The organism is Bacillus sp. CCNWLW194 (assembly GCF_037120585.1).
Taxonomy (GTDB): domain Bacteria; phylum Bacillota; class Bacilli; order Bacillales; family Bacillaceae_G; genus Bacillus_A; species Bacillus_A basilensis.
Map to the genome: position 1 here is coordinate 57,672 of NZ_JBBBBL010000002.1, position 57,522 is coordinate 115,193.

The 57,522-nt window shown below is 34.4% G+C and carries 69 protein-coding genes and 2 pseudogenes (2 of these 71 running past the window's edge); 19 read left to right on the top strand and 52 right to left on the bottom strand.

Annotated features, from left to right (window positions below; all coding sequences use genetic code 11):
* A protein-coding gene (locus V7S50_RS03620; RefSeq protein ID WP_242251300.1) for an MFS transporter crosses the window boundary here: on the bottom strand, positions 1–559 show its start. It extends 710 nt beyond the left edge of the window; the window shows 559 of its 1,269 coding nt (coding positions 1–559); its start codon is at positions 557–559; the stop codon falls past the left edge of the window.
* 119 nt (positions 560–678) lie between these two features.
* Between V7S50_RS03620 and V7S50_RS03625 the strand changes: the two genes are divergently transcribed.
* The 7 genes and pseudogenes from V7S50_RS03625 (at position 679) to V7S50_RS03655 (ending at position 5,089) form a co-directional block, all read left to right on the top strand.
* On the top strand, positions 679–1,890 hold the full coding sequence (locus V7S50_RS03625; RefSeq protein ID WP_242251299.1) for a helix-turn-helix domain-containing protein: 1,212 nt from the start codon (positions 679–681) through the stop codon (positions 1,888–1,890).
* A 66-nt stretch (positions 1,891–1,956) separates the two neighbouring features.
* Entirely contained in the window at positions 1,957–2,136 is a 180-nt protein-coding gene (locus V7S50_RS03630) for an H-type small acid-soluble spore protein (RefSeq protein WP_001025736.1), read from the top strand.
* A gap of 185 nt (positions 2,137–2,321) precedes the next feature.
* Positions 2,322–2,657: an antibiotic biosynthesis monooxygenase family protein gene (locus tag V7S50_RS03635; RefSeq protein ID WP_242251298.1), complete on the top strand. Its 336-nt coding sequence runs from the start codon at positions 2,322–2,324 to the stop codon at positions 2,655–2,657.
* 2 nt (positions 2,658–2,659) lie between these two features.
* Positions 2,660–3,253, top strand: a complete 594-nt coding sequence (locus V7S50_RS03640; RefSeq protein WP_242251297.1) for a dienelactone hydrolase family protein — start codon at positions 2,660–2,662, stop codon at positions 3,251–3,253.
* A gap of 11 nt (positions 3,254–3,264) precedes the next feature.
* A pseudogene (locus V7S50_RS03645) lies at positions 3,265–3,623 on the top strand (hypothetical protein).
* Between the two features lie 394 nt (positions 3,624–4,017).
* Entirely contained in the window at positions 4,018–4,428 is a 411-nt protein-coding gene (locus V7S50_RS03650) for a hypothetical protein (protein WP_242251296.1), read from the top strand.
* A 73-nt stretch (positions 4,429–4,501) separates the two neighbouring features.
* Entirely contained in the window at positions 4,502–5,089 is a 588-nt protein-coding gene (locus V7S50_RS03655) for a VanZ family protein (RefSeq protein ID WP_063224059.1), read from the top strand.
* Between the two features lie 191 nt (positions 5,090–5,280).
* Here V7S50_RS03655 and V7S50_RS03660 read toward each other — a convergent pair whose 3' ends face one another.
* The 17 genes from V7S50_RS03660 to V7S50_RS03740 form a co-directional block, all read right to left on the bottom strand.
* Positions 5,281–5,451, bottom strand: coding sequence for a DUF3951 domain-containing protein (locus tag V7S50_RS03660; protein ID WP_063224060.1), 171 nt, complete (start codon positions 5,449–5,451; stop codon positions 5,281–5,283).
* Between the two features lie 62 nt (positions 5,452–5,513).
* Positions 5,514–5,825 carry an AzlD domain-containing protein gene (locus V7S50_RS03665; RefSeq protein WP_063224061.1) on the bottom strand — a complete coding sequence of 104 codons (312 nt, stop codon included), beginning with the start codon at positions 5,823–5,825 and terminating at the stop codon, positions 5,514–5,516.
* Positions 5,816–6,541, bottom strand: a complete 726-nt coding sequence (locus V7S50_RS03670) for an AzlC family ABC transporter permease (RefSeq protein ID WP_242251295.1) — start codon at positions 6,539–6,541, stop codon at positions 5,816–5,818. Before V7S50_RS03670 ends, V7S50_RS03665 begins: the two co-directional genes overlap by 10 nt.
* Positions 6,534–7,370: a TrmB family transcriptional regulator gene (locus tag V7S50_RS03675; protein ID WP_098198743.1), complete on the bottom strand. Its 837-nt coding sequence runs from the start codon at positions 7,368–7,370 to the stop codon at positions 6,534–6,536. Before V7S50_RS03675 ends, V7S50_RS03670 begins: the two co-directional genes overlap by 8 nt.
* A 17-nt stretch (positions 7,371–7,387) precedes the next feature.
* Complete coding sequence (locus tag V7S50_RS03680; RefSeq protein WP_242251294.1) at positions 7,388–8,098, bottom strand: alanyl-tRNA editing protein; 711 nt, start codon at positions 8,096–8,098, stop codon at positions 7,388–7,390.
* Between the two features lie 117 nt (positions 8,099–8,215).
* Positions 8,216–8,989 carry a flagellar basal-body rod protein FlgG gene (locus V7S50_RS03685; RefSeq protein ID WP_098265038.1) on the bottom strand — a complete coding sequence of 258 codons (774 nt, stop codon included), beginning with the start codon at positions 8,987–8,989 and terminating at the stop codon, positions 8,216–8,218.
* Between the two features lie 42 nt (positions 8,990–9,031).
* Positions 9,032–10,342 (bottom strand): flagellar biosynthesis protein FlhF, encoded by a 1,311-nt coding sequence (gene flhF, locus V7S50_RS03690; RefSeq protein WP_242251293.1) that lies wholly within the window; start codon positions 10,340–10,342, stop codon positions 9,032–9,034.
* 14 nt (positions 10,343–10,356) lie between these two features.
* On the bottom strand, positions 10,357–12,423 hold the full coding sequence (gene flhA, locus V7S50_RS03695) for a flagellar biosynthesis protein FlhA (protein ID WP_242251292.1): 2,067 nt from the start codon (positions 12,421–12,423) through the stop codon (positions 10,357–10,359).
* Between the two features lie 23 nt (positions 12,424–12,446).
* Positions 12,447–13,493: a flagellar type III secretion system protein FlhB gene (gene flhB, locus V7S50_RS03700; RefSeq protein WP_001040116.1), complete on the bottom strand. Its 1,047-nt coding sequence runs from the start codon at positions 13,491–13,493 to the stop codon at positions 12,447–12,449.
* Positions 13,494–13,503: 10 nt separating this feature from the next.
* The gene (locus V7S50_RS03705; protein WP_001055718.1) at positions 13,504–14,265 is read right to left on the bottom strand and encodes a flagellar biosynthetic protein FliR; all 762 of its coding nucleotides are present in this window, start codon (positions 14,263–14,265) and stop codon (positions 13,504–13,506) included.
* Positions 14,266–14,280: 15 nt separating this feature from the next.
* Positions 14,281–14,556, bottom strand: a complete 276-nt coding sequence (locus tag V7S50_RS03710) for a flagellar biosynthetic protein FliQ (protein ID WP_001098085.1) — start codon at positions 14,554–14,556, stop codon at positions 14,281–14,283.
* Between the two features lie 33 nt (positions 14,557–14,589).
* Positions 14,590–15,348, bottom strand: coding sequence for a flagellar type III secretion system pore protein FliP (locus V7S50_RS03715; RefSeq protein WP_001220586.1), 759 nt, complete (start codon positions 15,346–15,348; stop codon positions 14,590–14,592).
* The gene (locus tag V7S50_RS03720; protein WP_000121176.1) at positions 15,345–15,665 is read right to left on the bottom strand and encodes a hypothetical protein; all 321 of its coding nucleotides are present in this window, start codon (positions 15,663–15,665) and stop codon (positions 15,345–15,347) included. The genes V7S50_RS03715 and V7S50_RS03720 overlap by 4 nt, the downstream gene beginning before the upstream one ends.
* A gap of 12 nt (positions 15,666–15,677) precedes the next feature.
* Positions 15,678–16,037: a flagellar motor switch protein FliN gene (gene fliN / locus V7S50_RS03725; protein WP_120340510.1), complete on the bottom strand. Its 360-nt coding sequence runs from the start codon at positions 16,035–16,037 to the stop codon at positions 15,678–15,680.
* A 10-nt stretch (positions 16,038–16,047) separates the two neighbouring features.
* Positions 16,048–17,034 carry a flagellar motor switch protein FliM gene (gene fliM / locus V7S50_RS03730; RefSeq protein ID WP_242251290.1) on the bottom strand — a complete coding sequence of 329 codons (987 nt, stop codon included), beginning with the start codon at positions 17,032–17,034 and terminating at the stop codon, positions 16,048–16,050.
* A 14-nt stretch (positions 17,035–17,048) separates the two neighbouring features.
* The gene (locus V7S50_RS03735; protein ID WP_000775712.1) at positions 17,049–17,273 is read right to left on the bottom strand and encodes a flagellar motor switch protein FliN; all 225 of its coding nucleotides are present in this window, start codon (positions 17,271–17,273) and stop codon (positions 17,049–17,051) included.
* A gap of 62 nt (positions 17,274–17,335) precedes the next feature.
* Positions 17,336–18,121 (bottom strand): lytic transglycosylase domain-containing protein, encoded by a 786-nt coding sequence (locus V7S50_RS03740; protein ID WP_242251289.1) that lies wholly within the window; start codon positions 18,119–18,121, stop codon positions 17,336–17,338.
* Positions 18,122–18,377: 256 nt separating this feature from the next.
* On the opposite strand from V7S50_RS03740, the gene V7S50_RS03745 reads away from it, so the two are divergent.
* Together V7S50_RS03745 and V7S50_RS03750 are read left to right on the top strand one after the other, a co-directional pair.
* Complete coding sequence (locus V7S50_RS03745) at positions 18,378–19,577, top strand: flagellin N-terminal helical domain-containing protein (protein ID WP_242251288.1); 1,200 nt, start codon at positions 18,378–18,380, stop codon at positions 19,575–19,577.
* Positions 19,578–19,815: 238 nt separating this feature from the next.
* Positions 19,816–20,616 carry a flagellin N-terminal helical domain-containing protein gene (locus V7S50_RS03750; RefSeq protein WP_242251287.1) on the top strand — a complete coding sequence of 267 codons (801 nt, stop codon included), beginning with the start codon at positions 19,816–19,818 and terminating at the stop codon, positions 20,614–20,616.
* A gap of 94 nt (positions 20,617–20,710) precedes the next feature.
* Here the strand turns inward: V7S50_RS03750 and V7S50_RS03755 are convergent, their stop codons facing one another.
* The 22 genes from V7S50_RS03755 to V7S50_RS03860 all read right to left on the bottom strand — a co-directional run bounded on the left by V7S50_RS03755 (position 20,711) and on the right by V7S50_RS03860 (position 39,424).
* A complete protein-coding gene (locus V7S50_RS03755; protein WP_242251909.1) occupies positions 20,711–21,658 on the bottom strand; it encodes a DNA-binding domain-containing protein in 948 nt (315 codons plus the stop codon).
* A gap of 661 nt (positions 21,659–22,319) precedes the next feature.
* Complete coding sequence (locus tag V7S50_RS03760; RefSeq protein WP_000075958.1) at positions 22,320–23,228, bottom strand: chemotaxis protein; 909 nt, start codon at positions 23,226–23,228, stop codon at positions 22,320–22,322.
* 120 nt (positions 23,229–23,348) lie between these two features.
* Entirely contained in the window at positions 23,349–23,834 is a 486-nt protein-coding gene (locus V7S50_RS03765; protein WP_042874817.1) for a hypothetical protein, read from the bottom strand.
* Between the two features lie 318 nt (positions 23,835–24,152).
* On the bottom strand, positions 24,153–24,488 hold the full coding sequence (locus tag V7S50_RS03770; RefSeq protein WP_000198173.1) for a DUF3964 family protein: 336 nt from the start codon (positions 24,486–24,488) through the stop codon (positions 24,153–24,155).
* A 49-nt stretch (positions 24,489–24,537) separates the two neighbouring features.
* On the bottom strand, positions 24,538–25,851 hold the full coding sequence (gene flgE / locus V7S50_RS03775) for a flagellar hook protein FlgE (protein ID WP_147808374.1): 1,314 nt from the start codon (positions 25,849–25,851) through the stop codon (positions 24,538–24,540).
* A 21-nt stretch (positions 25,852–25,872) separates the two neighbouring features.
* The gene (locus V7S50_RS03780; RefSeq protein ID WP_001143481.1) at positions 25,873–26,445 is read right to left on the bottom strand and encodes a flagellar hook assembly protein FlgD; all 573 of its coding nucleotides are present in this window, start codon (positions 26,443–26,445) and stop codon (positions 25,873–25,875) included.
* A gap of 3 nt (positions 26,446–26,448) precedes the next feature.
* A complete protein-coding gene (locus V7S50_RS03785) occupies positions 26,449–27,555 on the bottom strand; it encodes a flagellar hook-length control protein FliK (protein ID WP_242251286.1) in 1,107 nt (368 codons plus the stop codon).
* A gap of 10 nt (positions 27,556–27,565) precedes the next feature.
* A complete protein-coding gene (locus V7S50_RS03790) occupies positions 27,566–27,976 on the bottom strand; it encodes a cytoplasmic protein (RefSeq protein ID WP_242251285.1) in 411 nt (136 codons plus the stop codon).
* 116 nt (positions 27,977–28,092) lie between these two features.
* Positions 28,093–29,397 carry a flagellar protein export ATPase FliI gene (gene fliI, locus V7S50_RS03795; protein ID WP_242251284.1) on the bottom strand — a complete coding sequence of 435 codons (1,305 nt, stop codon included), beginning with the start codon at positions 29,395–29,397 and terminating at the stop codon, positions 28,093–28,095.
* Positions 29,394–30,080, bottom strand: coding sequence for a FliH/SctL family protein (locus V7S50_RS03800; RefSeq protein ID WP_242251283.1), 687 nt, complete (start codon positions 30,078–30,080; stop codon positions 29,394–29,396). The genes fliI and V7S50_RS03800 overlap by 4 nt, the downstream gene beginning before the upstream one ends.
* Positions 30,067–31,071, bottom strand: coding sequence for a flagellar motor switch protein FliG (locus tag V7S50_RS03805; RefSeq protein ID WP_000883361.1), 1,005 nt, complete (start codon positions 31,069–31,071; stop codon positions 30,067–30,069). The genes V7S50_RS03800 and V7S50_RS03805 overlap by 14 nt, the downstream gene beginning before the upstream one ends.
* A 13-nt stretch (positions 31,072–31,084) precedes the next feature.
* Positions 31,085–32,659 carry a flagellar M-ring protein FliF gene (locus V7S50_RS03810; protein WP_242251282.1) on the bottom strand — a complete coding sequence of 525 codons (1,575 nt, stop codon included), beginning with the start codon at positions 32,657–32,659 and terminating at the stop codon, positions 31,085–31,087.
* A gap of 22 nt (positions 32,660–32,681) precedes the next feature.
* The gene (gene fliE / locus V7S50_RS03815; protein WP_000701682.1) at positions 32,682–32,981 is read right to left on the bottom strand and encodes a flagellar hook-basal body complex protein FliE; all 300 of its coding nucleotides are present in this window, start codon (positions 32,979–32,981) and stop codon (positions 32,682–32,684) included.
* A gap of 16 nt (positions 32,982–32,997) precedes the next feature.
* Entirely contained in the window at positions 32,998–33,411 is a 414-nt protein-coding gene (gene flgC / locus V7S50_RS03820; RefSeq protein WP_242251281.1) for a flagellar basal body rod protein FlgC, read from the bottom strand.
* Between the two features lie 20 nt (positions 33,412–33,431).
* Positions 33,432–33,839 (bottom strand): flagellar basal body rod protein FlgB, encoded by a 408-nt coding sequence (gene flgB / locus V7S50_RS03825; RefSeq protein WP_242251280.1) that lies wholly within the window; start codon positions 33,837–33,839, stop codon positions 33,432–33,434.
* A gap of 369 nt (positions 33,840–34,208) precedes the next feature.
* Positions 34,209–34,481, bottom strand: a complete 273-nt coding sequence (locus V7S50_RS03830; RefSeq protein ID WP_242251278.1) for a flagellar biosynthesis protein FlgG — start codon at positions 34,479–34,481, stop codon at positions 34,209–34,211.
* Positions 34,471–34,839, bottom strand: a complete 369-nt coding sequence (locus tag V7S50_RS03835; RefSeq protein WP_242251276.1) for a flagellar export chaperone FliS — start codon at positions 34,837–34,839, stop codon at positions 34,471–34,473. The genes V7S50_RS03830 and V7S50_RS03835 overlap by 11 nt, the downstream gene beginning before the upstream one ends.
* A 22-nt stretch (positions 34,840–34,861) precedes the next feature.
* Complete coding sequence (locus V7S50_RS03840) at positions 34,862–36,250, bottom strand: flagellar hook-associated protein 2 (protein WP_242251275.1); 1,389 nt, start codon at positions 36,248–36,250, stop codon at positions 34,862–34,864.
* 19 nt (positions 36,251–36,269) lie between these two features.
* Positions 36,270–37,133, bottom strand: a complete 864-nt coding sequence (locus V7S50_RS03845; protein ID WP_098199310.1) for a flagellar hook-associated protein 3 — start codon at positions 37,131–37,133, stop codon at positions 36,270–36,272.
* 41 nt (positions 37,134–37,174) lie between these two features.
* Complete coding sequence (gene flgK, locus V7S50_RS03850; RefSeq protein ID WP_242251274.1) at positions 37,175–38,473, bottom strand: flagellar hook-associated protein FlgK; 1,299 nt, start codon at positions 38,471–38,473, stop codon at positions 37,175–37,177.
* A 17-nt stretch (positions 38,474–38,490) separates the two neighbouring features.
* Positions 38,491–38,943 (bottom strand): hypothetical protein, encoded by a 453-nt coding sequence (locus V7S50_RS03855; RefSeq protein WP_088327452.1) that lies wholly within the window; start codon positions 38,941–38,943, stop codon positions 38,491–38,493.
* A 16-nt stretch (positions 38,944–38,959) separates the two neighbouring features.
* On the bottom strand, positions 38,960–39,424 hold the full coding sequence (locus tag V7S50_RS03860; protein WP_000946323.1) for a YaaR family protein: 465 nt from the start codon (positions 39,422–39,424) through the stop codon (positions 38,960–38,962).
* A 143-nt stretch (positions 39,425–39,567) separates the two neighbouring features.
* Between V7S50_RS03860 and V7S50_RS03865 the strand changes: the two genes are divergently transcribed.
* Entirely contained in the window at positions 39,568–40,065 is a 498-nt protein-coding gene (locus tag V7S50_RS03865; RefSeq protein WP_098201784.1) for a flagellar motor switch protein FliG, read from the top strand.
* A 39-nt stretch (positions 40,066–40,104) separates the two neighbouring features.
* Positions 40,105–40,887: a CheR family methyltransferase gene (gene cheR, locus V7S50_RS03870; protein WP_242251273.1), complete on the top strand. Its 783-nt coding sequence runs from the start codon at positions 40,105–40,107 to the stop codon at positions 40,885–40,887.
* Between the two features lie 33 nt (positions 40,888–40,920).
* Here the strand turns inward: cheR and V7S50_RS03875 are convergent, their stop codons facing one another.
* From V7S50_RS03875 to V7S50_RS03905, 7 genes are all read right to left on the bottom strand, one after another.
* On the bottom strand, positions 40,921–41,637 hold the full coding sequence (locus V7S50_RS03875) for a hypothetical protein (RefSeq protein WP_242251272.1): 717 nt from the start codon (positions 41,635–41,637) through the stop codon (positions 40,921–40,923).
* A gap of 27 nt (positions 41,638–41,664) precedes the next feature.
* Positions 41,665–43,026 carry a transglycosylase gene (locus V7S50_RS03880; RefSeq protein WP_242251271.1) on the bottom strand — a complete coding sequence of 454 codons (1,362 nt, stop codon included), beginning with the start codon at positions 43,024–43,026 and terminating at the stop codon, positions 41,665–41,667.
* Positions 43,027–43,055: 29 nt separating this feature from the next.
* A complete protein-coding gene (locus V7S50_RS03885; protein WP_242251270.1) occupies positions 43,056–44,699 on the bottom strand; it encodes a flagellar motor switch protein in 1,644 nt (547 codons plus the stop codon).
* 173 nt (positions 44,700–44,872) lie between these two features.
* Complete coding sequence (locus V7S50_RS03890; protein WP_242251269.1) at positions 44,873–46,876, bottom strand: chemotaxis protein CheA; 2,004 nt, start codon at positions 46,874–46,876, stop codon at positions 44,873–44,875.
* 129 nt (positions 46,877–47,005) lie between these two features.
* A complete protein-coding gene (locus tag V7S50_RS03895) occupies positions 47,006–47,374 on the bottom strand; it encodes a response regulator (RefSeq protein WP_000940570.1) in 369 nt (122 codons plus the stop codon).
* A gap of 150 nt (positions 47,375–47,524) precedes the next feature.
* Positions 47,525–48,202: an OmpA family protein gene (locus V7S50_RS03900; protein WP_242251268.1), complete on the bottom strand. Its 678-nt coding sequence runs from the start codon at positions 48,200–48,202 to the stop codon at positions 47,525–47,527.
* A 22-nt stretch (positions 48,203–48,224) separates the two neighbouring features.
* A complete protein-coding gene (locus tag V7S50_RS03905) occupies positions 48,225–49,058 on the bottom strand; it encodes a flagellar motor protein MotP (protein WP_016088546.1) in 834 nt (277 codons plus the stop codon).
* Between the two features lie 172 nt (positions 49,059–49,230).
* Here V7S50_RS03905 and V7S50_RS03910 point away from each other — a divergent pair, with 172 nt between their 5' ends.
* A complete protein-coding gene (locus V7S50_RS03910; RefSeq protein ID WP_242251266.1) occupies positions 49,231–49,833 on the top strand; it encodes an HD domain-containing protein in 603 nt (200 codons plus the stop codon).
* A 27-nt stretch (positions 49,834–49,860) separates the two neighbouring features.
* Here V7S50_RS03910 and hfq read toward each other — a convergent pair whose 3' ends face one another.
* Both hfq and V7S50_RS03920 read right to left on the bottom strand, forming a co-directional pair.
* On the bottom strand, positions 49,861–50,049 hold the full coding sequence (hfq, locus tag V7S50_RS03915; protein ID WP_000400657.1) for an RNA chaperone Hfq: 189 nt from the start codon (positions 50,047–50,049) through the stop codon (positions 49,861–49,863).
* A gap of 55 nt (positions 50,050–50,104) precedes the next feature.
* Positions 50,105–50,323 (bottom strand): aspartyl-phosphate phosphatase Spo0E family protein, encoded by a 219-nt coding sequence (locus V7S50_RS03920; protein WP_002096752.1) that lies wholly within the window; start codon positions 50,321–50,323, stop codon positions 50,105–50,107.
* 239 nt (positions 50,324–50,562) lie between these two features.
* On the opposite strand from V7S50_RS03920, the gene V7S50_RS03925 reads away from it, so the two are divergent.
* The 6 genes and pseudogenes from V7S50_RS03925 to V7S50_RS03950 all read left to right on the top strand — a co-directional run bounded on the left by V7S50_RS03925 (position 50,563) and on the right by V7S50_RS03950 (position 55,204).
* Positions 50,563–50,682, top strand: coding sequence for a YjcZ family sporulation protein (locus tag V7S50_RS03925; RefSeq protein ID WP_000120179.1), 120 nt, complete (start codon positions 50,563–50,565; stop codon positions 50,680–50,682).
* Between the two features lie 169 nt (positions 50,683–50,851).
* Positions 50,852–51,316, top strand: coding sequence for a VOC family protein (locus V7S50_RS03930; RefSeq protein ID WP_242251908.1), 465 nt, complete (start codon positions 50,852–50,854; stop codon positions 51,314–51,316).
* A gap of 7 nt (positions 51,317–51,323) precedes the next feature.
* Positions 51,324–52,534: pseudogene (locus V7S50_RS03935) on the top strand (MFS transporter).
* 128 nt (positions 52,535–52,662) lie between these two features.
* A complete protein-coding gene (locus V7S50_RS03940; protein WP_063224090.1) occupies positions 52,663–53,112 on the top strand; it encodes an ArsR/SmtB family transcription factor in 450 nt (149 codons plus the stop codon).
* Between the two features lie 19 nt (positions 53,113–53,131).
* Positions 53,132–54,352 (top strand): MFS transporter, encoded by a 1,221-nt coding sequence (locus V7S50_RS03945; RefSeq protein WP_242251264.1) that lies wholly within the window; start codon positions 53,132–53,134, stop codon positions 54,350–54,352.
* Between the two features lie 126 nt (positions 54,353–54,478).
* Entirely contained in the window at positions 54,479–55,204 is a 726-nt protein-coding gene (locus V7S50_RS03950; protein WP_242251263.1) for a sulfite exporter TauE/SafE family protein, read from the top strand.
* A gap of 88 nt (positions 55,205–55,292) precedes the next feature.
* Here the strand turns inward: V7S50_RS03950 and nfsA are convergent, their stop codons facing one another.
* The 3 genes from nfsA to V7S50_RS03965 all read right to left on the bottom strand — a co-directional run bounded on the left by nfsA (position 55,293) and on the right by V7S50_RS03965 (position 57,305).
* Complete coding sequence (gene nfsA / locus V7S50_RS03955) at positions 55,293–56,027, bottom strand: oxygen-insensitive NADPH nitroreductase (RefSeq protein WP_048561285.1); 735 nt, start codon at positions 56,025–56,027, stop codon at positions 55,293–55,295.
* A 232-nt stretch (positions 56,028–56,259) separates the two neighbouring features.
* A complete protein-coding gene (locus V7S50_RS03960) occupies positions 56,260–56,577 on the bottom strand; it encodes a DUF4870 domain-containing protein (protein ID WP_000678041.1) in 318 nt (105 codons plus the stop codon).
* 149 nt (positions 56,578–56,726) lie between these two features.
* Entirely contained in the window at positions 56,727–57,305 is a 579-nt protein-coding gene (locus V7S50_RS03965) for a YdcF family protein (protein WP_242251261.1), read from the bottom strand.
* Positions 57,306–57,465: 160 nt separating this feature from the next.
* On the opposite strand from V7S50_RS03965, the gene V7S50_RS03970 reads away from it, so the two are divergent.
* Positions 57,466–57,522, top strand: the start of a protein-coding gene (locus V7S50_RS03970) for a DUF421 domain-containing protein (protein WP_063224094.1). It continues 609 nt past the right edge of the window; the window shows 57 of its 666 coding nt (coding positions 1–57); it begins with the start codon at positions 57,466–57,468; its stop codon lies off the right edge, out of view.

The following is a 57,522-nucleotide window of genomic DNA, read 5'->3' on the forward strand; positions in this document are numbered from 1 at the left end:
ATGTAATGCTATTTAACAAAAAGAACGACTGAATTGAAAAGAAACCAAATACAACTCCACCAATAATCGGCCCTAAAATATTTGATAAAGAAGCTGCCGTTTGATTTAAAGCACTCGCTTTTTGAATACGCCCCTCATCTACTAAACTCGGAATAGACGACGTTAATGCAACAGAATAAAAACTTGCACAAATTGATAATAATGCTGCTGAAATATAAATAAAAAGAAGTGATGGTCCAAATATAGTAGCAAGAATAAACATAATAAGCATCGTTAAACTACTTAATAAATCAGTACCAATGACAAGCCACTTTCGATTCACACGGTCTGCTACAGCACCTGCAATCGGACCACAAATCATCCTTGGAAGTGATCCGCAAACGAGCGTAATTGCAAACCCCATTCCTGAACCAGTTGTCTTTAGTACGTATAACCCCATTGCGAACGTATAAATACCTGCTCCTAATAAAGACGTCATTTTTCCAATCATCATTAAAATGATATTTCTTGTTGCAATCTTCATTCTTGAATCAGCTTGACCTATACTTACATCTTCCATTATGATACTCTCCCCTTAAAAGTTAAATTGTGTTAAACTTATTATATAATCAACTTTCCAATTATTACAACAAAAAGTTTAATTGTATTTAACTTTTTTAATTATAAAGGAGCTACAATATGGCAACTCTCGGAGAAAAAATTAAGGCATTGCGAAAAGAAAAAAAGCTTACTCAAACAGCACTGGCAGGTTCCGAATTGACAAAAAGCATGCTTAGTCAAATTGAAAATGGAAAAGCTACACCTTCTATGAAAACATTACAATATATTGCAGAAAAACTTGAATGTGAAACGAGTTTTTTATTAGAAGATGATGTAGAAATTGTAGCACTCATTCAAAAAATGGAGCCATTAATAAAAGCAAATAAATGCGATGAAGTATATGAGACTTTACTACCTATCGTTCAAAAAGAACTACCTCTTACTTTAAATACAGCACGTTTATATAAACAGTTCATAACTGGAGCGGCTATTATGAACGATTATAATATTGAATATTACGTTGAAAAAGCTGTTTTTATATTTGAAAAATATACTTTGTATCGCGAAAGTACTGAAACGAAACTACTGTTTTACTATATGCTCTACAAACGGAAAAAATATAAAGAATGTTTACAGTTGATTACCAGAATTCGCGATGAATATAAAACGAAGAATTTAGAAATGGATCTTATTACACATATACAATTATATTTAAAAGAAGCAATTATTTTACTCGCATATGGTAATTATGAAAAATGTGAAAAAGTCATTTTAGATGCACTTGCATTTTCAAAAAAACATCAAGTGTATTATAAAACAGATGAATTTTACCGTATTTTATCTTATCAAAAAATCATTACAACTGATAAAGAAAGATATTTATATTACATAAAAAAATCTGAGCAATTTGCCATTTTTACAGAAGATACTTTATCTGCTGCAAATATAGATATATTAAAAGCTTATTACTATAACACCGTTACGAATGAATATACAATCGCATTGGAACACCTAGAACAATTCCGAGAAAAACTAAAAGATGACCCCATTTTTCAAGACGATGGACTGCATTATCTTGAAAAAGGAAAATCTTTGTATGGCTTAAAACATTATAAGGAGGCTTTGGAAACATTAAAACACGCTACCATACCAGATTATATGAGTCATCCACTTGATCAATCGTGGTTATTAACAGCTGGATCTTATCGTGCTCTTTGCTATATAGAACTTCAAGATAAAAAATCTGCCTTGAAAGAAGCAAAAAAAGCAGTTCAAGCGATAGATGGCTATCCTGATTCCATCTTCTCTTCATTTATTAAAGAAACATTACAAATAATACAAAAACTTTAAAAATGTCTCGAAATGGTATATTATTCCTCCTTTTTTGCAAAGATAATAATGATGGGAGGAATATAAATGAATATACAACGCGCAAAAGAGCTTTCCGAGTCATCTGAAGAAGCCAATGTCAGTTTTCAAGGCATGCCTGTTATGATTCAACACGTCGATGAAAGCAACGAAACCGCCCGCATATATGAAGTAACAAATCCAAAACGCGAATTAACTGTTCCAGTTAATAGCTTAGAGGAAATATAAAAAATGCCACTTCGACTTTTGAAGTGGCATTTTTCTTCCTTTAGATTACTTATTATAAATTTCTTCTATCTTCTATTTTACAGGAGCTAAAAAAATAAGAATTTTCTACTTCTTTTCTTTTTGTGACCTGCTAAAATACAAACTATGGATTAATCATTCACACTATACATTAAGGGGGAAAAATAATGGCATCTAATTTAGAAAAAAACAAGTCTTATTATGCAGTTATATTCACTTCTAATTTATCAAATAATACAACAGATTATAGTAACGTTGCCGACAAAATGGAGGAACTTGCAAAGCAGCAACCTGGATTTCTAGGTGTAGAAAGTGCGCGAGATCATTCAGGACTTGGAATCACAATTTCTTATTGGGAATCACTTGAGGCAATTGAAAATTGGAAACAGAACGCCTTACATAAAGAAGCGAAAAAAAGAGGCCGTGAGCAATGGTACGAAAACTTCCACCTGCGCATCTGCCTTGTTGAGAAAGAATTTAAGTTTCATAGAGGTACATTGTAACGATGAAGAAAAAATTAGCTCTCGTTGTTGTTCATGAAATATATGGTATGAACGACCATATGCATCACGTTACCCACCACTTCACTTCATCTCATATAGATGTATTCTGTCCTAACCTTCTACAATCACAACACGCATTTCTTTATAGTGATGAAGAAAAAGCATATGAACATTTTGTAAATCATATTGGGTTTGATGATGGGAAATACAAAATTGAAGAATTCATCAATACTCTTTCAAGTAATTATACACATATTGGACTTATCGGCTTTAGCGTTGGAGCTACCATCTCATGGCTATGTAGTAACAATCCGAAAATAGATTTTATTATCGGATGTTACGGTTCTCGTATACGCGACTATGTTCACATAAAACCTACATGCGCTACATTACTTATATTCCCTGAAAAAGAATCGAGTTTTTCAGTATCCTCTTTAATCCAAACATTGCAGCAACAAAAGAATCCTTTATTAGAAATAACACAACTACACGGTGAACATGGTTTTCTAAATCCGTACACTGAAAAATATAACGTGCACTCTACAAAACAAGCATACCATTTAATAGATTCATTTCTTGTCAAAACAATCTTATAAAGGAGATTTAAATGCCGTTTACATTACTCTTACTTATTTTCATATTCATTACCTTTTTCTCAGCGCTAACTATCATTTTTGTAACCGTAAAAAAGGGGAGTTTTCCAAACGTCCCTACTTACAATCTATTATCGTTTACATTTTATTTTTTACAAATTGGATCTTATATTTATCAACTTTTTATGCGTTACTCCCTGAGAAAGTTAGCGAGTTCATATTCTTGCCCATTTGGTTTTCCCTTTGTATTTTAGGTTTTATAACTTTCTGGCGTGAATGGAGAAATAGTCGTGTGTTCTCCATATGTATTGGTTTTCTTTCCTTTATGAGTTTTATATTTGGGCTGTTTTTGTTAGTTCTTTCGGGGATGTGACTATAAAATGGGAGTAAAGACCTAATTACTTTCTTTCATTAACAGCTTTGACCTGAACTTGGTATAATATCAAGTTTGGGTCTTTTAATTTCCCCTTAATCTTAATGTGATTATTAAATCCATAGTACTAAAGAACTGCCCGGCCGCTTCATTCTCCTCAATATATTTTTGAAGTCGTATAATCATACCAGTTTTAATCAATTCTCTAATTATTTTTTAACAATTGAACTCTCTTCTTTTAAATAAATTGAAACTATATGGCATTTTCTTAATGATCGTAAAACCAATGTAAAAAATTATTAATCTTTATACTTTATTATTTACGTGTTCAATTAAATAGATTATCCTCTTTATTGAGAAGTCCTCTCAACAATAAATTAACAGGGAGAAACATATGAAGACAAAAATTTTTTCTATTATCACTGCCTTAACTTTAATGACATGTTTCGCTATACCAACATTAGCAGCATCTAGTAGTTACAGTTTTAAAATGGACTATCGAGTGGTAGATGGTAGTAAAAACAAACAATTTCACACACTTTCTAAAGGTAGTGTATATATCAATGGGAGTGCATATGTATATTCTACTGATGGAGGAGCTGCGGGACCTTACGATGTAAATTATACTCTGTATAGATCTGCATGGGGTTCGGATCCTAGTTATGGAACAGTTAATGGCGGCATAAATAAATCTTTCTCTGGTGCATATAATGTTGATACAAATTCAAATGAATACTACTTATTTATTTGGAAAACAAATGACGATGGACAAAATATACGAGGGAATGGGAAAATATCTAATTAAAATATTACCACTAAACTATGATGTCTATTATTAGACATCATAGTTTAAATATGAAAATATGAGGGTTTTACACATGCTAATTGACTTTGATGGTTTTATTCTTATTGGAGCGTTTATTATGTTGTTATTTTTACTTCTCTTTTTTAAGTTACACCTAAAAAAGAGAAACATGCACTTACTATTTTTCTCAATATTTTATTTGTACCTTTGTATGGTATTTAATTATACCCAATTCCCAATTATTATAGATGAAAATATGAAAAAAGAAATTGGACAAAATGTATGGAGAGATGCTAATTTTATACCATTTAACACGGAACATTTTGCTATAACAACATCAATACTTAATATACTACTAACAATTCCTTTTGGCTTTGGTTTTCCTTATATAAAAAAGACGAATTTCAAACATGTTGTTTTATTAGGGATTGTATTAGGAGTCTTATTAGAAACTTTACAACTTTTATCAGCACTTTATGCCGGATTCACTTTTCGATATGTCGATATAAACGATGTAATATTTAATTGTATGGGTGTCATTTTAGGATACAGTATATCAAAAGGTTTTACCCTTGTGTATAGAGCATTTATACACAAATTTGATATTAAATTGAATTCTTTTTTAAGGTATATTTATGAAACGAACGACCGGTCTATATAATTTGGTCTTTAAAATTAATACAAACACAAGTATTTATACACCGCGGACAAAAATGGATGTTCCAAAAATAGTTACTCAGCTATCTTTGGAACATCTCTCTATCTTTTTATATTGCATCATACATGGAATTATAAAATATAAAGCATAAGCAATAACCAGCCAAATAGTAAAGAAGGAAGAAAAGTCAACTTTCAACTTTTCTTCCTTCTATGTTTACCTTTAGATTTCACTGTCACTGATTCACAAGGTGTATAATAAATTTGAGGTGTTGCCCTATCAACAAACATCATAAATGTAATAAAACCGATAATAAAGAAAATAAACAACGTTAACAAAATTGCTCCTATCGTTAAAAGTATCATAACACCACCCCTATATCTTTCATGTAATTACACTTTTCGCTATTATATGAGCTGAATCCTTTTTAGAAAAAGAAACGTAACAAAATAATCACAATCACGCCAGTTAATACTGTACCTAATAGACTGCGAGTATATATTGCGACAAGAAATGTTGGAATTGCTGCGATAAGGTAATCCCACTGCATCGTCTCATACATAAATAAAACTTGTGCTAAAAGTGCTGCTAGTATCGCAATTGGTATGTAATTTAACCATTTTAAACCCCAGTCTGGAATTTGAAGTTTGCTAAATACGAGTAGAGGTAAAATACGTGGCACGAGTGTGACAGCACCGGCTGCTAATAAAAGTAATAATACGTCTAATCTCATTTCCATTTTTCAATCACCACTCCAATCGTCGCAGCTAGTAATGTTGCGATAATAACCGCTATACTATCTGGCATAAATAAGTTTGAAACGTACGCAATTATAATCGCTACAATTGCAACAGTAAGATGAATTGCCAGTTTCGGTTTACTACTTATGAGCTGAAGTACAAATAACCCGATAAACATCGCTGGTAATGCATAATCCATTCCGTACGTATGCGGGTCTGGTATCCACTCGCCAAACAGCCCCCCGATAATAGTAGCAAGTATCCAATTTAAATATGCTGTTACATTAAGTCCAATCATCCATCTTTCACCTAAATATCCTTTTTGCGCTGCATGCTGCACTGCAACACCGAACGTTTCATCTGTAATTTGCGAACCAATTAGTAAGTTTTTAAATAGAGGCAGTTTTGTAAAGTACGGCGCAAGTGCAGCACTCATAAGAAGGTGGCGCAAGTTAACAAAAAATACAGTGAAAATAATTGCGGAAGCAGGAGCACCAGCTGCATACATACCAGCTAATATAAATTGGGCAGAACCTGCATAAATTAAAGTGGACATAAACGCAATTTCAATGATGGAGAAACCTGCTGTTTTTGCAATTACACCAGCTGCTATACCGATGCTTAAATAACCAAATACAGTTGGTAAACAATCTTTTACTCCTTGCTGAAATGTATCATCGCTTTGCAAAGCTACATGTGCCTGAGCTTTACTCATCTCTATCATCCTCCATTCCTTTCAAAGTCCGTTTTCCTGTTACGACATGAACTAAATCTATATTTTCACGCCATAACGTATCTAACTTATCAGCTCCAAATTCCTTCGTGATTTCTTCAACCATAATATCGTGCCGAACATACTCGGTAGCAACGAGAACTAGTGCTGGGTCATACGTTGTAACAGCCCATGAAGTGCTATCATTTGAGAAATTCGCAATTAATACTTCTTCCCCGTCACGCGCGATTACAGTTAAATGACCACCCATTCTCTTTTCAACAACGTGAGGCGTCATATAATTATGGTGAAACGTCGCGCCTATTTTTGTTTTGGGAGCGCCAAATAAGATTGAAAATATATGTACACCTTCCTCTTCCTTTTGATGAATGTATGGCTCAATTTCATGCACTTGATCTTCCCATACAGAAATCCATAACTCTTCCTTCGCTCTATTAATTATATTGCATATTTCTTTCAAAACACGATCATTTGAGCGAATATGCGAAATTACATCTATTTGTCGCTCTTGTTCTAAACCATTTAATTTCTCATCTAAAAATTCAAAGGACTTTTCAAAGTCTTTTCGCATTCGATTCATTAATTCGGTAGCTGGTACTGGTACATATTTAACTGGTTCAGAAGGTACAATATGTACCGCTCCTTTATCCATTAACTTACCGAGTACCTCGTAAATCATAGAACGAGGTACTCCTGTTTGTTTACTCACTTCATACCCAGTTACTGGGGAATGTTTTAGTAGTCCAATATACGCTTTACATTCGTACTGGGAAAACCCCAGCTTTTGTAATTCCTTTATAATTTCATCCATCGGTAACCCCTCACAATCTAAATCGCTCTAACTTCAAAACGACGATTTTGTTTCCCTTTACTTTTTACTTTATCAATAACAAGTGTTCCTATTTCACTCGTATTTTTCACATGTGTGCCTCCACAAGCTTGTTCATCTAAATTTTCAATGGTAACAATGCGTATTTCTTGGATAGTAGTTGGCAGGAGGTTTATTGCTGTTTTAATCATTCCTACAGCATTTTCTGCTTCTTCGCGGCTCATATAACGAGTAGAAATTTCTTTATTTTGTTCAATAAGTTTATTCACTTCCTTAACAATTCCTTCTACTTCCACGCTCGATAACTCTTGTAACTCATTAAAATCGATACGTGCTTTGTCAGGATAAATTTGATTTCCAGTGCATAGAGCTCCATACTTTTCATAAACGACAGCTCCGATAAGATGCAGTAAAGAATGATGGCCCATTAAATTATGACGTCTTTCCCAATTAATCTCTAATTTAACAGGACCTAATTTTACTTGTGCTCCATCTTTTATATAGTGAACTATTCCTCCCTGCTCCTTTTTTACTTTTTCAACTTTAAATACAGACCCATCTTGTACAATGACACCCGTATCACATTCCTGCCCCCCACCAGTTGGATAAAAAACTGTTTCTTTTACAAATACTTTATTCCCTTCTACTTTTATCACTTCTGTTTCGCAACTCGTTTTGTATGCATCTTCTAAATATAATGCCGTTGTCATACTCTCACCTCTTTAGTAGTTATAGTTATACCTACTAATATAAAAAAGAAGCTCCGCAAAGTCAATTGATAATTCTGAAATCTCAAATTAATAAAAGACTCCTTTATTAGGAGTCTCCTATCTCAATATTTCATTCGCTTCTTTTTCATAAATTTTATCAAATGAAGTCATAACGCGTTGTGACGCTGAAATCATTTTTTGATCCGTCATAAGATCAGCCATCTCTTTCGTCATATCTACATTTGAATTTTCTAGCATATAATTTTTTACTGTCCCTACTCCGTTCGGTAAATCAGCAATGTTCCCTTCTGCTAGAGTAAAGCTTTTGTTCTCTCTTTGTACAAGACGATTATTCGCTTCTGCACCTACTGTTTTTGTTTGCAGGCGAGCAATATTATTTTGCGTCACTGCATCATATAAAGTACCGTCTGCTTGTACAGCTACCTTTGCTCCTTCTGGAATACGAATACGTTCATTATTCTCACCCATTACGAAAGCACCCGAAGTTGTTTGTAAATAACGATCACTATTTAATGTAAAACTACCGTCTCTCGTTAAAAACGTTTCATTATTTTTAGATGTAACGAAAAACGAAGCTGTGCCAGCAGTTCCGTCATCTAAAAGGAAATCTGTAGCACTATTTGTCATTTGTATATTTCCTTGTACTAAGTTCACATGCGTCGCAGCTGGTACGACAGCATAATCGACCGAACCGATATTTGTCACAGCACCATCTCCGCGGCGATATGTGTCTTGTACATCAAATACTTTAGAAGTCATATTTTCTGCTTTAAATCCTGTCGTTTGAGCATTTGCAACGTTATTCGAATGAACATTAATACGCTGCATGTAATTCATCATACCCATAGAACCTATATAAAGACCGTTCATACTCGTTTGAATAAGGCAGTTGCCTTATCCTTCACCTCTTTTCTATGATGTTTGTAACATTTGTTTTGCTAAATGTTCCGCTGTAGCGATATGTATGTTTTTCTTTACGTCTTGTCCGTCTGTCATTAATACAATGGGAGCTGATGATACTGCTGGAATTTTCAATAATTCACCACTACTTGCTGTTTCATCAAATTTCGTAAATACGATACCATCAATATGAATATCTTTAAAGTTCGTAATGATTTCAATCATATCTTTACTTTTCATCGAAGCTGATAACGTTAAACAAATATAATCTGGCTCTACTTGTCCCATCGTTTCAATCATTTCTTCCACTGTTTCTGACGCACGATAATTTTTTCCAGCTGTATCAATTAAAATATAATCGACGCGCGCTTCTTCTTTAAAATACGTAAGCGCTCTTGTCATTGCAGCTTCATCACGTACCGCAATTACTTCAAATCCAATTGTCTTTACGTAATCTTGCAGTTGCTGAACTGTTCCAATGCGCGAATGATCTGTCGTAATAAAACCAACCGTTTTTTTCTTACCGTGAAATTGCCATGCCATTTTCGCAAGTGTCGTCGTTTTCCCAACACCAGTTGGTCCAATTAAAGCAATTGTTTGCACTTCTTTTTCAAATACGTTTTCCGTATTGAAATGAGATCTCATATCTTCCAATATATACCCGATCACATCTTCCTCTGTAATCATCGTTGCATTCTCAAATTTCACTTTTAACTTTTCAGCATATGCATGAATGAAGTATTGTTCTACATCGTTTTGCTCTAGCATCCGAATTACTTTTTGAATAATAAACGGTACAGATTCTTGTTTTTCTTTTTTTACAACCACTTCTTCTTTCTTGACGGGAACGACTTTTTTCACAGCTTTTTGCTTTTTCGTTACTTTCGTTTCTTCTGTCTGTTTCACAACGACGATTCCTTTTTCAAACAGCTTTAATAGTTTCTCTTTCTTTCTTGCCCATTCTTCACTATTTCCTGTTTGCATCGCCGCATATGACATAGGAGTCGTCACGTTTTCTAAATTGTGCAGTACCGATTGAATTCCGTTCGCCTTCATGATTTGTTCTGAAGGATCATTCACAACATCCATTAATTGTTCATGAAATTGAGCTGTACCCTCGTTCACTTCTTCCTGTTTATCCTCTGGAAAAGCAACTAACATTTCATAATTCTTTTTCCAAAAAAACGGGATATTTCGTTTTACACTTTCATCGACAACGTAATAATAATCTGTACCATATTGGTCAAATAACTTTCGATACAATTCATTTTTCGAAGCTGCTTTTATTCGCATTAACGCTTCTTTCTTTTCTGTACTTTCCATTACTTCACCCCCTACTATTCAATATAGGCAATTTGATCTACAACAATTTCTGGTGCTAATTCGCTAATACAAAGCACTTGTGCTTCTACTTGATAACGCTCAAGAAGTCTTACTATAGCAAATCTGAAATCTTTTCTACGCGTTAATAGCACTGGTTCTCTTCCCATTAAACGAGCTTGTTTAAAGACACGCTGTACTTGCTCAACGACTCGCGTTTCTAAATCTAAATCCCAGTTTAATAAATAACCTTGATAAGAATTGTTCACAACGTCTGCATCTAACTCAATTGAATCTGAGAAGAGCGCCGCATATATTTTACCGTCAGGATTTTTCGCATTTTCACAAATAACTTTTGAAATACATTCACGGACGAATGACGTTACACCGTCAACATGATTTTGATAAATTTCTTTTCCGTCAATAATACCTTCGATAATCGTTGGTAAATCACGAATAGAAATACCTTCTTTTAGCAGTTGTTTAATAACATTTTGAACGAGTGATAAATCGATTTCTTTCTTCTTAATTTCTTCTAATAAAACGCCGTTATCATTTTCAAGTGAGTTAATTAAGTCTTTTACATGTTGACGCTGAATTAATTCATGAAGATTACGTCTAACGACAACATCTAAATGCGTAATTAATATGCTAAGTGGCTCTAATACTTGATAGCCTTTCATTTGTGCATCTTGTACCATATGCTCTAAAATCCAATATCCATCTTCACCAAAAATCGGATCTTTCGCTGGTTCTGCATCTAAATCGGCCATTACATTCGGGGTTTTCAGTGCTAATAAGTAACCTGATTTTAAAACACCTTCAGCTGCCTTCGCGCCTTTAATACGAATAATGTAACGTCCGCGTGGTCTAAAACTCGTATTATCTTTAAAGTTAATTCCAGGAACATTAATACCAAGGTCGGTAATAATCGACTTCCTCATAAGAACAACTTTATCACGAGCTGTTTCCCCGTTAATTTTCTGCTTTACAAGTGCTGCTAAATCTAAGCCGAGTTCTACAATAATTGGATATTTATCTGTAAATACTCCAAATGAATCTTCCACTTGTTGCAGTTGCTCATCTTCGCCTTGAATCATTTCTATTTCTTTTTGAAGCTCGTCTTCTTTTTCTTTCTTTATTCGATTTTTATTACGAATTCCTAAGAAGATAATTGTTCCACCAACGAGTGCGAATGGTAGAAACGGTAGCGGAGTAAAAATACCCATTGCGATAAATAAACCACCAAGTGCATATACAACAACTTCATGCGCTAATAACTCTTTAAAGATACCTTCTGTTACTGTATCCGGTGAACCGTCAAATACACGCGTTACGATAATACCTGTTGAAATCGCAAGCATTAATGAACCAATTTGGTTTACGATTCCGTCACCGACAGTTAACTGTGTATAGTGAATAGCTGCTTCTGCAAAGCTCATTCCCTGTTGCATCATACCGACAATTAAACCAAAAATAATGTTTACGAATAAAATAACGATCCCGAAAATAACGTCCCCTTTAATGAACTTCCCGGCACCATCCATAGCTCCGTAAAACTCTGTTTCCATATTTAATTTTTTTCGTTTCGCCTGTGCATCTTTTTCTGTAATAATACGCTGGTTTAAATCCGCATCGATCGACATTTGTTTCCCTGGTAAAGAATCAAGTGTAAAACGAGCTGCAACTTCAGCTGTACGAGATGCACCGTTTGCAACGATAAACTGGAATATAATTAATACTGTAAAAATAACGATACCAATTAATAAGTTCCCGCCAATTACGAACTGGCCGAACTCTTCAATAACATGACCAGCATTTCCATCTGTCAAAATCGCTCGCGTCGTCGATACGTTAATCGATACGCGGAAAATCCCGATTAATAACAACATCGTCGGAAATGACTTTAATTCATCCCACTCATTAATACTTGTCGCTCGCATATAAATAAGCACTGACATGCTTAGTAGAAAAACGATAATGATATCAAGTATAAATGGTGGAAGTGGAATTAAGAGCGCCACTACGAATGACGCTGCTAAAAAGATAGAAAAATAGGTTCTTGCAGAATCTATCTTAAACAAAGAGATCTCCTCCAACCGCGCTATTATACTTCAAGTTCATTCGTTTGAATTAAATAGCGCATAACTTCAATTACAGCTACGTATAAATCTTCTGGAATCGTCTCATCTTCCTCGACTTGATAATATAAAGAACGAGCAAGCGGACGGTTTTCCACCATTGGTATTTCTTGTTCACGGGCAAGCGTTCGTATATATAATGCGAGCTCATCTTCCCCTTTTGCAACGACAATTGGAGCTGCATCAACTTGTTTATTGTAACGAAGTACGACCGAAATATGAGTCGGGTTGTTTACAATAAACGTTGCACCATCCATCTTCTTCGCAATTGTTCCTTGCAAAATCGCATGCATAAAGTTTTTTCGTTTCCCCTTTACTTGTGGGTCTCCTTCATTATCTTTATGCTCTTGTTTTACTTCTTCTTTTTTCATCTTAATATCTTGTTCATACTCCCATTTTTGATAAATAAAATCAATAATAGAAAGAACGATTAAAATAATTAAAATTGCTAAGAAAATAAATTTAATTTGCCTAATAATTTCAGTAAGTGACGCAGTCCAGTTAAATCCAATCATACTTACGATTTTCTCTAAATTCTTTTTAAAGAGAACGTAAGCAACGTAACCGATTAATCCCATATAAAACAGTGATTTCAAAATATCTACTAAACTTTTACGACTAAACAATCTCGTAAAATAGTTTTTTGGATTAATACGTGACGCTTTCGGCTTAATGACTTTAGAAGAAAATAAGAAACCGACTTGAATCATATAATTAAATAAATGAAAAGCGTATACGAGTATTAATATTGGAGCCGATACTTTCAGTAGTAAAATCCCCATTAAATAAAAATACTCGGTTGAATCTGTATTTTTTCCAATTTGATCAAACAACACGGCGACGGAATTGGCAATCTCATAACCGAGCCAATCTCCGAAAAAGTAAACGACAACTGCTAATACAAGTATGGAAAATAAATTATTTAAATCTTTACTCCGGGCAATATTCCCTTCTTCACGCGATTTCTTACGCTTCTGCGGGGTGGCCTTTTCTGTTTTATTATCCTTTGCCATGCGCGTCCCCCTACTTCGTTAAGAAAAAGTTAAATAGTTTCGTATATTCTTCAAGTAATACATCCGTCATATTTTTAAACACATAACCGAGCATCGGTACACTCATCGCAATAAACAAAATACCACACGTAATTTTAATTACATATGCATTCATAAAAACGTTTAATTGCGGAGCGTTTTTTGCGATTAAAATTAAAACAAAGTTAATGATGAACAAACTTCCCATTAGCGGAAGAGCAATTTCAACCGCTGATGTGATCGCAAATAATAACGTTGCGAGTAGACTATCTAAGAAACTAGTCGTCAGCAATTTTGAAATCGCCTCTGTATATTGAAACGACTTTAAAATCGTGGCAACGAAATAATTAATGCCGCCAAGTGAAATAAAAATAATGAGAAAAAATATATCAAAAATGGTTGATAGTAAAGTAGACTGTGAACCTGCATTTACATCAAACAAACTTGCCTGTGATAAACCGATATCAAAGTCTAAAATATGCCCAGCCATTTTCGGAATGTTCCACAGCATTTCTACAATTTTTGAAAGTGATAATCCAATTACAATTTGCGTTCCTGCATAAGCTGCAACGTCCCAAACTGTCTTTATGTGCGAGACATCAACTTGATCAGCAACAGTAATCGAAAGAGCAAGTCCAACTGTAACCTTCGCCATTGCTGGAATGGATCGACCTGAGAAAAACGGTAAAAAATATAAAAATGAAGTAATGCGGCAAAACGCAAAAAACGTCGCCGCCCATAATTCCATATTCATTTCAGTCCACCTATCTTAGTACGAACGCAATAGCGATGGAATTTTATCAAATAAATCTAAAATAAGCGTCGTTAACTCTTGAAACATCCACGGACCTAAAATGATAATAACGAGCACGATACTCGCCATTTTCGGTAAAAACGTCAGCGTTTGCTCTTGAATTTGCATCATTGCCATAATGACGGCGATAATAATAACGACAATCATACTTACGCCGGCAACCGGCATTAAAATCATAACCCCTTTATAAAAAAAGGTTTGAAAAATATCTATAATTGGTGACGTATTCATTTATATGACTCCTATCACATAGCATCAAACGCTTCAGGCGACCGTTTTAAACATAATGTCGACGATTTTTGTATATCCACCTAAATATACGAAAACGAGTATTTTAAATGGTAAACTTAAAATCATCGGTGGTACCATCATCATCCCGAGGTACATTAACAGTGTACTAATAATCAAATCTATAAATACAAACGCTAAATAAATGAACATCCCTGTTAATAATCCCTTTTGGATTTGCGTTAACGTAAAGGATGGTACAAGCGTAAATAAGGAAAGATCTTTTAAATCTTTCGGTAACTCTTCTCCGCGTACTTTCAGCATCATTTTTAAATCATGCTTATACGTATGCTTTGACATATACTCTTTCATAATCGGGGCTGTCGTTTCCGCAGCTTGACTTACTGTTATTTTCTCTTTCGTCATCGGATCCCACACATCGCTCTTTAGCTGCCCAAGTACAGGCTGCATCGTAAAGAGTGATAAAAATAGGGCAAGTCCAACGAGCACTTGGTTCGGTGGTAAATTCATTACCCCAAGTCCTTGACGCGTAATCCCAAGAACGATCATAAAATAAGTAAAATGTGTAAATAATAGAACGATAGATGAAGATAATGATAAAAGGGTAACGAGCGCAAATAATTGTACACTTGAATTACTCGTAAACTCTTTTCCATTTTCGAAATTAATAAAACCGTTTTGGGCTGCATACGCTGGATTTACAAAAATAATTGAAAAAACGATAGAAAATACGAAAATAACGGCTAATAACGATAACTGTTTCTTTATTCTCATGATGGATCCTCTACTTTTTTCGTTTCACTCTTCACCGCGTCTTCTAGCGCTTGTTGAAACTGATTTCCTGTTCCTGTTAATTGCACTGATTGTACACCGTTATTACTAATAACAGTGAACACTTGCTTGCCGTCTACTTCAAATAAAAAGGCGCTCGTTTGATGATTTAAATAAACGCCGTCCTTCACTTGAATGTGGCCATTTTCACCTTGTTTAAAAAACTGCTGCTTGCGCGTCTTTTTCGTCATATAGTATGCACCGTAGCCGAGCGCACCAAACAGTAAAACGACTTGAAATAAGGTCGTCATATACGACATATGACTCCTCCTCTACTCTTTATCTTGCATTTGACTTTGCGCTTTCATAAGCGCGGCTTGCTTCTTGTCAGCTTCAATTTCAGAAATGATAATACCGAACTTTTCGTCCATTACGATCGCTTCCCCAATGCCGACTTTCATATTACTTAAATATACATCTACTTTATGTCCTAAATTTTTCTCTACTTCAAGAACATCGCCAACTTTTAATTGCTTCACATCACCGAGCGTAATAGATGATTTCCCAAGCTTTACACCAAGTTCAATCGAAATATCTGAAACGGTATCAATATGTGCTTTACTTGTTTCATTTCGCTTTCCTGCAAATTCTTCTAATCCCATTAATGACACAGGAGATACTTCATGCTTCATATGGATCCTCCTACTCTACAAAACTTTTAAATAAGAGCGCCTTACGCGTTCCATCTTTTCCAATAAAACAATTAAATTTATGCTTTCCATCTACATAACCGAGTAATTCATCCGAAACTTTCGTATGAAGCGGAATAATATCGCCTTCTTCAATTTGTTCAATCTCGCCCATTGTCATCTTTTGCTCACCAATTGCAACATGAACAGGCTTGTACACTTGATTTACTTTCACTTCCACTTCAGACGTATACTTCTTACGTTTATCCGAAGAATGTTCGACAATATTTTCAGACGTTAACTTATCCATAATTTCTTCAACAGATAAGAATGGAATTCCGATGCGCACCGTCGTATTCCAAAAATCTGTTTTCATATTTACATTCAATAATGAAATGATATCGCTTGCTGTCGTAATCTTTAATGCATTCGGGTCTGTCTCTGTCGTTACAAATTTTGGTTCAATCGCAACAACGCTTTCAAATGATTGCTCTAAATTTTTGCAAAGGAGCATAAAAATATTATCCAGTGTTAAAAACTCAAATGCAGTAAGAGGTCTGCGCATCGTAAAGTTACGCTTACTATCTCCGCCAAGCCAACATTCATGAATATAAATAACGAAAGCTAAATCAATCTCAATAACAATTTCTCCAAGCTCTGGAAGTCCAAGATCAATAACGCAATATAAATAGTAATCTTTCGGCATTTTCTCCACATACTCACTCGTAAATGGAACTTGCTCAACCGTTGAAGGCTCTAGCTCAATCGGAATACGCATACGTGCTGACAACGTCTGTGACGTCTGTTTACCAAATGTAGAAGCAATTGCTTGCAAGCTACGTAAATGCTCAACACCGAACTTCTCCGGTCTATTAAAATCATACTCTTGAAATTTATCTTGCTTTCCTGCTTCTTGTGCGAAAGCTGGCATTTCCTCGCCTTCATTTACCGCCTTCAGCAGGGCATCAATTTGCTCTTGGCTTAATTTTTCGCCACTCATGACAATCCCCTTCCCTACCTTTTCAATTCAACGATTTCAACGTACATCTTCCCGTTTTTCGTCAAAATCTTTCCGGTTCCAATCTCTTCATTCTCAAGCATAAGACGTACCGTATTTTTCGTTGAATTTTCAAGACGATACAATGTACCTTTCGTAATATGAAGCAAATCTTCAATTTTCTTTTTCGTATTTCCGATTTCAAAATAAATTGTTAACGGAATATCATCTTGTAATTTCAAATCTAGCCAACTCCCATATCATGTTCACGAAAATTTCATGTTCTCTCTATATATGAAACTTCTTATTTTGAAACGTCGATATTTAATATTTTTTTAATATATCCTTGCGTTTCTTTAAATGGTGGTACGCCTCCGTACTTTCTCACATTACCAGGGCCAGCATTATAAGAAGCAAGTGCCAATACTAAGTCGCCGTTATTTTTCTTTAAATAACCGCTTAACTCTTTCACACCACCCTCAATACTTTCAGCTGGTGAAAATGGATTTTTTATACCCATCTCTTTCACATTCGCTGGCATAAGCTGCATAAGACCCATCGCACCTGCATGTGACACCGTTTTCGGATTAAAATTAGACTCTACTTCAATCATTTTTTGAATTAACGTTTTCGGAATTCCATATGTACGACTGACTCTATCAATAATATCCTCATACTTCCCCTCATTGGAAGAACGTATTTTTTGAATATTATACTTCTTCGTTAATTCCCACGTATCAGCAGCCTCATTTTTCGTTTCTGGGAAACGTCGTTCAAACTCTTTTTGTGCAACTTGTACTTCATCTACATTCTTCGTTTCAGCCTTTTCTTCAGGCTTACTCGCTTCCTCTACTTTATTAATAGATTGGTCCGGTTTATTTACGACCGTTTCTATTTTCGTAGATTGTACCGGCTGACTCATATCCTCTACCTTTGCCGGCTGCGTAGTACCCTTCGTCTCATTCGCAGGTTCACTCTGCAACTTCTCTTGAAAACGACTACTAACGAATGCTTGTGGACTACTTAGCTTTTGCTGAATTTGTCCTTTCTTATATGCAAGCACTTCTTTTACTATATTTCCAACTATCATAATATCACCTTTTCGGTAAACAAAGATAATCTAATATTAGAGTTTTTTTTTAAAGTTTGCAATAATCCTTTTAATAATTATGTAATAAAAAAATGAATATATTGTTAAACTGTTATTTTTTTATATTTATTAATTCGAATTTTTAGTTGACACCCGCTATGACAGGGATTACAATAAATCTCGAAATTGATTTTTTCGCATATTACCGTTTTTCAATTTGCAGAAAAGTCAATATAAAAAAATGGGGGTTCTTAACATGAGAATTAATACAAACATTAATAGCATGCGTACGCAAGAGTACATGCGCCAAAACCAAGCTAAAATGAGTACTGCTATGGACCGTTTATCAAGCGGTAAACGTATCAACAACGCTTCTGACGATGCAGCAGGTCTTGCAATTGCAACTCGTATGCGTGCACGTGAAAGCGGATTAGGTGTTGCAGCTAACAACACGCAAGACGGTATTTCTTTAATCCGTACAGCTGATTCAGCAATGAACTCAGTATCTAACATCTTACTTCGTATGCGTGACCTTGCTAACCAATCTGCAAACGGCACAAATACAGATAAAAACCAAGCAGCATTAGATAAAGAATTTAACGCATTGAAAGAACAAATTGATTATATCTCTAAAAATACTGAGTTTAATGACAAAAAGTTACTTGATGGTTCTAACAAATCTATCGCAGTTCAAACGTTAGATAATGCCGATACTAGCAAACAAATTAATATTAATTTATCCAATACTTCTACTAAAGCACTAGAAATCAATACACTGACAATTAGTGGCACAACACCAATTGCAGGTAAAAACGAAACTTCTAAAATAACTGCTGAACAAATGGCTTCTGCAAAAGGCGACCTTGAAAGATTTACAAACGCAAAACAAGCTTTAGCAGATTTAACAGGGCCTACTTTAGATAATAATGGACAACCTCAGCCTGGTACAGGTAGCTCAGATAATGCTATCAAGGATGCTGTTAAAGAGTTCAAAGAAGCATTTAAAAATATTCAACCTTTAATGAGTGATGCAGATATTACAACAGTACAAGGTAAGATTGATCTTTTCGATGAAAATGCTCCAACTCTATCTGCTGCTCAACTTATCGGAACAACGTTTGCAGATTCAATGAAGCCTGCAGCAGATAAAGAAATTACTAAAGCTGCTGTTAAACCAAATGCATCTGATGCAATTGCAGCAATTGATGCTGCCCTTACAAAAGTTGCTGACAATCGTGCAACTCTAGGTGCTACATTAAACCGTCTAGACTTTAATGTGAACAACCTTAAGAGCCAAGCATCTAGCATGGCATCTGCTGCTTCTCAAGTAGAAGACGCTGACATGGCGAAAGAAATGTCTGAAATGACTAAGTTCAAAATCTTGAACGAAGCTGGTATCAGCATGCTTTCTCAAGCAAACCAAACTCCTCAAATGGTTTCTAAATTATTACAATAAGCCATTTGAGTTAGTTTCATGAATAAACCTCTCTGCTTGCGGAGAGGTTTATTTTTTATAAAAACTTCCTTTTTTGATGGAAGAGAGCATCTGCGGTGCATAGAAACGGTCAGTGCTGATCTTGATTCCCTCTTATGTTAAAACACAAACAGCAAATGAGCATAAGCCTTTTAATCTTTTCATGACCTTTTATTATCTTTAGAACACTAACTATATCAATCTATAAGGAGTGTCTATTATGCGTATTGGTACGAATGTTTTAAGTATGAATGCTAGGCAATCTCTATATGAGAATGAAAAACGTATGAATGTTGCAATGGAACATTTGGCTACTGGTAAGAAGTTAAACCATGCTTCTGATAATCCAGCTAATATTGCAATTGTGACTCGTATGCATGCACGAGCGAGTGGTATGCGTGTGGCGATTCGTAATAATGAGGATGCGCTATCGATGCTTCGGACAGCGGAAGCTGCTCTTCAAACTGTGACGAATATTTTACAGCGTATGCGTGATTTAGCTGTTCAGTCTGCGAACGATACAAATTCAAATAAAAACCGCGATTCGTTAAATAAAGAGTTTCAATCTTTAACAGAGCAAATTGGCTATATCGGTGAGACGACTGAGTTTAATGATTTATCCGTGTTCGACGGCCAAAACCGGCCTGTTACGTTAGATGATATTGGTCATACAGTAAATGTAACAAAACATATCTCCCCTTCCCCTACACAACATGACATCAAGATTTCAACAGAACAAGAAGCAAGAGCTGCCATTCGTAAAATTGAAGAGGCTTTACAAAATGTATCACTTCATCGTGCTGATCTTGGGGCTATGATGAATCGTTTACAGTTTAATATTGAAAATTTAAATAATCAAAGTATGGCCCTAACAGATGCTGACTCTCGAATTGAAGATGCGGATATGGCGCAGGAAATGAGCGATTTTTTAAAGTTTAAATTGTTAACTGAAGTTGCCCTTAGTATGGTTTCACAAGCAAATCAAATACCGCAAATGGTTTCCAAGCTACTACAATCTTAAAAATCATCTTCCTTTTTTGAAACGATTCCATACAAAACAAAAGGGAAATACATATACACTATGTATCTCCCTTTTATTTTGTACCCAAATTTTATTACTGCGTTACAGTCATAACCTGCCCACTACGATCAACCATAATTTTCATTTTACCGTCTTGTGCGTTATATAACCCTAATTTATGCAAATCTTGTTTACATTCTTTTACGAAGTAAGGCAATGTGCGAATTTGATCGATATCAGAACTCGTAATGAAATGAATTAAATGATGCGTCATTTCTTTTATATCATGAACAAGCTCTTCCTTTTCTCGCTTGATCCTTTCATTTTCAGCTCGTAATACATGTAATTCGCCTTCGAGACCACGAGCATTCTTTTCATCTTTTGAACGCTCTGCAGCCATGCTAGAAAGCTTATAGATTCCTTCCATAAACTGATGTAGTTCATGCTCTTTTCTTTCACTACACTGGCTAATCGTTTCAAAATTATCAACAATACCAGATATAACTGTTACAAGGCTTTTTTCACTCTCTGTATTTTGAACTTCTTCTCTTAACTCTTGCTTGTTTTCTTTTTTCATCTCAACAATCGGTTCTTTTACAGGTGTATATTTTCGCTTTCGTCCTGGTTTTTGTTTTTCAATATTTTCAAACGGTATTTCACATTTTTTTAATTTGTAATACGTATTTTGCAATTGACTTTCTGTTTTTGGAAAAAGATTTAGTTCTTTTTTACTAACGTATTTTGAAATATTAATAATGTTTAAACCGTGACGTTGGGAAAATTGATACACTTCATACAGTAACTCTAGCTCAGACTTCAGCCATGTAATCGCTGATTTTTCATATGCTCGCATCCCGCCATGTTTTTCGATATCTATTTGAAATAATACCATTCTATTATATAAATCAACTAGTTCTTCATATTTTACTTGGAATTGTTTTTCTATTTTTTTAAATTCCGCTTCTAGTTGCATATCGTTCATTTTATTATTTGACATGTTTTGTAAAAGACCTAATACATTAATTGCTGTGTGGTGATACATAATCTGTGCCACTCCCCCTCATCCTTTCACAATTCTCATCTGACTCCCATGTCTTTTAAGAAAATAGCAATTTTTACATATCCATATTATAACAGTTCGAAATTATCTGTCAAATAATAAACATACAAAAATGTATAGAAAGTATAAAAATTTGGAAAATGTTTTTTTATTAATATGTAAAATTGCATATTAATTACATTTAATTATATTATATGGTATTTTGAATATTTTTTCACCGAAAAAATTTGCGTTACTACGCAACCTTACTAGCATATTCCAAAAATACGCTCTCTTATATTTTCAAATAAACAAGCCCGCTATTTATTCATTAAACGAATTGAAAATCTCGAAGTAGAGACTATTCATACAGCCACAAGCACTCCAGAAACGTTTAATCTTTCTACCTGTACAGTAGAGTATAGAATGCAAAAAAGGAACTAGCCAGTACTACTTATACGTGGCTAGTTCCCTCCTCCCTACTAAAAAAATAGAGTTGTATATCAGTTCTTCAAACCCTCAATTAAAGGCTCTTTTCTTCTACTGACCTAAAACCACTCCATATATCTGGTCTCACATCGCATAGGGCTCTATTTGGCACTGACCGCTCTACGCATGGTTAGAGCTTTCTATTCCAGCTAAAAAAAGCTTTTCAAAACGTTTTTTACAGCACTAACTTATCAACTAAACCAATTAACTCTTGAATATCTGGCTTACTTACTTGAGCATTTGCTCCTACAGCTTCGCCTTTATGGAATAATTCATTTGTAATTAATGAAGAGAAAATAATGACCGGTAAACGATTCATTACTTCACTATCTTTAACCACTTTCGTTAAATGATGTCCGTCCATTTTCGGCATTTCAATATCAGTAATTAGCAAGTGAATATGTTCAAACATTTTTTCACCTTGCTCTTTCGCTAATTTTTCAATTTGTGCTAACGCTTCTGCACCATTGCTGAAGAAGTTCATTTTCGTATATCCAGCTGATGATAATGTTTCTTCTAATATTTGGCGAAGCATTGCTGAATCTTCTGCAATATAAATCACTTTTTCAGCTCGATCTGTTTTCTGTTCTAACCCTGCAAGTGATTTATTGTCATAACCAGTACCGCTAATTTCGCATACAATTTTCTCATAATCTAATAGTAAAATGATTTGTCCATCTAGCTTTACAATACCAGATGTCGTTTCTTCTAGTCCCATAGACAATGAAGCTGGTTCATCAATTTGTTCCCACGAAATACGTTGAATACGATGCACTTCATCAACACGGAAAATAACTTTCATTTGATTTAATTCTGAAATAATAAATTTCGTTTGATCAAGTGGTTTTGTCGATTTTAAATTAAGAGCTGTCGCTAAGTTAATAACAGGTAAAATTTCACCACGTACTTGAACAACACCTTCAACTGCATGATGCGATTCTGGCACAGTTGTAACAGGGAATGGATTAATGATTTCACGTACTTTCATTACATTAATACTAAATAGGTTTTCACCGACAGTATATGTAACAATCTCTAATTCATTTGTTCCGCTTTCTAATAAAATACTTTGTGCTTGTGACATAAAGGTGTCGCTCCCCTTCCATTAATTCCGTATATCTAATTATTAAGCTTTATAAAAGAGAAAAAGTCAACTACCTATATAAAAAATATAGATAGTCGAACGATTTATTTTAAAAGACGCTTACTCTTGTATAAACGAAGCAAGTGCCTCTAATAACACTTCTTGTGCTCCTACAATTTCTGTCGGCATTGCTTCCCACTTTTTTGAAAGCTCCGTTTCTACTCTTATTCTTAGCTCCGAATCCATTTCTTCTAGCACATATTCTTTCGTCGCTATATCAACATCAAGTAGCGCAAGCGCATATAATTCTGGATCATTTATTTTTTTAAATAATTGTTTTAATATAGATGGTGCTATATGTTTTAATTTTTCAATATGAATTTCCTTATCCGAAAATAGTAACTCATATTGAATAAACGTAACATTTTCTTTAATCACTTTAAAATAGCAATTATTTTTTTTATCATTTACAAAGTAACCGTTCGGATCTGCAATAATACTCTCTACTTTACGAATTAAATCCGGCAAACTACTCGCCGCCATTACAGTCCGCTGCTCAACCTCACTTGGCGAAATGAATGTAACGCGATACTTATTCTGCGCCATCCTCCTCACCTCTCCTTTTATAAAAATCTATCGTCACATACTATCCAGAAGGCACTGGCCTACTATGAAATGATTATCTCATCCCCAACCATCTCCGTACGCCTCCATAGCTCTATTCTTACAAATAGGAGCTCGTCTGGATCATAACTGTTTATCCACACTAAACTTCGCTTACCTCTTCTTATACTACCCTAGTAACTCTCCAGACCTCTGTACTTACACACCAGTCGCGGCCCTATTAGGCACTAACCGCTCCAAAACAACGCTAGGTCCTCTCTTCAACCCTAAAAAGAGCTTTTAAGGTCTTTTTAGATCTTTTTAAGAGCTTTTCAATAACTCGATGTTATTGAACCAAAATGCAATCTGCTGATCCGTTATCCCTGATAGTGTAATAAAAAACTCACGGCATTTCATCTCGTCCTTAAACAGTTGATACTTCCATTCTCCTTCGCTACCAACACTTACGAAATAAAATTCATGAATACGGCCAATGATCGATTGCTTTTCACCAAATGAATATGCAGGTACTTGCTTAATTTCAAATTGATCCGGTAAATATATATGCTCTTCTCGTTCCATTTTTAACACTTGCTCTGCAAGTTCACGTTTATTTTCGAAAAAAGGCAATTGTAAAATTCGTTCTTGTCTTGTCATACGAATAGAAAACCCTTTCTACTACATTACAAATTTTCTTTATTATATATTATCGAATTAAGTTTACAACTTCATTTAATACTTCATCTGACACTTTAATTACTTTCGCATTTCCTTGGAAGCCGCGTTGATAAAGCATTAAATCAACGAATTCTACAGATAAATCTACGTTTGAACTTTCTTTTGCTGACCCTCGTACATTCCCTGCACCATTCTCACCAGCAACACCTACCCCTGGAATACCCGCTGATGGTGTCGCAACATAATTTCCATTCCCAGTTTTCATTAATCCACCTGAATTCGGGAATGTAGCTACAGCTAGTTGTCCTACAACTTTCATACTACCATCCGAATATTTCATCATAACGAAACCACCGTCTGAAATAGAATAGTCATTTGCAATTGCAGCTGGGCGCCCCGTTACTTCTGTGGTAGAAATAGTTTTCCCTGTCGGATAATTTGTTAATCCGCTTAAATCAAGTGTTAAACCACCACCAAAAGGAATTTGAACAGATCCACCTTTAGTAATTTCACCAGTTACTGGATCTTTTTGTACAGCCTCATCTGTCTCCTTTAAATTTCCTAATGTATCAAATTTAAGATTTTTTTCGCCCGTCATACCTTCGACAGGCTTAAATTCTTTTTCGTTTTTAGAATCATTCCTTACAGAAACTGTATATGTATATTCGCCTGGCACTGGCTTTTCAACTTCTTTACCATCTACAGTCTCTTTTGTAGTCTTTTGTTTAATATTTACACGCAACGTTAACGAGTTCCCTTCCGCATCAAAAACTGTGAATTCGTGAGATAATGCATTTTGGTTTCTAGGAAGGTTTCCGCCTATTGTCGCTTTATCTGTTTGAATCCCACCAACAGCTGATCCCATTGGAATATGAATTGGGCTTGGTCGTGAAGAAAAATCTACTTCTTGTGTTCCTGTTTTTACACCATAACCCAGTACATACTGTCCACCTGTATTTGTAACATAGCTATCTTTCGATACACTAAAAGAGCCTTTTCTCGTATACTCTACATTTCCAGCATTACGATCACCAACTAAAAACAAACCGTTTCCTTCTATCGCTGTCTCCATCTTATCACTAGTTAAAGTAATAGAACCATCACTAAAATCTGTAGATGTGCCACTGAACTTTACACCGTTACCAATACTCTTTGGATTCGTACCAGCATAGGCACCATCACCGCGTGAACCAACCGTATTATTATATAGCAAATCATCAAAAATAGCCTTTTGCTTTTTATATCCAACTGTTTGTGCATTTGCAATATTATTTGAAGTAACACTTAATGCATTTTGTGCTGCATTCATCCCTGTAATACTTGTATATAACGCTTTAATCATAACCTTTGTACACTCCTTTTATTAATCTGGCTTAACCTCTTCATTTTTTTCTATATCATCTTTCTTCTCATCTTCCGGATTAGTTTCTGTTATCGGTTTATCAGAAACCCTTTCTATGAAACGAAGTGAGACAACTTGATTATCAACAATAAGTTGCACATCGTTATTTTCAGCAAGTCGAACTGTTTCCACTTGACCAGTCACTTGCTTTCCATTATTGCTTACACCTCTAACGTACTTTCCTAAAAACTTCATCCCTCCATCAAGAGCCGTCGAATACATCGTTGATTGCAGTTTATCTACTGCTTTCGTCATATTCTGTACTTGCTCCATAAGCGATAGCTGTGCTGTTTGGTTCATCATTTGGTTCATATCCATCGCATTAAACGGGTCTTGATGTTGAAAGCTTGCTAAGAAAAGTTTCAGGAAATCATCTTTATCCATAATACCGGGTGTTTTTTGAGTACTTGCTGATACTCCGTTTGCTTGTTGAGCTGTCGACTGTGCACCAGTAACAGATGCGTTTTTTGTTTGTGCTCCTGCTTGTAACGGAATATGATTTGTACTCGTTGTATTTAATCCAACTGTTGGCACACTTTATTCCTCCAATAATCCCGCAAATTCTTTTGCATGTTGTTTTTCATGTTTCGTACTTGCTAATTTTTGTTTTTGTCTTTGCTCTTGTTCTCGCTGTTCTTTTCGATTTTCATCTTTATCTGAATAGCTAATTTGAATATTGATTTCTTTTTCTTTTAACTTCAGTCTCAATTCATCAAAAATGATTTCAACACGTTTTTTCGCATCATGTTTTTCCATTTCTACGTGAACATCAATTTGATCTCCATGTTTTTTCATAAACACTGTTAATGTACCAAGTTTTTCTGGATTTAACTGGAACAAAACACGTTCTTGTTTCACTACAAACTTTTGCAGTGCTTCTACTTGTGCTTCCATTTTCTTTCCTAAGTCAGGCAATGAAACTTTCTCAGCGCCACTATTGGATTTTCCTACTTGGTCGGTACTCGTTGCTTTATTTAGTAACTCCGCACCCGTTGAACTCGAATCGTTTAACACATCACCTTCAGGAAACTCTATCTTTACATCATCGCCCTCAGCTTTTGGAAGATCTACATCTAAGTCTTTGGAATCTTCTTGTTTCTTTGCAATATTACAAGTTTCTGTTTCTACAACTTTCAATACTTGCATCGTTTGCTCTGGCATCGTCACTTTATCTAATACCATTTGCATTGTATCTTCTAAACATATAGCATTTTTGATATTCATATTTGAAAGAAACTCTTGCAACTGTTGTAATTCAGCTGCAGGTAATTCGTTAAGTTTTATATTTCCATATTCCTTATATAGCTCTTGTATTTTTTGTATGTATTGATATAACAATTCTGGCTGCACACGTAATTGCTCAATTGCAACCATTTGCTCAGATACAGCTAATAACAACTGTTCTGTCTCTTTTTTTTCTTCTTTCTTTACAATTGGCTCTTCTTTCGTTACTGATTGTTTAGAAAGAATATTTTCTTCTTTTGGTGCTTCTTCTTGTTTCATTTTCTCCGTTTTCGGCTGCTTTTTATTTTCCATTCTCATCGTACGATCGAATGAAGAATCTTCACTTTTTGATTGTACTTCTAGCCCTTTTTCTTTTTGCGGAGGTAAACTTTGTTGCACCGGTAATACAGACTGTATCACTATATTCACCTCATCCATTCATACACATTTTCAAATCAAGAAGCATTTTTTCTTCCTGCTTTTCTCGTACTTTCGCAAGCTTTTTACAATCTTCTTGATACATTTCATCAATGACACGTTCTTTTTCTTTTACTTGTTCTAAAAGGCTTTCATTTTTTTGAATAAAATCTTCCGTTTTTTTAATTTTCCGATTCCATTCTTCTATTCTTTCAGGTGAAAACGTATGTGAGGAAAGCATACCTGCCATTATACGTTGCCCAGTTTGTACGACTTTACTACGCGATTTTACTACATATAAATCATATTCTTTTTTTTGTTCTATTTTTCTTTTTTCAGCTATTAATTCATACACTTCTTTCAAAATCTGTTCTTTTTCTTGATCTATTTGCAACTTTATCGTGTCGTACTGCTGCTTATCCACCTGTTTTTATAGCCCCTTCCTATTATAACGCTCTCTTTTTCTATTATATAGTTTTTTTCCAAAAAAATCTGTGAAATATTAAAAAACAAAAAAATAAGACCTCTTGGGCAGAGGTCTTATACGATATGGTGCATCGCTTCAACAATATCATCAAATTGGAAACTATCAGATCGACCTTGTTTTAAAAACGTATTTATACCTTCTACTTTGTTTTTACATTTAAAAATATAAGCATTTTCTGCATTTTCTTGAATCGTCCCTAATTTAAAATACAATTCATTTTCTTTATAAACAGATAAGATTTTTCTCATTTCATTTGCAAGTTGCCAATGGTTAGATGACACGATTTCTTCCATAATCCTACTTACTGAATCTAGCACTGAAATGGCAGGGTAATGACTGAGCGTTGCAAGTTCACGCTTTAATACAATATGTCCATCTAAAATACCACGTGCTAAATCTGGTACAGGGCCGTTTAAATCGTCTCCATCAACGAGTACGGTATAGATACCTGTTATTGATCCCTTTTGCGTTTTCCCGGAGCGCTCTAACAGCTTCTTCATATAACTTTCCATTAAGAGTGTTTTACCACCGATCGGTAACTCTTTAACGGCAATATCAACACTTCTACGTGCATCAGCAAAACGAGTAACAGAGTCCATCATAAGTAGTACGTTATTGCCTTGGTCTCGGAAATATTCAGCAATAGATGTTGCAAGCTTAGCTGCACGAAGTTGCATAAGATGACTTTCATCTGACGTCGCTACAACAACGACGCTTTTCTTCATACCTTCCTCGCCCAATTCTTTTCGAATAAAGTCCTTTACTTCTCGGCCACGCTCTCCCACTAAACTAATAACGTTTATATCAGCTTTTGCATTTTTAGCAATCATTCCGAGTAAAGTAGATTTACCAACACCTGATCCAGCAAAAATACCAATCTTTTGACCGATGCCAATTGTTAACATGGAATCAATAGATTTGATTCCCGTTTCAAATACATCGGTAATTTCTTCACGTTCAAATGCATGAATAGGCGGGGCATCTAGTTTTATTTTTTGCAATGGAATGTTTTCAGTGTTCTCGTTTAACACTTCGCCATTTGCACTTAACACTTTTCCGAGCAAATGATTACCACGAGGTATAACAACATCTTCTGCAATTAGTGTAACTGAATCTCCGTAACATACTTTTTCTGTCTGTTCAAACGGAAGTAACATATTGTTTTCTTTTTCAATTGCAATCACTTCACATAAAACATTATGTTCTCCAACGAAACAAACATCTCCAATTTTCGCCTTTGGCCCTTTCGCTACGAAAAACTGTTCTTGTACACTATGAACTTTACCGACTTTCGTATAAAACGGGGTTTCAATAAATGTATTCCACTTTTGGTTTTCATTCATTAACAGTCGATTCATACATTTTGCTCCTCAAATAACTTCTCTTCTTCCCATTTCTGGCGAAGTTTCGCAAATATAGGTGCAAACTTAAATTCAAAGAACTCTTTCTCTTCTTCTAGAACAAATTCACCGAACTGTAAGGAGAAATCATATTTCCATTCTACTAATTGTAGTAACCAATATTCTTTCGTATTTTCCTTCTCTTCTTGAATGCGTTCAAATGTTTCTGGATGTACGGTAATGACCAATTTTTCAAACGAAGTCGGCAACGTTTGAACGATGCCAGTTAAAATGGGTAACACATCAAGTAAGCGCGAATCTACTGCTTGATTCACAATTTTTTCTGCTAGTTGAAAAGATTGATCCCATAATAATTCTGTCCATTCGTATGCTGTTTCTTGTTGTTCCTTTTGAAACTGTATACGTGCGGATTCTATCTCTTTCATCTGCTGCTGAACATGCATTTGAAATTGTTCTTGATCATGTAATAACTGCTGACGCTCTCGTTCTAATATTTGTTGTTCTTGCCTTAGTTGATTCAGCTCAATATGTAATGATTGTTGCTGTGCAAGGAGCTCTTCATGGTCCACCTGTATTTCTTCTTCTACTTGAACTGGTATTGGTTTTGGAAATTGTAATTCATACGTTTCTTCAGAAAAAGAAACAGAATTCTTCGGAATTCTGTTTTTAAATAAGGACATCATCTTCACCTCTTTGAACGATAATTCTTCCTTCCTTCTCTAGCTTTTTCACTGTGCCTGTAATCGTTTGCTGTGCTTTCTCAGCATCCGTCATCTTAAGCGGTCCTAAGCCATCTAATTCTTCTAGAATCATCTCTTTACGGTTTGAAGACATACATGTAAATAATTTCTCTTTAATCTCTTCTTTTGCAATTTTAAGTGCTTTCGCAATAACACCATTATCTGTAATTTCCTCTAACACACGACGAAGTGCAAGATCTTCAAGTCCAAGTAAGTCTTCAAATACAAACATGTTTTCTTTAATTTTCTCAGATAACTCATAATCCATTTCATCCAGCTTTTGAAAGACTGTTTTTTCAACACCTCGTGAAACGTTATTTAAAATGTTTACTATTGTTTTCAAGCCATCTGTTTTATTAATTGCATTAAATGCCATATTATTTAATTTTGATTTTAATAAATCCCCAATTTGATTTATTAATTCACCATCTACTTGCTCTAGCTTCGCAATCCCCATTACCGTTTCTACTCGCTTATGATCTGGTAATCTCTCAATTAATTGAGAAGCAAGCTGCGGTTTAATATAAGAAGCGATAATTGCAATCGTTTGTGGCGATTCATCATTAAGTACAGTAAGAAGTGGTTCTAAATCTGTAAGTGAATTTAAGAATTCAAACGGATTATCTTTGTTATACCAAAGATCTTCCAATAATTTTTCTAGTTCATCTTCTGGCATATTTTTAAATATGCGACGAATATATTCTTTATCTGGAGTCACTAGGTTTAATTCTTTTACATTTAATTCATACAAGAACTCCCCTAGTACATTTTCTAACGTTTCCGGTTTATATACACGAAACTTCGCGATTTCACGAAGTAATACTTCTTTTTCCTCAGCCGTCATATATTCAATGACTTTTGCTGCCACCCCTTCTTCTAATGTACGAATAAGGATGGCAGCTTTTTCTTTGGAGGAGATTTCATCTAACATCGTTGTTCCTCCCTTACTGTCCATTTAACCATTTTTTAATTACTTTTGCAGTTCCTTCTACATGTTCTTTCGTAGCATCATGCACTTGTTCATCTAACGTTGGTTCTTTCGGTTCTTCTGGTTCTGGTTTTGGCTCTGGTACTATTTTTTCTTCAGGAATTTCCATGATACTTTCATTACTTGCAGCAATTTCCTCTTCTGCTAAGTATTCTTCATATTCCTCTTCTTCTTTCTTTCTCTTACGTCTTGCTAATAAGAACCATACTAGACCACCAATTGCTAATAAACCAGCTGGAATTCCACCGAATAACCACCAGTTTATACCGCTTTCTTCTGGTTCTTTCTTCTTCTCTTCTTTCGGCTGATCAAACTGAACAGTTACAACGTTAACTTGACCGTTTGTAAAGTTTCCATTCGGATCAACTTGAAGCCCAGCAGCTGTGCCGATTGCTTCTTTGAAAGTAGTCATATCTATTTTTCGTTTTACTAACGTATCGTTGTCTACCCATACTACAACATTTGTTTTCGTTAATTCTGGGTGTTTCTTAATTGTTTCAACTGTTTTATCTATTTCATAGTTTTCAATTTTGTTACCATTTTTATTATCATAGACGATTTTACCATTTTGATTATTGTTCGTACCGTAGTTTGGTACTTCACCGTTCGCTGTAATACCAGCGCCTTGTTTCGTCTCTGCTCCTTCTTGTGCAGTAGAGCTTTCTTCTTGCTCTTGTTTACTACGAAGTACACCTTTATCACCATACTTTTCTGACTGACGTGTAACTTCGTCGTAGTTTACAGAGACTTTCGTATTCACTTTATATTCATTTGGCTTAAACATCGTCATTAACGTTGCATCGATATCTTGCTTTAATTTACCTTCAATTTGGTGTTGCATCTCTACTTCTTTCTCATAAGAAGAGGAACTACTAGAATGTGCTTCATCTGCCCCTTTTGAGATAACACCTTTTTTACTATCTATAACACTCACTTCTTCGGCTTTTACACCAGGAACTGCCGCACTAATCATTTGCTGTATACCCGCAACTTGATCAGCCGTTAATAATTGACCACGCTTCACTCCAAGCGTAATCGCCGCTGTCCCCTTTGCTTTCTCTTCATCAAAAATTGTCTCTTTTTCAGGTAATGTAATTTGAACATTCGCCGTTTCAACTGTCGCAAAGTTTCTTACAATATCTTGTTCCAATTGCTTTTTCGTACCGACAATTTGTTTCATTTTTTTATCTTGCTCACTTGAACCGAGCGAGCTTTCTAATAAAATTTCCTCACCGCTTTTAGAATTAAACGGTAAGCCCATCCCATTCATTTCTTTTCGAACCCATGGAGCATCATTTTTTTGCACACGAATCGATCCATCGGCCGCTAACTGATAATCGACACCTAACTTTGATAATTCTGCTGTAATCTCTTGCTTATCTGCATCATTTAAATTTTGATATACAACAACATATTTATCTGGCAAGGTGAAGTATAAAAGTGCTCCTGTTACAATCGCTAAAAGCGCAGCACCGATTACTAACTTATGCCACGTTTTTAACGATTGGATAACATTTTTCATCTTTTCCATTTAAACACACCCGTCCACTTTCCTAAATTTGCATATTAATTAGTGACTTATAATTTTCAATAAGATTATCACGTACGAGAGCAGCCGTTTTCATTTGAGATTCAGCCTTCTTCTGCTGAATTAAAACGTCATGCGTTTCTCCTACCCCTTTAGTTAGTAAATCATATACTGCTGTTTGCGCATTGTTTTGCGTTTGATTCATATCTTCCAATAAATCAATAAACTTTTTCCCTTCAACTACAGATGTTTGAGAAGTTTTCGGTGCACCAATTGACTGAATTGCTCCAAATGGTTGCGTATTTAGCATTGGTTGGATTTTCATATTACTATATTCCCCCTTATCCTCGGCCGATTTCTAAATCTTTATCAAGCATTTTTTTATTCGCATTTAATACACTTGTATTCGCTTCGTACATTTTTTGGGCAACCATTACATTCGTCATTTCAGCAGTCACATCCATATTTGGATAACGTACATATCCTTCTTCATTTGCATGCGGATGTGTTGGGTCATACACTAAGTTCTCAGTTTTATCTGCTTCAATACTTTTTATTTTCACCCCATTAGTAGGAGACCCATCTAACATATTTGCAAAACTATTGTTTGATTCTAGCACTACACTGCGACGCTCATATAAATCTGCCCCCGGAGCAGCCGTTGTATTTGCATTTACAATATTGTTAGAAGTAACTTCCATCCACTTTCTCGCTGTCGTTAGTCCTGAGCCACTTGCATTAATTGCCTGAAACATCATTGTCTCTCCTTCTACTTTTAACGTCCGCGTGCCGCTTGGTTAATTGCATATTGTGTATTAATCGCGTTAATTGAAATACCGTATAACTGATTTGCTTTCATTAAATCTAGCATTTCTGTCGTTACATCCACACTATTTCCATCTTTATTCGTTTGCATTGATTTTGTTTGAATCTTTGCATATGTATTTTTCATATTTACTGTCGGTAAGTGCATTTCATTCGTTTGATATAAATCTGGATTGCTCTTTAAGTCTGCAACATTGTTCTTATATAATGCACTACTTTTATTCATTTGCTCAGCAAATGCTACATCTTGTGCTTTATAGCCGGGTGTATTCGCATTTGCAATATTACTAGAAACAGTATTTCGTTTCGTCACTAAATAATTCATATAATGGCCTACATCACTCACTAAATCTGGCATATTCCACACCCTTTCTTTTTTAACTTAATGATCCACTGATGGAAGTTTCACTTCATTATTTATTTTCTTATATGTATTTATTAAAATATTAACAATCATGTACCCTTACATATTTTATTCCATTTTTCCATTGTTGTCTTTAGAAAAATACAAAAATATAAAAAAGAATACAAAAAAACTGTATACACGCAATAATCTATGAAACATTTCAATATATAATCTACACACTAAAGTCCATTTTCACATTATTTAGATTACTACTGTTTTTTCATTACAGTCATAAAATGAAACCTCAATCAGCGGAAGTCTTTATTTAAACAAAGGAATGGATCCCCTCTTAAAAGGGGAATCCGTTTCTAAACTCTATCACTAAAATTTACCGTAAAATGAATTAGCTTTCATGCGCCCATCATTTGTCATAATCATTTCTTCTAAAATCTTTTGCTTATCTCGAATATGCTGCGCCGCCTTAATAATGAATGGGCTTACTTCTGTTGCAACTTGTGCACGCGTTTCTTCATCCAATGTCATCATCCAACGATTTAACATCTCACTCTTCTCAGCAAACTCTCCATCTGACACTTGTAATTCACCGATTTCATTAAAACAGCCAACAAACGTCCGATAAATATCATTGTTCATTTTCAAGTGCTCCGCGGTAACCATCTATTAAATCTTGTAACACTTTCACAATCGCATCCATGTCTTTTGCTTCACGCGTTACTTTCATCGTTTGAATTTGAATGCTAATCCAATCGTATAAGCTATATAAACTATCATATAAATCTTTCGTAATCTCAGGATTTAATTGAAGTTTTAATTCTTCAAAAATACGTTCTAACTTTTCAAGAAGCGCATCTCCTTCTTGTAGTTTAAAAGTATGTAACAGTTCTTCTAAATTACGAAACTCTACAATGCATCTTTCATAAATAAAAATTGTATTTTTAATTGGATTACTCGTCATAATATCATTTTGCATATAGCGTTGCCATGCTTGCATACGATCACTTCCTCAACTATCATTAATCATCACTTTTTTGTTTTGTCATTGCTTTAATTGTTTTTAATTGGCTATCAAGCGCCGCTAATGTACTCTCTAGCTTTTGATACTTCTTCACAATTTCATCTTGCTTTTGCAAGTTTTGCGTCTCAATATCTTTAATCTTTTTATCTAAATCACTTACACGTGAATCAATGTTTTTTACTCGTTCTCCAACTACACCTTTATCACCAAATAACTTATCAAGTGGTTCTTCCATCATTTTTCCTAAACCGTTAGAACTAAAGAAAAATTGCTTCGCTGCATCCGGTTTTTCTTTTAACGCTTTCGTTAATGCTTCGTCATTAACTTCCATCGTTCCATCTTGTTTTAATTGAATACCAAATGTGAATAAGTAATTACCATCTTGTGAAAATGTTACAACATTGTTCATAGCTTGACGCACACTTTGCATAATAGCTTGCCCTTGGAAGGCTCCACCTTTACCAGCAAAGATATCTACGGTAGAAACAGCTTTATTATAATCTGCAACCATCTTTTTAATAATATTTGATGCGTCTGTTACGTTTGAGTCACTTACTGTGAATTTTAGATCTATGCCTTTTGCTTTTGGTTCTGTTGTTGTACCTGCATCTGGTGTTCCTTCTACTTTCGGCTCAGTTACTTTCAATAATTCAATTTTCACACCTGGAAGTGTTTCAATGGTATTGCTCGGACTTGTACCATCAATACCATTAATAGTATATTTTGCATCCAACGCTTCATTAATAGTATTTAATTTCATTTCCGTCGTAGATTCCACTTTCGAATAAAATAATTCTGTAAGTACATTAGGCGGTGTCTTTTCTAATTTAATTTCATTCGTTGCCCCTTCTTTTTTCGAGGTCATGAAAATCTTATTTCCAAGTGTATAAGCTGATACACCATAATCTCCATCATTAATTTTGTTAATTAAATCTTTATATGTCATATCAGTTGTTACTTTTAGTTCTTTATCGCCTAGTTTTAATGTTTCATCTTTAGGAAGTTTTGCATTTATATCTTTAATTTCATTAGAAGCTATTTGATGACGCTGTGCAAGCTGTGTAATTGTCATATTGAAAGTGCCAGCAATCGCACCACCATCAGCTTTTACATTAATATAACCGTCTTGTGATGTTGTTACCTTTTTCTCATTTCCTTTAAAAGCTGCTAAGTTTTTAAAAGTTTGCGTAAAAGAGCTAAATTCAGATTTTAAACTTGTATATAATAGTTTATCTTGTGAAAGTTGGTTCTTTTCATTAGCATAAGGCGTCTTTCTCATTTCTAACGCTTGCATTTCTAATTCTACAAAGTTAGATGTATCGATCATATTATTTCCGAGGTTCCATATTTGTTGTCTACCACCGATACCCGTTAATGTTCCTGCCATATTTCTCACTCCTTATAGATTACATGTAGTCTAAAATACTCGTTTTACTCATCGTACTAACAGCTTTTAACGTAGCTTCATACGTTGCGTTTATATAAGCTAAATCAGAAATCGCTACCGCTAAGTCAACATCTTCAATTTCTTTACGGTTTTCTTGAAGTGCTAAGTTTTGCTCGCTTAAAATTGTTTTAAACGTCTCCATTGTGTTCATTGTCGAACCAACTTCAGTTGTACGATTAATGATGCCATCTAAATTTTTCTTATTTTCTCCTAATAAAGGCTGTAATGCTTTTTGGTCACCTTTTTGCATCGCTTCACTCATCTGTTTTAACGTTTTTATAACAGGGGATAATAGCGCTTCACCGTTACGAAATGCTTTTAATTCATAACCGTCATTTAGTTGCCAGTTCACATCATTTTGTCCACCTTGATACGTACCATCTTCTGTAAATGGTGGTTTCTCTGTACTATCACCACCGAAGATATAACGACCTTGCTCTTTCGTATTCGCTAAATATACAACTTGTTTTAAAATTTGATCAATCTCTGCACCGATGGCCTTCAATTCTTTTTCACCATTTTGCTCACTTAATGCCTGTAACATTAATTGATCTGCTCTTGTTAAAGATTTAAAAACACCTTGTAAAGTATTTTCAGTTTGTGTTAATACATTTTTCGAATCCGCTAAATCTTTTTGCATTTGTTCAATATTCGCCAATGAATGTTGAATCGCAAATGATTTACTTGCCGCAAGTGGATCTTCACTCATAAAAAGGTTTTTCTTCCCTGAAGTTACTTGATTTCGGTGGTATTGCTGTTGCACATTCAAATCCATTAACTGATTCTTTGCCCAGCTTGCATTTTGAAATGTAGATACTCTCATTTCTATCTCCTCCTTATATATTTCCAATCAATTACTATCATTTATCGAATAATCGAAAATAGACTATCAAACACTTCATTCATCGTAGTAATAGCTTTAGAGTTTGCAACGAAATATTTTTGGAAGGCCATTAAATTAACCATTTCCTCTTCCATATTAACGCCTTCAACTCCCATCTTCTCTTGCTGAATCCCCTCTAATAAATCTCCATGAATTTTTTGATAAGCATTCACTGCACTTTTATCAGATGCAACACCAACTACGAATTGGTCTAATGCTTGTTTATAAGAAAGACCTTCTTTATAATTCCCATCTGTAATTGCTGCTAGTTTATTTGCTGTTTCAGCTGATATTTTCATTTTCGAAACATCTTTTGCAAATTCAGGGTTTAATTTCATATCTTTCGCTTGATCTCCAACGAAGAACTCTTTCCCCATTACTGTGTTCACTTCATTCTTTACAGAACTCATTAGTTTTTCAAGGTTTTTCTTATAACTAGCAATCTTCGCTTTTGTATCGATCGCTGATTGGATTGCTCCACTAGTTAAAGGAATTTCCGAACCGTAAATTTCAGCAGTCATTGGTTCTTTTTCTTTATTTAATTGAAGTGGATATGTATCTTGTCCATTTACTGTTAAAACACCATTCATTCTAACACTCGCGATATTAGAATTCATAGATTCATAAGACACTTCTATATTTGCATACTTAGACATTTCTGTAATGATACGATCACGTTCATCTAAAAGTTGATTCGGCACTTGTGTACCTGCTTGTCCAATTTTTTTATTCGCTTCCGCTAAACTACCAGCAAGACGATTAAATTCATTGACATGCGCTTCAATATCTTCTGTCGTTTGTGCTTCTGCTGTATCTAAGCCTTTCGCTAGACGATTTACTTGACTTGTAAACTTCCCAGTTTCAGAAATTAATGTATCGTAGTAATTTGGTTGTTCTGGATTTTTTGCGACTTCACGAAAGGCATTAAAGAAGCCATCCATTAAACTAGATAATGAATTCTTTCCTGTCGTTCCAACCATAGATTCTACACGTGATAAAGTCGAATTCATGTAGTTATAGTATGAGAGTTGGGATAATTGATCGTTAAACTGTTTCGTCTTCACTTCATCTGTAATACGGTCAACACCTAACGTTTGTACACCGTAACCTATTTTTTGTTCCGGTGAATAGCCCTGACTTGCTCCAGCCGATCCGTAATTCACCATTTGACGCACATAACCAGGCGTATGAATGTTTGATAAATTTTGTTTCGTCGTTTGTAATCCCATTTGTGCCGCTAACAAACCCGATAGCGGCGTATTATAATCAGATAATCTCATAATCTTTCACTTCCCCTTTACAATAGTTCGTTCATAAAGATTTGTGAATTATTGTTTCGCTCTAAATTATATTCAGAAACGGAATCCACAATACTTTCTGTAGTTTTTAATAGTACGTTTAAGTAATATTGATTTTTCAAAAGAATCATTTTTACATTCTCTTCTAATTCAGCTACATTTTTTTGTAATTCTTCCATTTTTTCAATTTCTTCGTTAGAAAAATACGAAAATAACGCACTTACGCGAAATGATTCCACTCCTTGTTCTTTACAAAACTGAACAACCATTTCTTCAAATGAACTTGATAACTTTTTTAAACCATCAATGTACTGCAATTGCTCTACTTGTAACTTTTGAACTGCATTTACATTTTTATGCTTCAAATTCTCATATATTTGTTCACCGAGCGTTTGAATATTTTCATATGCTTTTTGAATAATAACGAGCTTTTCATATAATTGTATGTACATATAGCTTCCTTCCCTTTTACAAGACTAAATTTACAATTAAACCGTGGATTTCTCCAATCTGATTTAACATTTCTAAATGTCCCGTTTTCGTATTAATTAAATTCATAACATCTTCTAACTCATTTAATCCCATTTCCGCCTGTTTCACAATCGTCATTTTCTGTGAATATCCGTAACGCGGATGACGAGACATAACATCTTTATATTGCAATACATTATCTACGTAAAAATTCAAAAATGATTTTACTGTATTTTTGTATTCCATTACATTATCAAGCGTTAATTCCATTTCAATTTTCTCTTTAATTTCTCCAATGTTATCGACAAATGCTTCCATTTGCTCTAGCAATTTATCTTTTTTCGGATCTGCATGCAAATTATCCGAAAATGCAAGTCCTGTCCTGACATTTGCTTCTTTCGGCATTTGAGTAGCAGGCGGTATATGCGATAAAATTGGATTATGCGAGATCGAACGCAGCATATATATCACCTATTTATTTTTTTATTTCTTCCTAAACTTAATCGTAAAATCCAGTTATTTATAATTATACTCTGAACACTAATATTTTGCAGTTATTTTTTATAAAAGATATGTTACAATTTAGCATGAGGTGGCACAAATCTATGAATATTTTTCTTTGTGGTTCAAATCAATTAACAGCATTAGATCAGGAAGAAATAAAAAAATTTTTAACTGACTATGCTCACAAACATAAAATTTACATATTATGTTATAAATCTATTGAAAATGAGATTCTTCGTTTTTTCATTGAAAACGAAAGGCTCGCTCAAAATTTATGCCTTTACACGCTACAGCCGTTACAAGTATTAACAGATGAATTTCAAGAGGTCGTTGATTACTTAAAAAGACACGGAGCCGAGTATGTCGCTTTTGATCATCCTTCCGACTCCATTTACCGATCAGATTATATGTTTTTTGTAAAACAAATAATCGAAGATACCGATTTAGTTCTCTGTTTTTATAATGGGGACAAGCATACATCTGTCATTCCCGTTGACATTGCAAAAGATGCAGGAATTGATGCTGTTATTTATGATTTACCAGGTTTACATGAAAAACAGATGAAAAAAAACTTTGAACAAAAAATCCGTATGATGTAAAGGGGGAGGCACAATATCGTTATTGTGCCTATTATAAATATGATAATTGAACAAGATTATGATCATTTTATCGCGAGTTTTAAACAACAATTCAATATGGATATCGCTTCATATAAACAAGATAGAATGCGTCGTAGGATCGATGCTTTTATTTCGAGAAAGGGCTTTGTGAACTACACTAGTTTTTTAAGTAATTTACGTACCGATCAAAATTTATTTTTAAGTTTTATCGACTATATTACAATTAACGTTTCGGAGTTTTTTAGAAATAAAGAACGTTGGCAAACGTTAGAAACGAAAGCACTACCAAAATTACTCGAACAAAATAACGGAAAATTAAAAGTATGGAGTGCCGCTTGCGCTGCTGGTGAGGAACCATATACACTCTCTTTAATCTTATCGAAACATTTATCTCCATTTCGTTTTGAAATCCAGGCAACAGACCTTGATTTTCACATTTTAGAAACTGCAAAACGCGGTCAATATACAGAACGTTCTTTAAAAGAATTACCTATCGATTTGAAAGAGCGTCATTTCACAAAAGAGAATGAAATATATTCATTACATCAAAACATTAAACAAAACGTGACGTTCAAACAGCACGATCTTTTAATGCAGTCGTTTGATACAAATTATGACTTAATCATTTGTCGTAATGTAATGATTTACTTTACTGAAGAAGCAAGGGTAAAACTTTATGAAAAATTTAGTCGCGCTTTACGAAAAGGCGGCGTATTATTTGTTGGTAGTACTGAACAAATTTTAACACCTGAACGTTATAATCTTCAGCGATTTGATACATTCTTTTACGAAAAAATATAAAAGAGGTCGTCACAATGTAAAGTGACGACCTTTTTATATAACTCGAATTAAAATAATAGCAACAATCCATGCAAAGAGAAAAAGAAACGTCATAGACCATTTATGTTCTTGCATCGTATGTTTCAAAGCCTGTGATAATTGTGTCATATTCATTTCTGCAAGTGCTCTCCATACGCTTACATCCCGCTCTTTAGCAGTGCGATCTGTAACGCTAATTAAAATGGTTTCGTTAGACAATTTCGTTATATAAGCAGTAATAACCGTTACCATTAAATTTATATTTCCTTCTGACGAATCACTTTCTACTCTAGAAATAAGTGCACTTACATCTAATAACGGAATATGTACCTTTCTACCAAATGATAGTTGTACTTCTGCGAAATCATACGTTCCATCTAACAAAGGAAGTTCTTTTATATGCGCTTGCTTAACAAGTCCTTGCAAGCTTCTCATTACTTGTTCAAATATTTTATCTGTTTGCTTTCCTTCTCCAGATAACGTATGTAACTTTTTAAAGAGTTGCAATACTGTATCCATCTCTTTAGAAAGCATTTCCTTCATAACCTTTCCATCACCTAAACTTGCAAGCAAAATACCTATTTCATTATTTTTCGTAATAATTTTAGACTGTCCAGTAAACACTAAATTACTACGCTTTCGTTCTTTCTGAATTTCATGTTCCGAAATAGCTGCAGGCTGTTTTAATGGTTGTAGCGTCTTATCTTCAATTGTCGTACGTTTAATTTCCATTTAAGCGCCTCCACTACTATGAAATACTTAGCCCCATTCTTTATTACTCTTTAAAACTAAAAATAGTACGAATAAACCTGACATGATAGTAAATACATTAGAAGCTTCTATTCCCTGTTCACTTTTTGCTTCTTTCTTCTCTTCTGGCTCTTCTTTTTTCTCTTTCTTTTTAGAAACGACTTGATTGTTATTTTTATTATCTTTATCTTTTTGAGCCTTCGCTTTATTTACTTCCTTGTTTTCTGTGAGAGGCTCTTTTATAAAATAAGTAATTTTTTCTTTCTCTTTCAATGGTTCTTTTATAAGATCGTTTACTTTCTCTTCTTTTTTTGGGATTTGAACAACTGGCGGTTTTTCTTCCAGAAGCGGGATTTCTACTTTCGAGTCTTCCTGCTTCTCAGTTTCTTTCTCATCCGTTTCTTTCTTATCCTCTAATTTATCTTCATTCTCTCGTTCTTCTATCTTTTTATCATCTTCTGTTTTTTGCTCCAAAACAGAAACGATATACTCACTTTCCTCAACCAGTTTATTGCCGGCCGCATCCACTATCTCTACAAGTAATTCGTATGAGCCAATTGGCAACGCATCCGTTATTTCAAATACCTTTTGCCAATCCATATCGCGCTTATTGTAATCTAATAAAAATGTAGTCTCTTTATTTTCTTTCCCCTTTAATGTCACGCGGACCTCTTTCACAACCGATTCTTTGTCTGCTGCCTTCACTCGCACACGTATAGAATCGCCTTGTTTCCGTCCAATTACCTTCTCTTTCGCTTCATCAATAGTAACTTTATGTAACTTCGGCAATTCTTTATCTATAGTCGGTGTTTCATTATTTATACGAATGAGCGGGACTTTCACTTCATTTTCAGTGAGTTCTTCTTTCTCATTTTCTTTATAGCTTTGAATGAGCTGCAGGTTCCAATCACCTTGCAAATCAAAAGTTTCGACCTTGTAGTTAGCAATCCATCGCTTTGTTTCCTCTTCATACTTAAACGATAGCATTCTTTCTTGTTCATACTGATCGCCGTTTTTTGGCAAGAACAAAATACCTTTTATACTTTGAACATTTTGCTCTTTCGGCTCTACAATAACCCGCACTTCTTCGCCAACTTTTAATTCCGGCTTATTTACTGTAATAACCCCTTCATCCGTCACTATCTTTTTTTCAACCTCTTGTTCATTTGCTACTTCTTGTTGTTCCTCTTTACCTTGATTCACTTCCACTTGCTCTGGCCGCTCTTGCACTTCTTTGTTTTCTTCTTGCATATTCACTTCATTTATTTTTTGAGCTGGCTCAATTTGTTCTTCCGCCTGACTTTGCAGAGGGACGAACAGACACATATGTATGAATAACCAGCTCATTAGAAAAAACTTTACGTTTTTCATCTACTAACTCAAACTCCTATTTCAACGACTTATAGCGATTTCGTCACTTTTACTCCGAAAAATCCATCTACATTTACAAGTTCACCATACGCCACTAATACATCATTTACATAAATACGAATTAGTTCGTCAATATCCTCATCTAGTACAACTGCTTCATTCTCTTGTAAACTTAAAATATCTTGAATTGTTTTCACTGTGCTTCCAAATACAAATTTCACGTTCATCTCTACATTTTGTAGGATGGATGTGTCCATGTATACTGGTTCCATTTGTTTTACTTCTTTAAATTCAATAGGTTGCACAACAGGTTCTACAATTTTTTCTTCTTCAATTTCTTCCGTAACAATCTCTTCTTCCTCTTCCACCATTGGATATAGAAGCCTTCTTACCATTTCTTTCGCTTCTGAAATCGGTAAAATTTGATACATTTTCGATTGAAGCAGGTCGCCAATTTCAAGGTTGAACGTAATTTGAACGAGTTCGTCCACTTTCATTGACTCTCCCAAATATTCCATTTCTTCTTTTAAGGTTACAAATTTAACATTTGGCGGTGTCATGTCCATTTTTTCTTGAAACATTTCTGACATCGCCGTCGCAGCATGCCCCATCATTTGGTTCATGATTTCTTTAATACCGCTCAGTTCTAATTCACTAAGCTCCTTCTCTGGATCAACTTCACCTGTTCCCATCATCATTAAATCTACCATTGTTAAAGCGACATCTTTCGTAAATACGAATACATTCTCATTCTTTAGTCCTTCAACAAAATCAACATTTAAAATAACAAACGGGACTGGTACTCCGTCATAATGACGAACATTGATTGATTCTACATTGGGCGTACTAATTGTAACTGGCTGATTTAATAGTGTTGATAATACTGTTGAAGCGGAACCAATTGAAATATTTGCAATTTCACCAAGGACATCTTTCTCTTCTTGTGTTAAATGCTCTTTTTCAATTTGTTCTTCTACAATCTCCGTTTCCACTACTTCTGCTGGCTCGTCTTTTTCTTCTACTCCACCAGATAATTGCATTAATTTATTTACCATTTGTTTCGCATGTTCAACTGAAACAATTTGCACAAGTTTAGAGTTTACAAGATTATCTATCTTTAAATCAAACGATACTTTAACAATCGTTTGATTCCCATCAATCTCAGAAATTTTCTCCATTTCTTCTGATAACTTTACAACTTTAATTGTCGGCGGAGACATATCTACTGTATCTTGAAAGAATTCTGACATAGATGTAGCTGCGAACCCCATCATTTGATTCATCGCTTCTTGCACAGCACTTAGCTCTAATTCACCAAGTTCTTTTCCGTCTTCCACTTCACCTGTTCCCATCATCATTAAATCAGCAATGGATAATGCAACATCTTGCTTAAGGACAAGAAGGTTCTCCATATCTAATCCTTTTGTAAAATGAATGTTTAATACAACGTGTGGAACTTCGACGTCGCTTGAATCATATAAATCTACCAATTCTACGCGAGGAGCAGTAATGCTTACTTGCCTATTTAAGATTGTTGATAATACAGTCGAAGCTGAACCAAATGATATATTTGCAATTTCGCCAAGAATATCGCATTCTTGCGGCGTTAAATGCTCATTTTCTTTTTCTAGCACAATTGTGCTCGTATCCCCTTTTGTGTGTTGCTCAGGCATTTTCTCTGCCTCCTCATTTCTGTTTTTCTATCAAATGATATAAACTCTCATTTTATTTTAACAAACTTATTATATAAAACGTTAATATGTATTTATTCCCATTTTTAGATTAGTAACGATTAACCAAAAAGCTCCCCAATTGTATACAAGTGGGGAGCTTTCCTTCATTCCTATTATAAACCTTCTGGGTTTAAAATGAGGACCACTCGTCCATCACCGAGAATTGTCGCACCAGAGAAATAATTAGAACTCTCTGCAAAGAAGTCACCTAATGACTTTAGGACTATTTCTCTTTGACCGATAATTGTGTTTACAATAAGTCCATAGCTGCGATGTGTATTACGAACAATTAACACAGGAACCATTTGACCATCATATGACGCAAACGCCTCATCTACTGTTTTCTCACCAAATACAGTACTTAAATGCTTCACTTCAATAATTTGATTACGGTAATTTAACACATCTTTTCCTTGTAAGGATTGGATGTCTTCTCTCTTAATCCGAATTGCTTCAACAATATTACCAAGAGGGAAAGCATAACGTTTATCATTCGTTTGAACAAGCATAGATTGAATAATGGACAACGTTAATGGAAGTTCAATTCTAAATGTACTACCTTTTCCTTCTTCAGAATCAATAATTAAATGTCCACCTAAACTATGAATCGTATGTTTCACAACATCTAATCCAACACCACGCCCAGAAAGGTCTGATACAACTTCAGCTGTACTAAATCCTGGTTGGAAGATTAAATCAAATACTTCACGGTCCGTTAATTTATTTGCCTCAGATTCTGTTACAACACCATTTTTAATCGCTTTTTCTAATACTTTTCCTTTATGAATACCGTTTCCGTCATCCGTAATTTGAATTACAACATGATTTCCACTATGGAATGCTTCTAATTTAATCGTACCTGTCTCATTTTTACCTGCATCACGACGTTGTTCAACAGTTTCAACACCGTGATCAATTGCATTACGGATTAAATGAACGAGTGGATCACCGATTTCATCAATAACAATTTTATCAACTTCAGTGTCTTCACCTGTAATTTGTAAATCGATTTTTTTCCCTAAATCTTTCGCTAACATACGTACCATACGTGGGAAACGATTGAAGACTGTTTCAATTGGTACCATACGCATGTTTAGTAGTACATTTTGAATATCTTTTGAAATATCGCCTAATCGATTTAAATGCTCAATTAACTCCTTATTTTGAATCCTTTGTGCCAATTCATCAATGCGCCCACGTTCAATTACACTTTCTTCAAACATATTCATTAATCTTTCGATTTTTTCTAATTGAACACGTATGGAACGATTTTCCACTTTACCATTTTTCGTTTTTGCAGTGCTTTTAGCTGGTGTAGCACTAGCAGGTTGCTTCGATACTTCTTTAGTTGATTCCACATGCGTAGCTGCTTGTATATCTTCCTGCACGGCTTCTTGTGTACCCAATTCTTTCGAGACTACTTCTTTTAATGTATGTCCTTGCTTCACTTCTACTTTCTCAATTTCAGAAACATGAAGCACTACTTGTTTTAATTCTTCTTCACTTTGATCAGTATCCATAAATACTGTGAACTCAAACCCGAAAGCATCTGCTTCAATTTCTTCAATACTTGGAACTGTTTTTTGTACATTACCTACATTTTGCAGTGCTTCAATACACATAATTGCGCGTACTGCTTTTAAAATAGCTTGTTGCTCAACAGTTATATGCACTTCATGTGAAACTGCATCATCATTATTTATAAGTTCTTGCTCAATATATTCCACAGGAGTTTCTACATTGCCATTCAATAATGCTTCTAATTTCTGCTTAGTTGTAATCACATCAATATTGCCCATTCCGCCTTGTTGCACATCTGCAACCATCTTCTCTAAATTATCAATGCACTCAAAAATCACATCAATAATCTCCGCATGTACAACTATATTCCCATGACGAATTTCATCTAAAACGTTTTCCATTTTATGCGTTAAATCCGCCATTTCCGTAAATTCCATACTCGCTGACATACCTTTGAATGTATGGGCTGAGCGGAATATTTCTCCCACAACATCCATATCGGCAGGATTCTGTTCTAACGTTAGCACATTTTCATTTAGCGATTGTAAATGTTCTTCTGATTCCTCAAAAAATATATTTAATAGATCTGTTTGCATTTTAATCCCCTACCTGTCTAACAAACATTTCATTTATGTATAACAATTTAGTGTTTTAAAACAAGAAAAAAGGGGGCCACACGCATATCCGCTATCAATGTTTAGATTCCTTGTGGCACCCCTTCTATATTAGCTGTTTGCTACTTTTGTTAAAGCTTCAATTACTCGATCCGCTTGGAATGGCTTTACAATAAAGTCTTTTGCTCCACCCTTAATTGCATCTAATACCATACCTTGTTGTCCCATTGCAGAACAAATAACAACTTTTGCACTTGAATCAATTTTAATAATTTCTTTTAATGCTTCAAGTCCGTCCATTTCTGGCATAGTAATATCTAATGTTACAATATCTGGTTGAAGTTCTTTAAACTTCTGAATTGCTTCTACTCCATTCTCTGCTTCACCAATAATTTCAAATTCAGAATTACTTTTTAATAAGTTTTTAATCATCGTTCGCATAAACATCGCATCATCTACAACTAAAATTTTATGTGCCATTCTTTTTAATTCTCTCCTTCTATGTATAAGTATATCTTAATATTTCATCTTATCATTCTCACTCATTATACAAAATAAAATGATAAAATTTAATATTTTTTAAAAAGAATTTTCGTATTTTTATTATTTTATTATTAAAATGATAATATACTATTCTTTTATGTAAATGACAACGCGACGGTTTTTCTCCCAATTTTGCGGTGAATCATTTGGTACAACTGGCTTTGTGTCTGCATATCCTACCGCAGCTAGCCTTTTATCATCCACATTATACACTTCGATTAAGTGGTGAATCATATTTGCTGCTCTTGCTGAAGACAACTCCCAGTTAGAAGGGAATTTGTCATTATGAATAGGTCTACTATCTGTATGCCCTTCCACAACAATCGGATTTGGTACGGATTGGAAAAACCCAACTAATTGACTTATTATCTCTTTCGCTTCTGGTTTAACGTTCGCGTCACCCGTATCAAATATTAAATTATCTACTATAACGACGCTTACTCCCGTATCCTCTCGATATACATTCACTTGACTAATACCGTTATTATCTACATATGCTTTTAACTTTTTATATAATTCGTCCATTCTCTTTTTAGAGACCATTTTTTCATCATTTTTTTCATGTGAAATATCTGGTATTGTATTTTCCATTACTTTTGCATCTACTTGCTCCACATCACTAAACTTTTCAAGCATCTTCGACAATTTTACTTCATCCTGCTTTGATGTAGCAACTAGTAATACAAAGAAAGTTAATAATAACATCGTTAAATCTGTAAAAGTTGTCATCCAACGAGGCGATCCCCTTTGCGGTCGTTTTATCATCACCTTACCACTCCTTGAAATATTAGGCTGCTCGTTTTACTTTTTTTATCTTTGTTTCGTATACGTATGTATCCAGTTTTAACTTTAATTTAGAAGGAATTTGTCCACGATACAATTCTGAAATTGCTTCAATAACAAACTTCTTCTCTGTATATAAATCCTCAATACCACGATACACTTTTTCAGCAAGAGGGATTGCAATCATATTTGCAAGTACTGATCCATACAATGTCGTTAACATCGCAACTGCCATCCCTGTACCAATTTGCGATGTATCTTGCAAGTTTTGAAGCATAATGATAAGACCGATTAAAGTCCCTATCATGCCCCAAGCTGGAGCGAAATCGCCAATTTTATCTAATAACGCTGCTCCTTTTCTTAACTCATATACTTCTGTTTCAATATCTTTCATTAATACTTCTTTTAATTCATCTTCATCGTAACCACTTAACATTAATCGAATTCCTTTTTGAATAAAAGGATTGTCTACTTGCTCTCCATCAACTTCTAAAGAAAGCAGGCCATGTTTTTTAGACTTTTTCGAAAAATCAACGAACAAATCCGTTAACTGTTCTAAATCTGCTTCTCTTCTATGTAAAACAGTAAAAATACTTTTCGTATATTTTTTTATTTCTCCAAATCGATATGCCACAACAATTGTCGCTGTTGTTCCCCCTATGACAATTAAAATAGATGAAACATCTAAAAAGTTTTTAAAAGCTTTTATTCCACCGCCACCAATCATAATTGCCGCTATCACTATAGCAAAACCTACTATAATGCCAACTGGGCTAGAAATGTCAAACTTCCTTTTTCTTCTTTGTGGTCTAGCTAATCCTTGATTTTCGTCTCCCATATTCCTGCCCTTCCCTTTTCATTTTTATAAAACATTTTTTTATTTTAATAATGCGTTTTCACATATAATATGTATTATACGCTTATCATCTATTTATCGCAATATACTCATAGAATTGACACATTTTATTTCCATATTAGAATTACAGTATAGAAATATGAGGAGGATCACGATGGAACATAACATTTTACAAATCATTGCACTAGCAGAAAAACTAAAATATGAAATGCGACATAGCTGGCTTTCTAATGGACGTCAAGAAAGTGTTGCTGAACATACATGGCGCATGTCTCTAATGGCCATTTTAGTTGAGCCTTATTTAGATCAAAAAGTAAATATTGAAAAATTACTTAAAATGGTTATTATTCACGACCTAGTCGAGGCAGAAGCTGGTGATATTCCTGCTTTTGATACAATGAATAGTCATGAACTACAATTACAAAAACAAATAAATGAGCAAGAAGCCATTTTAAATATTAAACGCACATTAAAAGGTTCTCTCGGTAAGGAATTATATGATTTATGGATGGAGTTTGAAGCGAAAGAAACGTACGAAGCAAAAGTTGCTAACGCACTTGATAAACTTGAGGTGAAAATTCAGCATAACGAAGCTGATATTGATACGTGGCTACCAATCGAGCATAAAATGACATTCCAAGTAGCAAAGCATACAAACTTTGATTCTTTCCTATCTAAATTACAAAAACTCATCGAGCAAGATGGAGAAAAGAAATTACTAGCTGCCGGCATTGACGTTGAAGCTTGCAAAAGATAATGAAATAAGACACTCAATATGAGTGTCTTATTTCATTATTGTTGATACAGCCTGCTTGTAAATAAGTTGTTGTTTTCCATCAACTAACATTAAAACAGTAAATTTGTCTATCGCAACAATTTCTCCTATTATTCTAACGCCACTCTTTAAAAAGATTGTAACAATACCTTTTTCTTCTTTTATTTGTTTATACAGCTCTTCTTGTAAATGTTCCAAATACTGTTCTCTCCTTTTTTTATGGAATATCTTAATATAAAAAACTACAAATTATTTATTTATGTACTTTATCTTTTACATTCATAAACTTATTAATTAGTATATCTAAATCTCGGCTAAATAACAAAACTTTATCATGATCCAACCCGTGTCTAGCAACAAGTTGAATTAGCTCTTTCTTTTTGTTTTCTATTTTATTATGTAATTTTCCCATCTCCATCTCTTTACTAAAACTCCCTTTTCCCATAATATTACTTGTAAAATTATAGTACAAATCCTCTCATAAAAAAATATAAAAATGGTTTTTTTTACAATTTTTATATTTTTTTATGAACAAATTGCAAAATATATAACGATTCATTCATACATCTCTAGCTCAATATACACTTAAAATGACCACACAGGCGTTTGTCTAATTACAAAAGAGACTGGCTCCTTTTCCACACAAAAAACATACTGTATACAGTAGTCCATGAATTATATAGATTAACTTATTTAAAAGGAGGAAAACATATGAGCTATGGTGGAAGTTGCGCTGGTTTCGGCGGTGGATTTGCTTTGCTAATCGTACTATTCATCCTTCTAATCATCATCGGATGTAGCTGTTGGGGTGGCGGCGGATACGGATACTAATATATCCTATCCTTAACAAATGAACGAAAAACTATACGAAAACAGCTCATATTTGAGCTGTTTTTTCATACTTTCGTATGAATTTATATCCCTCTTATTTGTGATTTCAACTAACAAAATATCGTTTACTATGGAATAAGAAACATTTTTATTAAGGAGGATTACCAGGATTAAAGGTCTTTACGAAGCGCATTTACCCGTCCGTAACTTAGAGAAATCAATATCTTTTTATGAATCACTTGGACTGAAATTATATAAAAGAGGAGATGATATTGCTTTCTTTTGGATTAAAGAAAATGAAAGTTGGCTCGGTCTTTGGGAAAGCACAGAATACAAAGTGAATTATCACCCCTCTTTACGACACATAGCCTTTCAAGTAAGCTTACATGATTTAGAAAATGCGATACACTGGTTAAATCAAAAAGGAATTTCAGCACGAAAAGACTTTGGAATGGAACCAATTGAACCAATTGTTTTTCCAGAATTAGCACATGCCGCCGTATACTTTAACGATCCTGATGGAAATAGTTTAGAATTGATTGCACAATTACCTGTTGGACTTTCTACAGAAGAGAAAGTGTATGTAAGCGAATGGAAAAAACAAGTTCAAGCATCATCATTACATAAAGATTAATCCTTTTATGTCAGTTTCTTATTCCGCACTATTTAAAACAAATAATAACTTCAAAAAACTATTTTACGGTCAAACATTAAGTGTACTTGGGGATTGGTTTCACACTGTAGCTTTATTAACATTCGTCTATAGCATAACGGAATCTTCATTTATGATCGCACTTACTTTTATAAGTAAAGGTTTACCCCAGCTTCTTCTTAGCCCTTTCATTGGCGGAATTGTAGATCGTTTTTCTAAAAAGAATATTATGATTTTTACCGATATTTTACGAGGCATGCTCGTCCTCACTTACTTATTTGCACCATATAAAATTGAGATTATTTTCATTGCTAATATATGGTTATCTGTACTTTCTTGTTTATTTGAGCCGGCTAAACAAGCAACTTTAAAGAATATCATATACCAAAATCATTTCGTAACTGCGAACTCTCTTTCTAGTACAATGAATGGTTTTATATCTATTATGGGGGCTTCTTTAGGCGGAATAGTTGCACACTCTTTCCATATTGAGTTCGCTTTTTTAATGAACAGCTTGTCGTACTTTATTTCAGCCTATTTTATTTATAATATGAGTATCTCTGCTCATGATACTTATAACAGGAAAAAAACATTTTTTACTGTTATAAAAGATGGTTATACATATTGCAAACAAAAATCATTTTAATATTAATTCTTGTCGGCATTTCATGGGGCATTATTGGAGGTGCTTATCAGCTGCTTCTAACAATCTATGCTGAAAAAATTTTCCACACTAACATTGGAGTTTTATATTCGGTTCAAGGGGCTGGGCTTATCATCGGCAGCCTCCTCGTTAATCTTTATATCTCTCATAATAAAGAGAAAATGAAAAAAGCATTTGGTTGGGCCTATTTCCTACAAGGAATTTTCTTTCTCGGATTCATTTTATCTAATCAACTTATTATCGGTATCATTACATTGCTCTGTATGCGCATAGCAGGAGGCATCATCGTTCCACTTGATACGACATTACTTCAAACTTACACGCACGAAAATATGATTGGTAAAGTTTTTTCATGTCATTACTCAATTTATGGTTCGCTTATACAGTTATCTATGTTCATTACAGGGTGGCTATTAGAAATCCTTTCTCCTCAAATTATTGGTAGTTTTCTAGCTATATGTTGTATTTTAGTTAGTTTTATATGGCTGTTTTTATTTTATCGCGGGGAATTTAATGAGGAATCTACCTCCAATTAATAGCATGTTTATGTACATGCTATTTTTATTTATGTCGAAATATAAAGGAAAAAGATGATTTATTTCCCTTACGTTCTAATTTTTTAGAATGTACAATAAATTTAGATTATAAGAAAGGGGATGCCATAATGTTTGACGATAGACTTACTATTTCAGCTGAGCAGCAGAAGCTCATTTCTAATGCAACTCGTATTCAAATCCTTCACCTTTTAAAAGACGAAGCACTCACTGCAAAACAAGTAGCTACTAAACTAAACAAAACTGCTGGAAGCGTACATTATCACGTTCAAATTTTATACGATGGAGGGTTGCTTGAATTAGTAGAAACGAAGGAAAAACGAGGGATTATTGAAAAATATTATAAAGCAAAAGCAGCTCACTTCTATATTGAAGAGAGCGGCACAGAAGGAACGAATACAGGTAGTCATATTGTATCTCATCTATTTTTAACTCCGGAGGAATTACAACAGCTGACTTGGGAGATTACACAAGTTTTATTACGCTGGGAAAACAAAACCGCTCGTCAATCAAACTCTGAAGAAGAATATGCTATTTCCTGCAAGATTAAAAAACAATGAAAGAAAGGGCCATTTGTTCATGAAAAATAAATTATTATTATTGTCAGGAACAGGAATTTCTCGTTTAGGTGATTTTATGTATCTTATCGCTCTAAACTTAATGGTGTTAAATAGCACAAACTCCCCTGCTGCTGTAGCAGGATTATGGATTGTAGGTCCAATTGCCACCGTTGTTACAAAAATATGGTCTGGTAGCATAGTAGATCGATTAAACAAACGGGCCATTATGCTCACCACAGATATAATTCGAGCATCTCTCATTGGGTGTATTCCACTATTTGATTCTATTTGGGCCATTTATATTTTTATCTTTTTGACTCGTATTGCTACATCATTTTTCGATCCAGCTTCATTTTCTTATAAAACAATGCTCATACGAGCTGAAGAACGCGCTCAATTCAACGCTTGGAATAACTTTTGTACAAGCGGGGCTTTTATTATCGGTCCAGCCCTTGCTGGAATACTTCTCACCACGTACTCAGCATCCTTTGTTATTTACTGCAACTCACTTTCCTTTCTACTTTCTACCATTCTCATTTACTTCTTGCCGAACATTACATTACAAACAAAACAAAACGAAGAAGTTGCAAATACTTTCGTACAAACATTACGAAGTGATTGGAAACAAGTTTTTTCATTCGCTCGAACTGAAACTTACATCATTCTTATATTCGTTTTATTTCAAGCGACTATGCTTATTTCTATGGCGCTCGATTCACAAGAAGTTGTATTCACAAATCAAGTACTGTTTTTATCCGAAATGGAATATAGCATGCTTGTTAGTATAACTGGTGCTGCTTATGTTTTCGGTTCATTTCTTGTTTCTCTCTTTGCCAAACTATTACCAATTCAACATTGTATCGGACTCGGTATGATTTTCACAGCAATAGGCTATGTAATTTTCGCCTTTTCAAATTCATTTATAGTTGCAGCAGGCGGTTTCATTTTACTTGGCATTTCTTCATCATTTGCTGGTACTGGCTTTATCACATTTTATCAAAATAACATCCCTGTACATATGATAGGACGTATCGATAGCGTGTTTGATTCCATAAAAAATTTCATCCAAATCTTTTTCGTTTTAGCAATTGGGGCATCCGCACAATTTCTTTCTGTTCAAATTACTGTAATAAGTAGCTCGTTACTCATTCTTTTCCTTTCCTGTTTATTAGCACTCCGAGTAATGACTCCTTCACGTGAAAAGTATTTTAAAGCTACAGAATCGTCATTAGAATATTAACTGCAACATAAAAAGCGGCTATTTTGCCGCTTTTTTCCCGTATTAAAAGATAGTAAGCCCCCCACTGATTAAAGTTTCTCTTTATGTTAAAATATGCATTGGATCTAATTATGTAGGAGGGCTATTTTGGAGATTATATTCATTTTTATATGTATTATATTAGTAGCTTCTATTTTACAAACAAGTACAGGTTTTGGCTTTTCTATTATGGCAACCCCTTTCTTACTCATGTTATTTCTACCACAAGAAGCTATACAAATAAATATCATTTTATCATTAATTATTTCCATATCACTCATTTGGAAAATAAGAATGGACATTGATTTTATTCTACTGAAAAGGTTAATTTTCGGAAGTATAGTTGGTGTACCTTTTGGTATTTTCATTTTCATTACCATTAACATCAACACGTTTAAATTAGCAATTAGCATCCTGCTCTTACTATTAACGTTGATGCTAATATGCAACCTTAAGATTAAATCAACAAAATCTAGAGATTTCTTAGTGGGCGGATTATCCGGTCTTTTAACGACAAGTATCGGTATGCCAGGACCACCCCTGTTACTGTACTTTACAGGAACCGATACGAAAAAAGAGAAATTGAGAGCAACTACTTTAGCTTTTTATCTATTTATATATTTCATTAGCCTACTAACTCAAATACTCTTTACTGGTACAAACAAAACAATTTGGGAATCAAGTTTTTACGCTATTCCAATCGTATTTCTAGGTTTGTATATAGGCCAAATTATTTTCAAATGGCTTAATCAACGGATTTTCAAAATATTTACGTATATCCTTTTGAGTTGCACAGGTATGTATCTTCTTATTGAAAGTTTGCATTTGTTATAAATAAGTTTTTCAGGATAAAAAGATTAAAGCTTCCTTCATATTTTCTCCTCCAAAAAAGGCAAACCTGCATTCAGGTCTGCCTTTTTACTCATTTCTTATTAAGTCCTTTTTCACTTAAAAACTCTTTCATATGCATTCTTTTTTCTTTGGACATAAATGAGCTCATTGATTCCGTCCATGCTACGCTTTTCTTGTTTGATGATCTTTCTTTATAATACGCACTCATCGTTTCATCGTATTCATTTAATAATTCATCATATTTCTTTTCATCATATCCATTTTCATGAAGGATTGCTGCTACTGGTAAACGCGGTTTCACTCCATGATCTTCATCTGGTACACCGACTGTCATTCCGAATACAGGATATACTTTATCTGGTAAATGAAGCAATTCACTCACTTCTCTCGGATTATTACGAATACCACCAATATAACAAATGCCGTACCCTAACGATTCTGCTGCTAACGCTAAGTTTTGCGCAAAGAGTGAAGTATCTACCGTTGCTACGATAAAGTCTTCTACTCCTTCATGCTTTATCTCTGTGCTATGTTTTTCACATGCCATTTCAAGTCGTTTTAAATCTGCACAACAAACAAAGAATGCTGCGCAGTCTTTCACGTGACGATTTCCAGATAGCTCTGCTAATTTAGCCTTTAGGTTTTGATCTGTTACATATATAACAGAATAGGCTTGTACAAAATGTGAGGAAGCCGCATGCTGCGCAGCTTGCACCATTCTTTCTACTACATCTTTCGGAATTGATTCTTCTTTATATTTACGAACTGAAACGTGTTGCTCCATCTTATGTATGATCTCATTCATGAAAATCACTCCTTTTTTCTCTTCATAATGAAAAATTAACACATCTTTTTCAATATTCACAACTTATAAGCACAAAAAGAGCAATTCTTTTTAAATTGCTCTTTTTAAAACGTTTATCAATACGGTAAATGAAATTATATCAACGATTTTTCGAATATATCAACGATTCGACAAGGGATATCAACTTACCGACAAATAACGATAGATTCACATCATATTATTTCTTATCTTATTACGCCGTTTTCAAAACTTTAATACCTTTTACGATATTCCAAATGAAGTAGTAAATTCCTACAAGAATGAACACTGCATATGTGATCATCATTCCAATTCCAGCACCGTCAGATTGATTGAATCCTAAACCGTATATTCCTGATATCGCTAATCCTCCGAATAAAATTGCGTACGGGAAAATATGTGACCAAAATGCTTTTTTCGCGTGGTATTTCACTTCATCCTCTGCAACGAAGTACACGATAATTGGTAGTAAAAATGGTGCAAAAAAGATACTAAAGTAACATAGTGAAGATAATATATTATTTCCTTTCATCCGATTCACCTCTAAATAGTTTTTGTTATCTTCATTATGTCAGGAATCTATTCCAGAAACTATCGCTTTACCTTTCATGAACATGACATATTTGTAAGATTTCCCTCAAAAATAATCCCGCCTGGACTTCCAGACGGGATTACTTTTCTCTATATTCGATTCATAAACCAATACTGCGTAATGGCTAAATACTCTCGTATATTCGATGAAATGACAATTCGCCTCGGCGTTTCGGCTGATAGCCCTTCTAATTGTAAACCTTGTTTTGCTGCTATTTTTTTCGCTCTAAACATATGGAAATCGTTTGTTACGATCATTCCTTTTTTCATATTGTCCGGAATTAAAGGTTTTGAGTATTTAATGTTCTCATCTGTACTCGTTGACTTATCTTCCATTATAATGCGTTCTTCTGTAATTTTTAGTTTCATTAATCCATTTTTCATTGCTAATGCTTCTGAAATATCTTCTCCTTTTCCTTTCCCTCCAGACACAATAGCGATTGTTTTCTCATGTGATTTTAAATACTCAGCTGCTTTATCAATACGGTATTGCAATGAGTAAGATGGTTTCGTCCCGTTTACCTTCGAGCCTAACACAATTATATAATCCGCATCGTAGGTGGCATTCATATGCCCATGCTTATAAATGTTATATTGTAAAAATCCCGCATAAACAGCGCAAACCATTATGATCGCTATAATATATTTAATTATTTTCTTCTTTTTCATATCTGTATACTCCTATGTTTTTTGCTTCTTTCATCATAATATCCATTTATTTGTTTGTATACAGACAAATTCCAATTCACCCTAATTTATCCTCTAGAAAGTAATATTTATATTCCTTTCGGGAACAGTAAGTACAACTTTGCACGAAGGAGTGTCCCTATTGCTTCTCTTTTTATGTAACGTATCATTCTTTTTTATCTTATTTTTATTATCACTT

Bases quoted from the DNA above. Each gene is read 5' to 3' on its own strand.
- V7S50_RS03625 (WP_242251299.1), top strand. From the start codon at position 679: ATGGCAACTCTCGGAGAAAAAATTAAGGCATTGCGAAAAGAAAAAAAG.
- V7S50_RS03630 (WP_001025736.1), top strand. From the start codon at position 1,957: ATGAATATACAACGCGCAAAAGAGCTTTCCGAGTCATCTGAAGAAGCC.
- V7S50_RS03635 (WP_242251298.1), top strand. From the start codon at position 2,322: ATGGCATCTAATTTAGAAAAAAACAAGTCTTATTATGCAGTTATATTC.
- V7S50_RS03640 (WP_242251297.1), top strand. From the start codon at position 2,660: ATGAAGAAAAAATTAGCTCTCGTTGTTGTTCATGAAATATATGGTATG.
- V7S50_RS03650 (WP_242251296.1), top strand. From the start codon at position 4,018: ATGAAGACAAAAATTTTTTCTATTATCACTGCCTTAACTTTAATGACA.
- V7S50_RS03655 (WP_063224059.1), top strand. From the start codon at position 4,502: ATGCTAATTGACTTTGATGGTTTTATTCTTATTGGAGCGTTTATTATG.
- V7S50_RS03660 (WP_063224060.1), bottom strand. From the start codon at position 5,451: ATGATACTTTTAACGATAGGAGCAATTTTGTTAACGTTGTTTATTTTC.
- V7S50_RS03665 (WP_063224061.1), bottom strand. From the start codon at position 5,825: ATGGAAATGAGATTAGACGTATTATTACTTTTATTAGCAGCCGGTGCT.
- V7S50_RS03670 (WP_242251295.1), bottom strand. From the start codon at position 6,541: ATGAGTAAAGCTCAGGCACATGTAGCTTTGCAAAGCGATGATACATTT.
- V7S50_RS03675 (WP_098198743.1), bottom strand. From the start codon at position 7,370: ATGGATGAAATTATAAAGGAATTACAAAAGCTGGGGTTTTCCCAGTAC.
- V7S50_RS03680 (WP_242251294.1), bottom strand. From the start codon at position 8,098: ATGACAACGGCATTATATTTAGAAGATGCATACAAAACGAGTTGCGAA.
- V7S50_RS03685 (WP_098265038.1), bottom strand. From the start codon at position 8,989: ATGAACGGTCTTTATATAGGTTCTATGGGTATGATGAATTACATGCAG.
- flhF (WP_242251293.1), bottom strand. From the start codon at position 10,342: ATGGAAAGTACAGAAAAGAAAGAAGCGTTAATGCGAATAAAAGCAGCT.
- flhB (WP_001040116.1), bottom strand. From the start codon at position 13,493: ATGGCAAAGGATAATAAAACAGAAAAGGCCACCCCGCAGAAGCGTAAG.
- V7S50_RS03705 (WP_001055718.1), bottom strand. From the start codon at position 14,265: ATGAATATGGAATTATGGGCGGCGACGTTTTTTGCGTTTTGCCGCATT.
- V7S50_RS03710 (WP_001098085.1), bottom strand. From the start codon at position 14,556: ATGAATACGTCACCAATTATAGATATTTTTCAAACCTTTTTTTATAAA.
- V7S50_RS03715 (WP_001220586.1), bottom strand. From the start codon at position 15,348: ATGAGAATAAAGAAACAGTTATCGTTATTAGCCGTTATTTTCGTATTT.
- V7S50_RS03720 (WP_000121176.1), bottom strand. From the start codon at position 15,665: ATGTCGTATATGACGACCTTATTTCAAGTCGTTTTACTGTTTGGTGCG.
- fliN (WP_120340510.1), bottom strand. From the start codon at position 16,037: ATGAAGCATGAAGTATCTCCTGTGTCATTAATGGGATTAGAAGAATTT.
- fliM (WP_242251290.1), bottom strand. From the start codon at position 17,034: ATGAGTGGCGAAAAATTAAGCCAAGAGCAAATTGATGCCCTGCTGAAG.
- V7S50_RS03740 (WP_242251289.1), bottom strand. From the start codon at position 18,121: ATGATAGTTGGAAATATAGTAAAAGAAGTGCTTGCATATAAGAAAGGA.
- V7S50_RS03745 (WP_242251288.1), top strand. From the start codon at position 18,378: ATGAGAATTAATACAAACATTAATAGCATGCGTACGCAAGAGTACATG.
- V7S50_RS03750 (WP_242251287.1), top strand. From the start codon at position 19,816: ATGCGTATTGGTACGAATGTTTTAAGTATGAATGCTAGGCAATCTCTA.
- V7S50_RS03755 (WP_242251909.1), bottom strand. From the start codon at position 21,658: ATGTATCACCACACAGCAATTAATGTATTAGGTCTTTTACAAAACATG.
- V7S50_RS03760 (WP_000075958.1), bottom strand. From the start codon at position 23,228: ATGTCACAAGCACAAAGTATTTTATTAGAAAGCGGAACAAATGAATTA.
- V7S50_RS03765 (WP_042874817.1), bottom strand. From the start codon at position 23,834: ATGGCGCAGAATAAGTATCGCGTTACATTCATTTCGCCAAGTGAGGTT.
- V7S50_RS03770 (WP_000198173.1), bottom strand. From the start codon at position 24,488: ATGACAAGACAAGAACGAATTTTACAATTGCCTTTTTTCGAAAATAAA.
- flgE (WP_147808374.1), bottom strand. From the start codon at position 25,851: ATGATTAAAGCGTTATATACAAGTATTACAGGGATGAATGCAGCACAA.
- fliI (WP_242251284.1), bottom strand. From the start codon at position 29,397: ATGAATCGACTGTTAATGAATGAAAACCAAAAGTGGAATACATTTATT.
- V7S50_RS03800 (WP_242251283.1), bottom strand. From the start codon at position 30,080: ATGTCCTTATTTAAAAACAGAATTCCGAAGAATTCTGTTTCTTTTTCT.
- V7S50_RS03805 (WP_000883361.1), bottom strand. From the start codon at position 31,071: ATGTTAGATGAAATCTCCTCCAAAGAAAAAGCTGCCATCCTTATTCGT.
- V7S50_RS03810 (WP_242251282.1), bottom strand. From the start codon at position 32,659: ATGGAAAAGATGAAAAATGTTATCCAATCGTTAAAAACGTGGCATAAG.
- fliE (WP_000701682.1), bottom strand. From the start codon at position 32,981: ATGAAAATCCAACCAATGCTAAATACGCAACCATTTGGAGCAATTCAG.
- flgC (WP_242251281.1), bottom strand. From the start codon at position 33,411: ATGTTTCAGGCAATTAATGCAAGTGGCTCAGGACTAACGACAGCGAGA.
- flgB (WP_242251280.1), bottom strand. From the start codon at position 33,839: ATGCCAGATTTAGTGAGTGATGTAGGCCATTATATGAATTATTTAGTG.
- V7S50_RS03830 (WP_242251278.1), bottom strand. From the start codon at position 34,481: ATGAACAATGATATTTATCGGACGTTTGTTGGCTGTTTTAATGAAATC.
- V7S50_RS03835 (WP_242251276.1), bottom strand. From the start codon at position 34,839: ATGCAAGCATGGCAACGCTATATGCAAAATGATATTATGACGAGTAAT.
- V7S50_RS03840 (WP_242251275.1), bottom strand. From the start codon at position 36,250: ATGGCAGGAACATTAACGGGTATCGGTGGTAGACAACAAATATGGAAC.
- V7S50_RS03845 (WP_098199310.1), bottom strand. From the start codon at position 37,133: ATGAGAGTATCTACATTTCAAAATGCAAGCTGGGCAAAGAATCAGTTA.
- flgK (WP_242251274.1), bottom strand. From the start codon at position 38,473: ATGAGATTATCTGATTATAATACGCCGCTATCGGGTTTGTTAGCGGCA.
- V7S50_RS03855 (WP_088327452.1), bottom strand. From the start codon at position 38,943: ATGTACATACAATTATATGAAAAGCTCGTTATTATTCAAAAAGCATAT.
- V7S50_RS03860 (WP_000946323.1), bottom strand. From the start codon at position 39,424: ATGCTGCGTTCGATCTCGCATAATCCAATTTTATCGCATATACCGCCT.
- V7S50_RS03865 (WP_098201784.1), top strand. From the start codon at position 39,568: ATGAATATTTTTCTTTGTGGTTCAAATCAATTAACAGCATTAGATCAG.
- cheR (WP_242251273.1), top strand. From the start codon at position 40,105: ATGATAATTGAACAAGATTATGATCATTTTATCGCGAGTTTTAAACAA.
- V7S50_RS03875 (WP_242251272.1), bottom strand. From the start codon at position 41,637: ATGGAAATTAAACGTACGACAATTGAAGATAAGACGCTACAACCATTA.
- V7S50_RS03880 (WP_242251271.1), bottom strand. From the start codon at position 43,026: ATGAAAAACGTAAAGTTTTTTCTAATGAGCTGGTTATTCATACATATG.
- V7S50_RS03885 (WP_242251270.1), bottom strand. From the start codon at position 44,699: ATGCCTGAGCAACACACAAAAGGGGATACGAGCACAATTGTGCTAGAA.
- V7S50_RS03890 (WP_242251269.1), bottom strand. From the start codon at position 46,876: ATGCAAACAGATCTATTAAATATATTTTTTGAGGAATCAGAAGAACAT.
- V7S50_RS03895 (WP_000940570.1), bottom strand. From the start codon at position 47,374: ATGGCACATAAAATTTTAGTTGTAGATGATGCGATGTTTATGCGAACG.
- V7S50_RS03900 (WP_242251268.1), bottom strand. From the start codon at position 48,202: ATGATAAAACGACCGCAAAGGGGATCGCCTCGTTGGATGACAACTTTT.
- V7S50_RS03905 (WP_016088546.1), bottom strand. From the start codon at position 49,058: ATGGGAGACGAAAATCAAGGATTAGCTAGACCACAAAGAAGAAAAAGG.
- V7S50_RS03910 (WP_242251266.1), top strand. From the start codon at position 49,231: ATGGAACATAACATTTTACAAATCATTGCACTAGCAGAAAAACTAAAA.
- V7S50_RS03925 (WP_000120179.1), top strand. From the start codon at position 50,563: ATGAGCTATGGTGGAAGTTGCGCTGGTTTCGGCGGTGGATTTGCTTTG.
- V7S50_RS03940 (WP_063224090.1), top strand. From the start codon at position 52,663: ATGTTTGACGATAGACTTACTATTTCAGCTGAGCAGCAGAAGCTCATT.
- V7S50_RS03945 (WP_242251264.1), top strand. From the start codon at position 53,132: ATGAAAAATAAATTATTATTATTGTCAGGAACAGGAATTTCTCGTTTA.
- nfsA (WP_048561285.1), bottom strand. From the start codon at position 56,027: ATGAATGAGATCATACATAAGATGGAGCAACACGTTTCAGTTCGTAAA.
- V7S50_RS03960 (WP_000678041.1), bottom strand. From the start codon at position 56,577: ATGAAAGGAAATAATATATTATCTTCACTATGTTACTTTAGTATCTTT.
- V7S50_RS03965 (WP_242251261.1), bottom strand. From the start codon at position 57,305: ATGAAAAAGAAGAAAATAATTAAATATATTATAGCGATCATAATGGTT.